Annotated in this window: 43 protein-coding genes and 2 tRNA genes (2 of these 45 cut by a window edge); 23 read left to right on the plus strand and 22 right to left on the minus strand. The window is 52.9% G+C overall.

Annotated features, from left to right (window positions below; translation table 11 throughout):
• Positions 1–772, plus strand: the 3' portion of a protein-coding gene (locus tag C8275_RS11505) for an NAD(P)-dependent oxidoreductase (protein ID WP_106485196.1). Its footprint begins 542 nt before the window's first position; 772 of the gene's 1314 nt are visible here — the last part of the coding sequence; its start codon lies beyond the left edge, outside the window; its stop codon occupies positions 770–772.
• A gap of 93 nt (positions 773–865) precedes the next feature.
• On the opposite strand, the gene C8275_RS11510 is transcribed toward C8275_RS11505, so the two are convergent.
• Genes C8275_RS11510 through C8275_RS11530 form a run of 5 tightly spaced genes read right to left on the minus strand, consistent with a single transcriptional unit; the run spans position 866 to position 4110 of the window.
• On the minus strand, positions 866–1438 hold the full coding sequence (locus tag C8275_RS11510; RefSeq protein ID WP_106485197.1) for a manganese efflux pump MntP family protein: 573 nt from the start codon (positions 1436–1438) through the stop codon (positions 866–868).
• A complete protein-coding gene (locus C8275_RS11515) occupies positions 1435–2178 on the minus strand; it encodes a DUF6048 family protein (RefSeq protein WP_234395760.1) in 744 nt (247 codons plus the stop codon). The genes C8275_RS11510 and C8275_RS11515 overlap by 4 nt, the downstream gene beginning before the upstream one ends.
• Positions 2144–2614, minus strand: coding sequence for a DUF6452 family protein (locus C8275_RS11520; RefSeq protein ID WP_157948263.1), 471 nt, complete (start codon positions 2612–2614; stop codon positions 2144–2146). Before C8275_RS11520 ends, C8275_RS11515 begins: the two co-directional genes overlap by 35 nt.
• Positions 2615–2622: 8 nt before the next feature.
• Positions 2623–3576 carry a glycosyltransferase family 2 protein gene (locus C8275_RS11525; protein ID WP_106485200.1) on the minus strand — a complete coding sequence of 318 codons (954 nt, stop codon included), beginning with the start codon at positions 3574–3576 and terminating at the stop codon, positions 2623–2625.
• Between the two features lie 42 nt (positions 3577–3618).
• Positions 3619–4110 carry a DUF4199 domain-containing protein gene (locus C8275_RS11530; RefSeq protein WP_234395761.1) on the minus strand — a complete coding sequence of 164 codons (492 nt, stop codon included), beginning with the start codon at positions 4108–4110 and terminating at the stop codon, positions 3619–3621.
• A 365-nt stretch (positions 4111–4475) separates the two neighbouring features.
• Here C8275_RS11530 and C8275_RS11535 point away from each other — a divergent pair.
• Positions 4476–4549, plus strand: a tRNA-Thr gene (locus C8275_RS11535).
• A gap of 37 nt (positions 4550–4586) precedes the next feature.
• Here the strand turns inward: C8275_RS11535 and C8275_RS11540 are convergent.
• Genes C8275_RS11540 through C8275_RS11550 form a run of 3 tightly spaced genes read right to left on the minus strand, consistent with a single transcriptional unit; the run spans position 4587 to position 6391 of the window.
• On the minus strand, positions 4587–5759 hold the full coding sequence (locus C8275_RS11540) for a transposase (RefSeq protein ID WP_234395762.1): 1173 nt from the start codon (positions 5757–5759) through the stop codon (positions 4587–4589).
• Positions 5760–5769: 10 nt separating this feature from the next.
• Positions 5770–6129 (minus strand): transposase, encoded by a 360-nt coding sequence (locus C8275_RS11545; RefSeq protein ID WP_106485202.1) that lies wholly within the window; start codon positions 6127–6129, stop codon positions 5770–5772.
• A gap of 16 nt (positions 6130–6145) precedes the next feature.
• Complete coding sequence (locus C8275_RS11550; protein WP_106485203.1) at positions 6146–6391, minus strand: hypothetical protein; 246 nt, start codon at positions 6389–6391, stop codon at positions 6146–6148.
• A gap of 54 nt (positions 6392–6445) precedes the next feature.
• On the opposite strand from C8275_RS11550, the gene C8275_RS11555 reads away from it, so the two are divergent.
• A complete protein-coding gene (locus tag C8275_RS11555; protein WP_106485204.1) occupies positions 6446–6715 on the plus strand; it encodes a hypothetical protein in 270 nt (89 codons plus the stop codon).
• Here the strand turns inward: C8275_RS11555 and C8275_RS11560 are convergent.
• The 6 genes from C8275_RS11560 to surE all read right to left on the minus strand — a co-directional run bounded on the left by C8275_RS11560 (position 6712) and on the right by surE (position 13777).
• On the minus strand, positions 6712–7020 hold the full coding sequence (locus C8275_RS11560; protein ID WP_157948264.1) for a hypothetical protein: 309 nt from the start codon (positions 7018–7020) through the stop codon (positions 6712–6714). The two genes, C8275_RS11555 and C8275_RS11560, sit on opposite strands and share 4 nt — an antisense overlap.
• A gap of 1226 nt (positions 7021–8246) precedes the next feature.
• Complete coding sequence (locus tag C8275_RS11570) at positions 8247–9308, minus strand: DUF4831 family protein (RefSeq protein ID WP_106485207.1); 1062 nt, start codon at positions 9306–9308, stop codon at positions 8247–8249.
• Positions 9309–9344: 36 nt separating this feature from the next.
• On the minus strand, positions 9345–10856 hold the full coding sequence (locus C8275_RS11575) for an NAD(P)H-hydrate dehydratase (RefSeq protein WP_106485208.1): 1512 nt from the start codon (positions 10854–10856) through the stop codon (positions 9345–9347).
• Positions 10857–10996: 140 nt separating this feature from the next.
• On the minus strand, positions 10997–11767 hold the full coding sequence (locus C8275_RS11580) for an amidohydrolase (protein ID WP_106625824.1): 771 nt from the start codon (positions 11765–11767) through the stop codon (positions 10997–10999).
• 96 nt (positions 11768–11863) lie between these two features.
• Positions 11864–13003, minus strand: coding sequence for a lipid-A-disaccharide synthase (gene lpxB, locus C8275_RS11585; protein ID WP_106485209.1), 1140 nt, complete (start codon positions 13001–13003; stop codon positions 11864–11866).
• A gap of 3 nt (positions 13004–13006) precedes the next feature.
• Positions 13007–13777, minus strand: a complete 771-nt coding sequence (surE, locus tag C8275_RS11590) for a 5'/3'-nucleotidase SurE (RefSeq protein WP_106485210.1) — start codon at positions 13775–13777, stop codon at positions 13007–13009.
• Positions 13778–13956: 179 nt separating this feature from the next.
• On the opposite strand from surE, the gene C8275_RS11595 reads away from it, so the two are divergent.
• Genes C8275_RS11595 through C8275_RS11615 form a run of 5 tightly spaced genes read left to right on the plus strand, consistent with a single transcriptional unit; the run spans position 13957 to position 19975 of the window.
• The gene (locus C8275_RS11595) at positions 13957–14724 is read left to right on the plus strand and encodes a ParA family protein (RefSeq protein ID WP_106485211.1); all 768 of its coding nucleotides are present in this window, start codon (positions 13957–13959) and stop codon (positions 14722–14724) included.
• A 7-nt stretch (positions 14725–14731) separates the two neighbouring features.
• A complete protein-coding gene (locus C8275_RS11600) occupies positions 14732–15628 on the plus strand; it encodes a ParB/RepB/Spo0J family partition protein (protein WP_022383824.1) in 897 nt (298 codons plus the stop codon).
• A 9-nt stretch (positions 15629–15637) separates the two neighbouring features.
• A complete protein-coding gene (locus C8275_RS11605; protein ID WP_234395763.1) occupies positions 15638–16426 on the plus strand; it encodes a DUF5683 domain-containing protein in 789 nt (262 codons plus the stop codon).
• 8 nt (positions 16427–16434) lie between these two features.
• Complete coding sequence (locus C8275_RS11610; RefSeq protein WP_106485212.1) at positions 16435–17691, plus strand: lytic transglycosylase domain-containing protein; 1257 nt, start codon at positions 16435–16437, stop codon at positions 17689–17691.
• Between the two features lie 25 nt (positions 17692–17716).
• Positions 17717–19975 (plus strand): bifunctional (p)ppGpp synthetase/guanosine-3',5'-bis(diphosphate) 3'-pyrophosphohydrolase, encoded by a 2259-nt coding sequence (locus C8275_RS11615; protein WP_106485213.1) that lies wholly within the window; start codon positions 17717–17719, stop codon positions 19973–19975.
• A 149-nt stretch (positions 19976–20124) separates the two neighbouring features.
• On the opposite strand, the gene C8275_RS11620 is transcribed toward C8275_RS11615, so the two are convergent.
• Together C8275_RS11620 and C8275_RS11625 are read right to left on the minus strand one after the other, a co-directional pair.
• On the minus strand, positions 20125–20478 hold the full coding sequence (locus C8275_RS11620) for a MerR family transcriptional regulator (protein WP_022383828.1): 354 nt from the start codon (positions 20476–20478) through the stop codon (positions 20125–20127).
• A gap of 33 nt (positions 20479–20511) precedes the next feature.
• Entirely contained in the window at positions 20512–21477 is a 966-nt protein-coding gene (locus tag C8275_RS11625) for a M23 family metallopeptidase (protein WP_106625825.1), read from the minus strand.
• A 137-nt stretch (positions 21478–21614) separates the two neighbouring features.
• Between C8275_RS11625 and alaS the strand changes: the two genes are divergently transcribed.
• The 4 genes from alaS to dnaA all read left to right on the plus strand — a co-directional run bounded on the left by alaS (position 21615) and on the right by dnaA (position 28884).
• Positions 21615–24233: an alanine--tRNA ligase gene (gene alaS, locus C8275_RS11630; RefSeq protein ID WP_106485214.1), complete on the plus strand. Its 2619-nt coding sequence runs from the start codon at positions 21615–21617 to the stop codon at positions 24231–24233.
• A 782-nt stretch (positions 24234–25015) separates the two neighbouring features.
• Positions 25016–26224, plus strand: a complete 1209-nt coding sequence (locus C8275_RS11635; protein WP_369861195.1) for an N-acetylmuramoyl-L-alanine amidase — start codon at positions 25016–25018, stop codon at positions 26222–26224.
• Between the two features lie 12 nt (positions 26225–26236).
• Positions 26237–27130 carry an MlaD family protein gene (locus C8275_RS11640; RefSeq protein ID WP_022383948.1) on the plus strand — a complete coding sequence of 298 codons (894 nt, stop codon included), beginning with the start codon at positions 26237–26239 and terminating at the stop codon, positions 27128–27130.
• A 356-nt stretch (positions 27131–27486) separates the two neighbouring features.
• Positions 27487–28884: a chromosomal replication initiator protein DnaA gene (dnaA, locus tag C8275_RS11645; RefSeq protein ID WP_106485216.1), complete on the plus strand. Its 1398-nt coding sequence runs from the start codon at positions 27487–27489 to the stop codon at positions 28882–28884.
• 173 nt (positions 28885–29057) lie between these two features.
• On the opposite strand, the gene C8275_RS11650 is transcribed toward dnaA, so the two are convergent.
• Positions 29058–29798 carry an NADPH-dependent oxidoreductase gene (locus tag C8275_RS11650; protein WP_022383950.1) on the minus strand — a complete coding sequence of 247 codons (741 nt, stop codon included), beginning with the start codon at positions 29796–29798 and terminating at the stop codon, positions 29058–29060.
• A 364-nt stretch (positions 29799–30162) separates the two neighbouring features.
• On the opposite strand from C8275_RS11650, the gene C8275_RS11655 reads away from it, so the two are divergent.
• Together C8275_RS11655 and folB are read left to right on the plus strand one after the other, a co-directional pair.
• The gene (locus tag C8275_RS11655; RefSeq protein WP_106485217.1) at positions 30163–32703 is read left to right on the plus strand and encodes an adenosylcobalamin-dependent ribonucleoside-diphosphate reductase; all 2541 of its coding nucleotides are present in this window, start codon (positions 30163–30165) and stop codon (positions 32701–32703) included.
• Between the two features lie 106 nt (positions 32704–32809).
• A complete protein-coding gene (gene folB / locus C8275_RS11660; RefSeq protein ID WP_106625826.1) occupies positions 32810–33178 on the plus strand; it encodes a dihydroneopterin aldolase in 369 nt (122 codons plus the stop codon).
• A 39-nt stretch (positions 33179–33217) separates the two neighbouring features.
• Here folB and C8275_RS11665 read toward each other — a convergent pair.
• Both C8275_RS11665 and C8275_RS11670 read right to left on the minus strand, forming a co-directional pair.
• A tRNA-Thr gene (locus C8275_RS11665) sits at positions 33218–33290 on the minus strand.
• 67 nt (positions 33291–33357) lie between these two features.
• On the minus strand, positions 33358–33972 hold the full coding sequence (locus C8275_RS11670; protein WP_106485218.1) for a hypothetical protein: 615 nt from the start codon (positions 33970–33972) through the stop codon (positions 33358–33360).
• A 122-nt stretch (positions 33973–34094) separates the two neighbouring features.
• Here C8275_RS11670 and C8275_RS11675 point away from each other — a divergent pair, with 122 nt between their 5' ends.
• The 6 genes from C8275_RS11675 to C8275_RS11705 all read left to right on the plus strand — a co-directional run bounded on the left by C8275_RS11675 (position 34095) and on the right by C8275_RS11705 (position 46770).
• A complete protein-coding gene (locus tag C8275_RS11675) occupies positions 34095–34985 on the plus strand; it encodes a DNA/RNA non-specific endonuclease (protein ID WP_106485219.1) in 891 nt (296 codons plus the stop codon).
• A 1136-nt stretch (positions 34986–36121) separates the two neighbouring features.
• Positions 36122–37654: a hypothetical protein gene (locus C8275_RS11685; protein ID WP_106485222.1), complete on the plus strand. Its 1533-nt coding sequence runs from the start codon at positions 36122–36124 to the stop codon at positions 37652–37654.
• A 40-nt stretch (positions 37655–37694) separates the two neighbouring features.
• Positions 37695–40730 (plus strand): TonB-dependent receptor, encoded by a 3036-nt coding sequence (locus C8275_RS11690; protein WP_106625316.1) that lies wholly within the window; start codon positions 37695–37697, stop codon positions 40728–40730.
• A gap of 12 nt (positions 40731–40742) precedes the next feature.
• Positions 40743–42401: a RagB/SusD family nutrient uptake outer membrane protein gene (locus tag C8275_RS11695; RefSeq protein WP_106625317.1), complete on the plus strand. Its 1659-nt coding sequence runs from the start codon at positions 40743–40745 to the stop codon at positions 42399–42401.
• 356 nt (positions 42402–42757) lie between these two features.
• Positions 42758–44359 carry a glycoside hydrolase gene (locus tag C8275_RS11700; RefSeq protein WP_106625318.1) on the plus strand — a complete coding sequence of 534 codons (1602 nt, stop codon included), beginning with the start codon at positions 42758–42760 and terminating at the stop codon, positions 44357–44359.
• 5 nt (positions 44360–44364) lie between these two features.
• Positions 44365–46770, plus strand: coding sequence for a sugar-binding domain-containing protein (locus tag C8275_RS11705; protein ID WP_106625319.1), 2406 nt, complete (start codon positions 44365–44367; stop codon positions 46768–46770).
• 107 nt (positions 46771–46877) lie between these two features.
• Here the strand turns inward: C8275_RS11705 and C8275_RS11710 are convergent, their stop codons facing one another.
• The 3 genes from C8275_RS11710 to C8275_RS11720 all read right to left on the minus strand — a co-directional run bounded on the left by C8275_RS11710 (position 46878) and on the right by C8275_RS11720 (position 53408).
• Positions 46878–51203, minus strand: a complete 4326-nt coding sequence (locus C8275_RS11710) for a two-component regulator propeller domain-containing protein (RefSeq protein WP_106625320.1) — start codon at positions 51201–51203, stop codon at positions 46878–46880.
• An 836-nt stretch (positions 51204–52039) separates the two neighbouring features.
• Positions 52040–52714, minus strand: coding sequence for a superoxide dismutase (locus tag C8275_RS11715; protein WP_106625321.1), 675 nt, complete (start codon positions 52712–52714; stop codon positions 52040–52042).
• Positions 52715–52742: 28 nt separating this feature from the next.
• Positions 52743–53408, minus strand: coding sequence for a hypothetical protein (locus C8275_RS11720; RefSeq protein ID WP_106625322.1), 666 nt, complete (start codon positions 53406–53408; stop codon positions 52743–52745).
• A 341-nt stretch (positions 53409–53749) separates the two neighbouring features.
• Here C8275_RS11720 and C8275_RS11725 point away from each other — a divergent pair, with 341 nt between their 5' ends.
• From C8275_RS11725 to C8275_RS14885, 3 genes are all read left to right on the plus strand, one after another.
• Complete coding sequence (locus C8275_RS11725; protein WP_106625323.1) at positions 53750–54961, plus strand: energy transducer TonB; 1212 nt, start codon at positions 53750–53752, stop codon at positions 54959–54961.
• Positions 54962–55216: 255 nt separating this feature from the next.
• Positions 55217–56941 (plus strand): two-component regulator propeller domain-containing protein, encoded by a 1725-nt coding sequence (locus C8275_RS14880; protein ID WP_234395764.1) that lies wholly within the window; start codon positions 55217–55219, stop codon positions 56939–56941.
• On the plus strand, positions 56898–57671 hold the start of the coding sequence (locus tag C8275_RS14885; protein ID WP_234395765.1) for a hybrid sensor histidine kinase/response regulator transcription factor. 1605 nt of this gene lie beyond the right edge of the window; only the first 774 of its 2379 coding nucleotides appear in the window; it begins with the start codon at positions 56898–56900; its stop codon lies beyond the right edge, outside the window. The genes C8275_RS14880 and C8275_RS14885 overlap by 44 nt, the downstream gene beginning before the upstream one ends.

A 57671-nucleotide genomic window follows, 5' to 3' on the forward strand; every position in this document is an offset into this window, starting at 1 on the left:
GATTGAAAAGATCGAGGCACTGGGCGTCTCGTTTGAACTGAATTGCATGGTGGGCAAGGACATCACTGTCGACGAAATGTTTGCCAAAGGATTCGATGCCATCTTCATCGGGACCGGTACCGCCCTCCCCAAGTCGCTGGACATTCCGGGTGCCAAGCTGCGTGGCGTCGTACAGTCGTCCTACCTGCTTCACATGGTGAGCATCTATAACCAGAATACCATCAGCCGCGACCGCGTACCGTTGATTGCCGGAGAGCATGTGGGTGTCATCGGCTGCGGCAACGTTGCCATGGATGCTGCCCGCACGGCAGTCCGCATGGGTGCCGCCAGCGTCAGTGTCATCTACCACCGGACGGAAGCGGACATGCCTGCCATCCAGAGTGAATACCAGGAGGCAGTCAAGGAAGGGGTGAAATTCCTGTGGGAGACCTCTACGCAGGAGTTCATCGGCGACGAGGAAGGCCACGTGAAGGCGATCCGCGCCACGACCCCTCAAGGCGAACAAATCATCCCGTTCGACCGTATCTACCTCGCCATCGGCTCACGCCCAGCCAACCGCATCGTGTCGACCACAACGGGCATCGATGTCGACGAGGCGGGATACATCATCGTCAAAGACCGTCCCTTCGGTATGACCACCCGCAAAGGTGTGTTCGCCGGCGGCGATGTGGTCCACCACCCTCAGACGGTCGTGCTTGCCATGAAAGCTGCCAAGCAGGTGGCTGCCGGCATCGAACAGTACGTCGACGCCATCAAGCTGCTGGAGAGCTGAACAACCAACGTACCTACTTATACATAATATCTATTTTGAGAAAGAGGATGCTTCCCGCTGCGGGGGCATCCTCTTTTCTGTGTGCGGGGACTTCTATCCCCCATACAAGTGGGTATAGAGAATCTTCAGTCCGATACCTATCAGCAGGATTCCGCCCAGACGTTCCACCGGGAAGTGGAAACGTTTGCCGGCAAAGATGCCGATCATGAATCCGGCAAAGGCAAGGACCAAAGAGACCAGGCCGATAATTGTTACAGGTTGCCAGATGTCGGCAAGGACACGATAGCCGATGCAGGAGAAGGAGATGCCTACTGCCAGGGCATCGATGCTGGTTGCCACCGACAGAGCCAGGGTCACCTTCAGGCTGTTGGGATTGAAATGCTTCTCTTCCTCGGGCTTGAAGCTCTCGTAAATCATCTTTCCACCCAGGAAAGTCAGGAGTGTGAAGGCTATCCAGTGGTCACACTGTTCCACCAGTCCGCTGAAACGGGCTGTCGCCACCCAGCCCAGGAAAGGCATGAAGGCCTGAAACAGCCCGAAAGAAAAAGAGGTCAAGATGATTGTCCGCCAGTAAATACGTTTCAAAATGATGCCGCTGGCTATGGAGACGGTCAGACAGTCCATCGCAAGGCCAACGGCAAGTAACCACAATTCGAAATAGGTCATCGCTTCTTGTTCAACGGTAAATAATAAATGATGTTATAGGAGAAACCGAACAACACATCGTCTTTCACTCCGTAACCGGGAATGTAGTGAGGCTCGGCATTGGGATGCTCGGTCGAGCTTAACAGCCGTTTGTAACGGACGGACCAACCCATGTGCAGATTTTTCCATACCTGGGCACGGATGCCTGCCACCAGTTCCAGCCACTGTGCCGTGCAGGAAAGGCCTTCGTAATGGAACGGCACGCTGCCTCCCCACACAGGGTCCTGCAAGTCGGGTGCACTGATGTCGAAACTGAACGAGGAGAACCCGTAACGCAATCCTCCGTAAATGATGCTGTAGGTGTCCTTCTTATGCATGAAGTTGTAGTTCATGCCGACGCGGAAATAGGGTGCACTGGTCTTGTAGGCAATCTCCTTGTCCTCGTCCACCATGTCACTGCTACCGAAGCCGACTTCCACGATAGGCATGTACCGGTTGAGCAGATTGACCTCGGCAGCTACCTCGCCACTGATATACGTGCCACCGAACAGCTTGTTGCCCACTCCTACCAGGTCGGTCGAGATGCCGATGCCCTGTAAGAACGGCTTTTTCTCTTCACCTTCCCTGGAAGCCGCCACAGCCTTGCGCACCTCCTGCTTCGTCTGCGAAGCTCCGGACGTGTCGACTACCGGTTTCTGCGCCCACAGGGAAAGGGGAAACAGCAGACTAATTGTTAGGAAGATAGACTTTGATATGTTCATTCGTGTCATAAGTTACATCGGGATTGACAATCGTGATGGAATCGAAGATGCGATGTGCACACCCTACAGCATCGATGTGGTGATACATGCCTGTACCGCACTCCATCGAAATGAAGTGTGGGATATTCTGATGAGTGACGTAAATGGTGTCGAACAGCGTTTCGCTGAGATGAACGATGAACGTGTCTTCCGTGTTCGTATAGCTCAAAGGAAGCTGCATCAGCTGCATGTTGTTTTCCTGATTGATAAGTACGGAATCCACTCCCGTCGTCGTGACCGTCACGGGTTCGGTAAAGGCGACTGCCACCCCGTTGCCATTGTAAAATCCGTAATTCACATAGGCCGTATTGCTGACCGTGCAGTCGGTGTCATTGCACGCTCCGGCAAGAAGGAGCAACAGACCGAAGGCGAGTCCCTGTAGTGCAGATGCTTTCATACCTTTCATCAGATTTCCTTTTCTACCTTATAGTTATTGCGTTCGGGGGCATTGCGCGTCACCAGTTCACCGACAAAGCCTGCCAGGAACAGTTGTGTCCCGATAATCATTGCCGTGATGGCGAAATAGAAATAGGGCGAGTCGGTCACCAGACGATAGGGCTGCCCGCTGTACATGGCATAAAGCTTGTTAAAGCCCAGGACGGCACAGGAGATGAAGCCCAACAGGAAAACAATCGACCCGAGAAAGCCGAACATGTGCATCGGCTTCACCCCGAACTTTGACAGGAACCATAACAGGAGCAGGTCCAGGTAGCCGTTGAAGAAGCGGTTGAGTCCGCCAAACTTGGTCTTGCCGAACTTGCGTGCCTGATGGTGCACAACCTTTTCCCCGATTTTGGAGAAGCCTGCATTCTTTGCCAGGTAAGGGATGTAGCGGTGCATCTCGCCATAGACCTCGATGTTCTTCACCACCTCACGCCGATAGGCTTTCAGTCCACAGTTGAAGTCGTGCAGGTTATGTATGCCCGAGACAGCCCGCGCCGTCGCATTAAAAAGCTTTGTCGGAATCGTTTTCGACAAGGGATCGTAACGTTTCTTCTTGTATCCCGACACCAAGTCGTAACCCTCTTCCGTAATCATGCGGTAGAGCTCGGGAATCTCGTCGGGACTATCCTGCAAATCAGCATCCATGGTGATGACCACATCGCCTTCCGCCTTGCGGAACCCACAGAACAACGCCGGCGACTTCCCATAGTTCCGGCGGAACTTAATACCTTTCACACAAGGCGATTCCGCACGCAGACGCTCGATGACCTCCCAGGAACGGTCGGTACTTCCGTCATTGACAAAAATGACCTCATACGTAAAATGATGAGCTGCCATCACCCGTTCAATCCAGGCGAACAGTTCAGGCAACGATTCCTCCTCATTGTAGAGAGGAACGACAACGGATATATCCATAATCTAGTAGTTCGATTTCGTTTTGACACGGTCCATCCCTTCCTAACGCCCCACGGCTTTCCGACGCATGGTGAGCAAGGCAGTAGGCAGGGACAAGAGGATGCCGTAAAATATGTTTTGTGATAAAAGTTGCATGGCAAGTTGGATGGGAGTCAGTTCATAAAACACATCGAGTGCATGTTTGATTTGCGTCATCTGAGCCTGCATGGCAGGTTCGTCTTTGACAAGTTCCAACTGTGCTGCCACACGTGTGTATATGAAACCGTTATCAAGGAACTGGAAATAGAGGTAGTGTCCTACAGCCGTCAGCAGGGATGCGAAGAGATAAATCTGAAAGGCAAACACCAACGCGGAGAAAAAAGGATAATCGCCCTCACATTGGCGACCGAACGAACGGGACATGAGAAACACGATGACCGGCACGGCACATGTCAACAGGAGGAACAGCAAAGCAAGGGGGGAAAAGACCAGTCCGAGGGGAAGCAAGGCAAACTTCAGGATCCAGAAAAGACCCATGTATGTCCCATAAAGCATGGCTGTTTGCTGCAAATTGTTTCGTTGTGATGCCATTTAGTCTTCAATCTATCATGTGTGCGTGCAAAAATAGTACTTTTTCATCAAGCAACAAAAACTTATCCCTGACAAAACCTCGCCCCTCTTCCTCCGTCCGGTCCTCCCATACAAAAGTAAATCCGAGGTCGTTTACAAAGTGTCTGACAATCAAGGCAAGTGTAATTTCCTTGTAGAAAATGTTACATAAACACTTGTTGTATTAGAAAAAATATCTACCTTTGCAGCCGGGTAAGTCCTATACGGCCAGCTCCCTTCGAATCCTCCAGGGCTTGATCGCAGCAAAGGTAGTTGGTTGTAGCGGCGCGATATAGTTAGCTTACCCACCTGCCTCTTTAGCTCAGTTGGCCAGAGCACGTGATTTGTAATCTCGGGGTCGTTGGTTCGAATCCGACAAGAGGCTCTCCAAGAGAATGTCTTCCAACGGGCATTCTCTTTTTTTATATCCATTCCGGCGGCATGGGCTCAGTTTGTTTTCCTGGGGATTTAACAATTTCAAGCAAAAAGTTTCGCCAGTCTAAAGAGGAAGAATTTAGTATCTGCCACCCCTCTAAATCTCTAAATGTAGCTCTAAGCTGTTTGATTTTTGCATTAAAAGCTTCAGCGGCTGCATTGGTCAGTCTCTCATCAAAGAAGTTCAATATTCTTTCATAGTGGTTGGAAAAAGTCTTGATGATGGTATTAAATTGTGGATATTCCCATTTCTCAACCTGGTTGAACCATAATGCCATTTTGACTCTTGCCACATCCTTTTCATACGGAGTAGAGTAAATTCTACCGAGTTGCAAGGAGAGGTAATAGAACTCTTTAAGGTCATGAAAATACTTAAACAGAAGGTCGGCACGCTGCCTTTGCGAGGGGGACCAGTCTTCGGGATTTTTAAAAAGGAGATATCGGCTTCGTACCAATAACTGTTTGNGTTGCAAGGAGAGGTAATAGAACTCTTTAAGGTCATGAAAATACTTAAACAGAAGGTCGGCACGCTGCCTTTGCGAGGGGGACCAGTCTTCGGGATTTTTAAAAAGGAGATATCGGCTTCGTACCAATAACTGTTTGAGTGTATCCCCATTGGATAGTATGAGAGGTTGATAAGGGAGCTTCTGCTTCTTTGCTTCTTTCATTTTCCGGTTTTCATCCTCCATTACCTGCCAGCGGTATTGGACCCGTAAATCCTGTAAGGCCTCCTTAAACTCTTTCTGTACATGAAAACGGTCAATAATCTGTTTGGCCAAAGGGAAGCAGGTTCTGGCAATTCTGGCCATACTTCCGGCCATATCCAACGTAATAGTTCGCACACCACGACGCCTGCCCTCAGGAAGATGCCTGAGTAGAAGATTGCATATATCCTCGCTCCTGGTACCTTTGAGCATCGCCACAAGAGTCCCCTTCCGACCATGCCCCGCCTTATTGGTTATGATCGTGTAGAGTTCTCCATTGCTTAGTGAAGTCTCATCTATGGACAAGTGAGGACCCATGTTTTGAGGAAAACACATGTATTCCTCTGCATGAGGAAGATGACGCCACTGGCGGAAGTCACTTAAACGATTCTTATAGTAATCTGTGAGTTTCTTGTCGTCGAGTCTGTAAAGCTCTGCAAGGGACTTGATACTCACATTGTGTGTATCAACGTAATTCTTTTAAAAAAGCACCAAATTCCTTGGTGATATGAGTGCCTTCGGCTACCAGTTGCCAATTGCGACTATACGTCTTTCCATCACGGGGATCTTCCCAACGCCGACGTTTTATTCGCAGATAGACGGTACGATCACGCGCAGGAAAGTCGGTTATGGTTATTTCCGGATAAAAACCCTTGGAGACCAGTGGTAAGTGAGAATACTCGGAAGGTACAGACTTGGATTCCTCCAGACAAATTATATAATAAGAACCCATATCGGAATAGTCTACGATATCGAAATAATCCAAAATTCCTTTGGGAAGGAATAAAGACAAAACGGATTTATAATCTATGGCTTTATGTTTCATATGGCAAAGATAAGATTTATCTGACATTTGTTAAATCCCCAAGAAAACAAACTGAACCGCGACATGACGGCAAGCTCGACTGCAAGCCCTGGAACAGTGTCACCAGCCCGTTGAACTTCAGCAGGGAATCGCGCAGCCGCTTGCCCTTCGTCTCGGCAATGCCCAGCTCCTGGGCGAAGTGCTTGACATCGGTCGTAGCCTCGACGATGTGTTCTTTCCCGTCAATGGAAAGCTTGATATTAAATTTTACGTCTTTAGACATTGCTTTTCTGATTTTTATTTCTTATGTTTGCGACAAACCAAAACCTTTAGCCCCATGAGAACTATTGAATTCGGTTATTTTCTTGTCCTGATAGGAGTGATATTCGCTATTTCTCTTTTTCTCGTTCAAAGCACGGATGCCGTTTTTAATTGCGGCGTCGCGTCGTTTATCTTTATCGCAGTCGGTTACTTCCTTGTCTCCATAGACCCTCGAGACCTCAAAGAAGACTGGGAGGTCAAAGAGATTGAGGAACGTTGGGCGGAAAAGAAACGTGCCAGGGAGCAGCGCCGCCTGCAGAAGCAAAACGGCAAAGCGAAGCACTAAACCCGTTTAGCCAGTTCCTCGAAGCGTCGCTTCTGCTCCTCTCGGCTCATCACTACCCGGTCAGCACCCCGCTTTTCCTTCTTCTCATCCCAGGGCAACGGCCAGAACCGCTGCACCGTGGTCTTGTGCTTCATGTACGGACCGCTCAGCGTGTATGCCAGTGCCCGCGTCTGTTCCCACGACTCGCGGCTGTCTGCCTCCCGGGTCTTGGCATGCGCCTCACAGACCGCGCTGAACTCGTCGGGGGTCATCCGCTCAAAGTCATCCAACCGCATCCCGACACAGCCCAGCGCGTATCCCAACAACCCGGCTATGGTCGGGCTTTCTTTTTTTTTTACTCCTGCATCCTTCTCGATATACGAAGTGGCTCAGAGCTCAGCTTATACAAATCCTATACCCTATTCCAGTTTGCCAAAAAGAATATAATCCAAATAAAAAAACAAGTCAAATTATATGCAAGAGACGGACCGGACTACTATATTTGCAGTTATTAGAACTTTTGTCAAATATTAAAATCTAAATAGTATGCCTATCGGATGTGTACTTTGGATAATCTTAATAGCTATTTTTGCTATCAACCAGCTGGGTTGGGGGTGGGTTATCTGCATGCTGGTGGTGAGTGCAATTGGAGCTCTTCTCTCTCACCGCTATCCGCTCATAAAAAACAAAAGACAGAGAAACTACACAAAAAAGAAAAGAAGAAACAACATAAACAAGAAATAAGTTCCTTCGTGCAGATGCAATTTGATGTATCAGTCCACAAAGCAAGGGCAGCCTTGAAGTTTTAGAGCTATTGACAAATTGTCAAATGAAGCCCCTTAGTAGCGACTGTCCTACGGCAAAACTCCGGATTGATACATTCCAAAGGCTTTTTCAGGCAGTTTGCAACATACGCATTGACGAACATTCTGACTGGATAACGTCACGATGGTATGCTTTCAGCTCTAAGACTCACATACTGACCCCTGACCATCCGGAATTCCACACTTGATGTCACCATCCGACTATTCTGCAAGCTCCTCCTTCCAGAGAAGGAAACTCAAAACAATCCACTCGAACGCCTCATCCGAGAGACATTTCATCGCAAAACAGCAGGGTTGGAAGCAGGAAACTCCCCAAAATCCCGCAGCAATTTTCCAAATCGGGCGTACGAAAGAAGAGTATTCCGGGCACGTTTTGCCCATAGCATGGGAATAAGATGTATAGTTTTCTAAAATATCAGGAGAATATCGACGTTTCTGTTAAACGGAATTAGTAATTCAATATCAGATTACCAAGAGGCTGAAAAGCGAAAGTCAGCAGAAATAGTCGGAAGAAGACTTTCTGCAAGCAAAATGAGAATTATCCCCTCCATGTGTCAAACTTCAGAAAAGGACTTCCGGAGACGGAACCAATAAAAAATACACAAAGGTGTGAAGATACAGAGTGAAATTAACGAAATGGACAAAATGGATAAAATACATCTTCTCCCTGTCTCTTCAGCGCCTTTGTGTCATGCTTTTAACCCAACGGTCTAATGACCGAGTCGGATTTAATTTTCGTCAGCAGTAATCTTAAGCACCCCACCGGTAGTCGGGTCGAACATGACCTGGGTAGTGGTCTTCTTGTCAAAGAGCTTCTTGCTCAATATTTCACGATTGCCGAACTGCGCAAAAGGCAGCTCGCCTTCATAGTATTTCTCTTTTCCCTGGAACACCGTGACATGAGCTTTTCCGGGGACATTGTAGACTACCCCTTCCAGCTTCTTCTTTGCCTTTTCCTCCGGAGACGCCATGGGAACCGTATTTCTATTTTCCAAAGATACATACACAGGCTCACCTGCCAGGTTGTTTGCCCCCACAACCCCCAGACGCTTTGAAAAACGGAACAGCACCTCCTTGTCTATATTTCCCGTCGGGAGAAGCGTCAGGTTAAACTTCTTCGTCTCCGTCACGGTCGTTCCTTCAAAGAGCTGCAGCAGGGCAGCTTCCTGACGATTCAGGTTGGCAAGCATGATTTTCAAGGATTCTCCATCCGTAGGCATGTAGTCAGCCTGTCCCCGCGTCAAGCTGTTCTTGCTTTCGCGTATGTTATAGATTTCCTTGGCAGTCAGCTCCGCCATCTTGGCGGTAGAACCAGCCATGAGTATCTCCTCGGTCATGTAATCACGCGGATTCACCGGAGCTTGCGGAGTCTCCGAAGCAGGCTCTTCACCCGAGCCCTCAGCCAACGTATTGTGTGTGTTTATCGCTTTCAGAATACCGTCAGGCGTCAGCTCCACCAACGAGGCAACGGTCTTGTCCTTCAACTCGATGGTATAAGCCTGGTCCTTATCGGGAGTCCCCACCGGGACTACCTTGACTTCCTTTATTTTCCATTGCTCATACGCCTGTGCGGAAACGCCTGTCAGACGCAGGTATTTCTCGGCATAGCGACAAAAGTCGCCGGGGGTAAACACTGTCTTCTCCGCCACCACCGTAATGCTGAGGGTGGTCTGGGGCAAGAAGTAGGTCACTCCTTCCTCATTTTGTCCCGGAGCATAGCCACTGACACGCGTCTGCGCACTTGCCGACAGAGACAAAAGCAATGCAAAAGCAAATAATCCTGTTTTCATATCATTATGGCTTAGAATGGTTTTTAAAGAATCGTTTCATCGTTCAAGCTGCTTCCATGCTTCCGGCAGATGGTCGACCAGACTTCCGGCAGTCATGGCAATCCGACTTTCTGCCTCGGCAGCCAGGTCTCCGGCAAGACCGTGTACGTATACACCCAACCGGCAAGCATCAAACGAATCATATCCCTGCGCCAGCAAGGCAAGCAAAATGCCCGTCAACACATCGCCGCTTCCTCCGGTAGCCATACCGGGATTGCCCGTCGGATTGAAGACGACCTCTCCTTCGGGAGTGACGATGGCCGTCCAGGCTCCTTTCACCACGATATACACCTGATGGGCTGCAGCCAGTTCCTTCGCCTTCGTCAATCGTTCATACGTGTCACTGCACGTACCGACCAGCCGTTCCAGCTCTTTCGGATGCGGGGTGAGGATACTGCCTTTCGGCACTTGTGACATCCAGGAATGGTTGAGCGAAAGGATGTTGAGTGCATCAGCATCAAGCACCATCGGTGTGGAGGTTATCTGAAGCTGTTCAATCAGAGCCTCAGCCGTCTCCATAGCCTTTCCGAGTCCCGGACCTACCCCGACTGCCTCGTAAGAATCTGCTTCCGTAGCCGTCGTGAAGCACTCGTCGCTATAATCGTGATCGATCATGGCTTCAGGCACACTCGTCTGCACAATGTCATTGTTACGCAAGGGAACATGGACCGTCAACAGCCCCACCCCACTGCGCAGGCAGGCACGGGCAGCCAGAATGGAAGCTCCTGCCATACCGAACTTCCCGGCAATAAGCAGCGCATGACCGTAATCCCCTTTGTGGGAGAACCGTCCGCGTGGACGCAAGAGGGAAGCCACTTCATCCTTTTCAAGAATATGGAAAGGAGTCTGTGCCTCTTTCAGGAAACCGGGCAACAAACCGATGTCAAGCACCTCCACATCCCCCAGCAGTTCCTCATTCTCCGAGAAGAGGAAAGAAAGCTTGATCTGACCGATAGTCAGCGTCAGATCCGCACGGATAATGAACGTGCGCTGGTTGTATGTATTGTCCTCGCACATCAGTCCTGAAGGGATGTCAATGGAGACGACCTTGGCAGGTGACTGATTGATATAATTCACCACGGCGGCAAAACCTCCGCTCAGCGGCTTGTTGAGTCCCGAACCAAACAGTCCGTCAATCACGATGTCCCCCTCAGAAAGCCGGGGAGGGTCAAAGTTCTTGGTAACCTCTTCAAACTTCACGTTGTCGCACATCTGCAACAGGTCACGGTTGGTGGTGCAGTCATCCGACAGATGTCCGGTGGTATTGAACAAGTAAGCCTCTACGGCATATCCCTTTTCCGAGAGCATGCGTGCCACGGCAAGCGCATCACCTCCGTTGTTCCCCGGTCCGGAAAACACTTTTACCGGTGTGGTGTTGTCCCACCGGCGGGCGATGGCAGCTGTAATGGCTTGTGCTGCACGTTCCATAAGGTCAATGGATGCAATGGGCTCCTGTTCGATGGTATATTGATCCCATTCCTTGATTTGAGAATTAGTCAGTATTTTCACTTTTATAGGGTCTTTAGTCTGTTTGGGGTGTAAAATTACTATTTTAGCCTTATACCGTCTTCCTTTTTCAGTACAAAATTAGAAACTGTTTCGAATTTACTTCCGCAAATCCAAAGCGCAGGTGACAAGCGGCAAGGCGTCTATCCATTTTCTTCGAATGTGAAGGCATCTCCATCCTCCAGGACCGGAAATTTCCGCCGGAATGCCTCCAGCCGCTCCCGGTCAAGCACCGCCGTAGCAAATCCTTCCTGTCCGTCTACACAGGATGCGATGACTTTGCCATACGGATCAATCACCCGGCTATGTCCGTCATAGGCGGCAACGGGATCGTGTCCCACCCGGTTGGATGCCAGCACATAACATTGGTTTTCCAAGGCACGTGCATCCAGCAACGCATCCCAGACCCGGATTCGCGGCACCGGCCAGTTTGCCACATAGAGGGCTACCTCATAATCACCGCGGTTCCGTGCAAAGACAGGGAAACGCAAGTCATAACATACCTGAAGCAGGAAACGCCATCCGCGGAACTCCACGACAACCCGTTTCTGTCCCGGGGCATAGACCTTATCCTCTCCACCATACGTAAACAAATGGCGTTTGTCATAAGCCTCCACGGAGTGAGGCATCACAAAGAAGAACCGGTTGTAGAACCTGCCGTCCGCTTCCACCGGCAGACTGCCTGCCAGGGCTGCATCCAGCCGGACAGCCCACTGACGCATCCATTCCAAGGTATCCTCCGCCGTAGCGGCTACTCCCGGAAGACCGGGCTGCATGCAGAACCCGGTAGCAAACATCTCAGGAAGCAGATAGATATCGCTTGACGGAGCGTCTCTCAAAAGCGACTCCAGGTGTTCGCGGTTGGCTGCAGCATGACACCAGACGATATCGGTCTGCAACACCGTTGCCCGCAGCTGGTTCCGGGACTCGTCTGTCCTGATACCATCGTGCCTTTCAAATTCTGTCGTACTCATATCAATCAATCCGCATTCAGTGACTAAGGGAATATCTCAACTACGCCCGCGCAACACATCGAGCATCTGGCGCGCAGCCTTTTCCGAAGCGCCCGGAGCACCTAAAAGATTGATAATTCGGTCGTATTCATCCAACATCTTCCGGCGTTCGTCTCCACCGAGCAAACGCCTCAGTTCACGTTGCATGTTCTCCACGGTCATGGTATCCGCCACCAGCTCGCGTACCACCTCCCTGCCGGCAATCAGATTGACCAGCGAAATGTATTTCACCTTCAAGACATGCCGCCGCAAGAAAGAGATGACCTTGCCGATGGGCGTATGGTAACACACCACCTGAGGCACACGGAACAAAGCGGTCTCCAGCGTCGCTGTCCCCGAAGTAACCAGTGCCACATGGGCATTGGCAAGGAGCGGATAGGTCTGTCCGTAAACGACCTTTACCGGTGTTCCCTGAATGAACTCACCGTAATAGAAGGGGTCAATACCGGGTGCACCTGCCAATACCATCTGATACTCCGGAAAAGCCGAAGCCGCACGTATCATGTCGGGCAAATTGTCCTTGATTTCCTGCTTGCGGCTACCTGCCAGCAGGGCGATAATGGGACGCGAAGGGTCAAGTCCGTTGGCACGCAGAAACTCTGCCCATGTCTCCGAAGTGGTTTCCCGGAATTTAGCCACAGCATCCACACACGGATTGCCCACATAGTGAATGGGATAGTCATACTTCCGATAAAAATCCACTTCAAAAGGAAGAATGGAAAAGAGCTCGTCCACATCCCGCTTGATATTCTTGATGCGATACGTCTTCCACGCCCAGATTTTAGGGGAGATATAATAGAACACGGGAATCCGGGTCTTTGCCCTGACAAACTTGGCAATGCCCAGATTAAAGCCGGGATAGTCCACCAGGATCACCACGTCGGGATGCCACTGTACGATGTCCTCTTTACACAGACGCATGTTGGCAAAAATGGTAGGCAAATGGAGCAGTACCGGGATAAAGCCCATGTATGCCAATTCACGGTAATGCTTCACCCGCTTGCCTCCCACGGCGGTCATCAGATCTCCTCCGAAAAAACGGAAGTCCGCCTCCGGGTCTTCCCGGCGTATGGCTGCCATCAGGTTGGATGCATGCAGGTCACCCGATGCCTCGCCGACAATCAAATAATACTTCATAAGCTAAATATCCAGATTCCAGTCTTTCATTTGTTCCATCATCTCGTAGGCCGTCACGTCAATCTTGACGGGGGTAATGGCGACGTAACCGTTGTTCAACGCCCAGACATCAGAGTCCTCGCCTTCATCATCGCTCTGAAAGGAACCGGTCAACCAGTAATAATGTGTCTTATAAGGATGCGGACAATCCGCCCACTCATTGTGCCATCCTCCCCGCGTCTGCCGGCAGACCTTCACACCCCGGAAGGAAGGAGTCAACGGGAAATTGACATTCAGACAGACTCCACCGGACAAACCATGCCGCAGGACTTCCTTTGTGATGCCTTGGACATAGGCTGTCAAGGGAGCAAAGTCGGCGTCAGGGTCATGGTCGCACAGTGAGAAGCCGATGGAAGGGACCCCCTTCATACATCCCTCGAGCACTACTCCCATCGTACCGGAATAGTGGACATTGACAGCCGAATTATCGCCATGATTAATTCCACCGATGACCACATCCGGACGCCTCGGCAACGCATCGTGCATGGCGAGCTTGACACAGTCGACCGGAGTGCCCGAACAGGCATAAACTGTCAATCCTTCTTCCCGATGATAAAGCGCATAGTGCACCGGAGACTTCGAAGTCAACGAACAGGCAGCCCCGGAACGCGGAGAGTCCGGTGCCATGACAACCACCTCTCCCAGCGGACGGAGCATGCGTATTAATTCATTGATTCCTTTGGCCGTAACGCCATCATCGTTTGAGACTAATATCAGTGGAGATTCATTCTTCATACCTTATATATTATGTTTGCGGGCAAAAGTACGAAAAATAGCCAGCCCGCGAACAGCTTATAGGAATATTTCTTAATCTGCGTGAAAGGCTCTGTCAAAAAATAGACATCTTTACATAGAATTGTCTATATTTGCAACTTCAAGGAGTGTAAGCTTCTTGAACTAGTAAAATGATACAAATGGGAAAGATTATTGCTTTAGCCAACCAGAAAGGTGGCGTTGGTAAGACTACAACTACGATTAATCTGGCTGCATCATTGGCCACACTTGAGAAAAGCGTGCTGGTGATTGACGCCGACCCCCAGGCAAATGCCTCATCGGGACTGGGGGTGGATTTAAAGGAAGTTGACTGTTCTATCTACGAATGCCTGGTGAACCAACAGGATATTCGTGAAGCCATTTACACGACTGACATCGAAGGGTTGGACATCGTACCTTCACATATCGACCTCGTAGGTGCCGAGATTGAGATGATTCAGCTGGACGACCGTGAGAAAGTAATGAAAAAGCTGTTGGCTCCGATGAAAGAGATGTATGACTATATCCTCATCGACTGCTCACCGTCACTGGGACTTATCACCATCAATGCCCTGACGGCAGCTGACTCGGTAATCATTCCGGTACAGTGTGAGTATTTTGCACTTGAAGGAATCAGCAAGTTGCTCAACACCATCAAAATCATCAAGTCGAAACTGAACCCTGCACTGGACATCGAAGGGTTCCTGCTCACGATGTACGACTCGCGCCTGCGTTCAGCGAACCAAGTGTATGAAGAGGTGAAGAACCACTTCCAGGAACTGGTATTCAAGACCGTCATCCAACGCAACGTCACGTTGAGCGAAGCGCCCAGCCATGGCATCCCGGTCATTCTTTATGATGCCGACTCGAAAGGCTCGAAGAACTACCTGGCATTGGCACAAGAAATAATCAAACGAAACAGTAAGTAGAAGATTCATGGCAGTACATAAGAAATTTGCTTTAGGACGCGGACTGGATGCACTCATCTCTACGGAGGAAGTGCGTACCAGCGGCTCTTCTTCCATCAACGAAGTGGAGCTGTCGAAGATTTCAGTAAATCCCAACCAACCCCGACGGGACTTTGACCCCGAAGCTCTGCAGGAACTGGCAGACTCCATTGCTGAAATCGGCATCATACAGCCTATCACCTTGCGTAAAATCAGCGACGATTCCTACCAGATCATTGCCGGTGAACGACGCTTCCGGGCTTCCCAAATGGCAGGTCTGACGACCATCCCCGCCTACATACGCACTGCCGATGACGAAAATGTGATGGAGATGGCACTCATCGAGAACATCCAGCGCGAAGACCTGAACTCTCTGGAGATTGCCCTCGCCTACCAGCATTTGCTGGAACAGTACGAAATGACGCAGGAGCGCTTGAGCCAGCGAGTGGGAAAGAAACGCACGACCATCTCGAACTATCTCCGTCTGCTGAAACTCCCGGCACCGATTCAGGTCGCCCTGCAAAAGAAAGAGATTGACATGGGACATGCCCGTGCGCTCCTGACACTGGAAGACCCCAAGACTCAAATCAAGATTTTCGAAGAAATCCTCAAGCACCACTACTCCGTCCGCAAAGTCGAAGAAATGGTCAAAGCACTCAGCGAAGGGGAGAGCATCAAGAGCGGTGAAAAGAAAATCACCCCCCGTGGCGCCAAACTTTCGGAAGAATATGATGCCCTGCGCTCCCACCTGTCCGACTTCTTCCATACCAAGGTACAGATGTCGTGCAGCCAATCGGGAAAAGGTAAAATCAGCATTCCTTTCAACAATGAGGAGGAACTGGAACGCATCATGGAGATATTCGATAAACTCAAACCGCAAGAATAATCATCAGCCTTGAAACGTATGATTCATACCTATCGTCAATGGATAACCCTGTTGCTGACTCTGTTGCTGGTATGCGGCGGACGTACGGCTGCCTGTGCACAGGTGGCTGTCGCTGATTCGCTCGTGACAGACTCCCTGGTCAACGACAGCCTGACGATGCTGCAAGACCGGCAACTGGAAATCCTGGAAGCTCCCATAGACACTGCCAGGCTTTATGCCGGAAGCGATTCCATCCATCAGACCACTACTCCCGAACCGGTAAAGAAGCGGTGGATGCCCGACCCCAAACGGGCTACCTGGCTGGCTCTGCTCATCCCGGGAGGAGGACAGATTTATAATCGCAAGTATTGGAAACTACCGATTGTCTATGGCGGATTTGTGGGATGTGCCTACGCCCTGACATGGAACAACCAGATGTATTCAGACTATTCACAGGCCTATCTAGACCTGATGGATGATGACCCGAACACCGACAGCTACAAGGACTTTCTTCCACCCAACTACAAGATTGAAGGCAATGAATCGCAATTCGAGAATATCTTCAAACGGAAGAAGGATTACTACCGCCGCTACCGCGACCTGAGCATTTTCTGTTTCATTGCCGTCTACGCCCTATCGGTGATTGACGCCTACGTGGACGCCGAGCTGTCGAACTTTGACATTTCGAAAGACATCAGCCTGAAAGTGGAACCGACTATCATAAACAACAATAACAACCTTTTCAGTAAGAACTACAGCCGACAGTTGAGCATCGACAAGAACTCTTCAGTGGGCCTGCAATGCCGATTAAGATTTTAACTTGCTATATGAAAAAGATATTTATCCTTGTCCTGTTTATCACATCACTGAACCTGCATGCACAGCAAAGCATCGCCGTCACCTCGCCATCCGGCAATGTGGAAGAAATCGACATTCCGGAAAACATGACGCTGTCGATCGACAGCCTGCTGTCCAATTGGCATGCAAAGAATTACCTGTCAATCTCTCCCGAAGACTGCAACTACGAAGATGTGAACCCGACCTATCCGGATTCCATCTATATCGACCGCCTGTCCCGCATACCGACCATCATGGAAATGCCCTACAACGACATTGTGCGCAAGTTCATCGACATGTACAGCGGACGCCTGCGCAAATCGGTGTCTTACATGCTGGGAGCCTCCAATTTCTATATGCCTATCTTCGAACAGGCACTCGACTTGTACAACCTCCCCTATGAGCTGAAATACCTGCCCATCATCGAGTCGGCACTCAACCCGACCGCCGTATCCAGGCAGGGAGCGACCGGACTCTGGCAATTCATGCTGGGTACGGGAAAGATTTACGGACTTGAGACCAACAGCCTCATCGACGAACGCCGCGACCCCATCAAGGCTACGTATGCTGCCGCACGTTACCTGAACGACCTTTACGAGGCTTTCCAAGACTGGAACCTGGTCATTGCTGCCTACAACTGCGGTCCGGGTACTGTCAACAAAGCCATTCACCGTGCCAATGGCGCCCGGGACTACTGGAGCATCTACAACTACCTGCCGAAAGAGACACGGGGGTATGTGCCTGCCTTCATCGCAGCCAACTACATCATGAACTATTACTGTGACCATAACATCTGCCCGATGGACACGCAACTGCCCTTGGCGACAGATACCATACACATCAACCGCGAGCTGCATTTCCAACAGATTTCCGACTTGTGCAACATCGACCTGGAATCGCTGCATGCACTGAATCCGCAATACAAGACTGAGATTATACCGGGCAACAGCGGCGACTGCATCCTGCGACTTCCGCATGCAGCCCTGACAGCCTTCATCGACGCAAAAGACTCTGTCTACACCCACCGGGCAGACGAGCTGTTCACCAAACGCAGACAAGTAGCCGTCCAACAACCGGCAGCACGGGCAGCCGCCAGTACGGCAGGTGCCAAATATTACAAGATACGACGCGGCGATACCCTCTCGGAGATTGCCGAGAAGTTCGGGACAAGCGTCCGTCGCCTGAGAAGCTTGAACGGCATCCGTGGTAACCGCATCACGGCCGGCAAGTCCATCAGAGTCCGTTAAACCTTAAATTCACATTTTGACGATTATGGAAGACCATGTACAAACCAAAGAGATGCAAGAAGAAGAACTGATTAATGCTGCTTTTCAGGATCTTCTGAACTGCTATCTTGCGACCAAGCACCGCAAGAAAGTCGAGATCATCACCAAAGCGTTCAACTTTGCCAAACAGGCACACAAAGGAGTCAAACGACGCTCGGGCGAGCCTTACATCCTGCATCCCATCGCCGTAGCGAAAATCGTTTGTACTGAAATCGGACTGGGCTCTACCTCCATCTGTTCGGCTCTTCTCCACGACGTGGTGGAGGACACGGACTACACCGTGGAGGACATTGCCAACCTGTTCGGTCCCAAAATCGCACAGATTGTGGACGGACTGACCAAAATCTCCGGAGGTATCTTCGGAGACCGCGCCTCGGCACAGGCAGAGAACTTCAAGAAGCTCCTCCTCACCATGTCAGACGACATCCGCGTCATCCTCATCAAGATTGCCGACCGTCTGCACAACATGCGTACCTTGGGGTCCATGCTGCCCAACAAGCAGTACAAGATTGCCGGCGAAACGCTCTACATCTATGCACCGCTTGCCAACCGCCTCGGACTGAACAAAATCAAGACCGAGCTGGAAGACCTGAGCTTCAAGTACGAACACCCGGAAGAGTACAACCAGATCAACGACAAACTGGCCGAGACACAAGCCAGCCGAGATGAAGTGTTCAAGGAGTTTACCGACCCCATTCGCGCACAACTCGACAAGATGGGATTGGAATATGAAATCAAGGCACGCATCAAGTCCCCCTACTCGATCTGGAACAAGATGCAGACCAAGCACATCACCTTCGAGGAAATCTACGACATCCTGGCCGTCCGCATCATATTCAAGCCCAAGTCGATGGCGGAAGAACTCAATGAATGCTTCAACATCTACGTCGCCCTCTCGAAGATATACAAGCCACACCCTGACCGCCTGCGCGACTGGGTGAACCACCCGAAGGCCAACGGTTACCAGGCACTGCACGTCACACTGATGAGCAACCGCGGACAATGGATCGAGGTGCAAATCCGCAGCCAACGCATGGACGACGTTGCCGAACAGGGCTTTGCCGCACACTGGAAATACAAAGAAGGGGGAGGCAGCGAAGACGAAGGCGAACTGGAGAAGTGGCTGCACACCATCAAGGAAATCCTCGATGACCCCCAACCCGACTCCATGGACTTGCTCGACACCATCAAGCTGAACCTCTTTGCCTCTGAAATCTTCGTCTTTACGCCGAAAGGGGAAATCAAGACGATGCCTGCCAACTGTACGGCACTGGACTTCGCCTTCTCCATCCATACCTTCCTGGGCAGCCATTGTATCGGTGCCAAAGTGAACCATAAACTGGTTCCGCTGAGCCACCGGCTGCAGAGTGGCGACCAGGTGGAAATCCTGACTTCGAAAGCACAGCGTATCCAACCCTCGTGGGTGAACTTCGTATCAACAGCCAAGGCTAAGGCCAAGATTCTTGCCATCCTGAAACGGGAACAGCGTCAGGCACAGAAGCTGGGCGAAGATGTTCTTGCCGAATTCTTCAAGAAGGAGGAAATTGAGCCGACCAGCATCAATGTAGACAAGCTGTTGGCCCTTCACCAGATGACCCGTGAGAACTTCCTCGCCGCACTGGGACAGAAGACGCTCGTCCTGAATGAAGAAGACCGGAACATCCTGAAGGACAAAGGCAACAACAACAATTGGAAGAAGTATACCAAGTACATCTTCCCCTTCAACCGCAGCAAAACGAAAGAAACGCCCCAACTTCCCCCTGCCAATGAACCGGCACCTGCCACCGGCATTGACAAGAAGAAGCCTGTCATCCTGACCGAAGCAGGCGTAGGCAAGGACTTCATCCTCGCCAAATGCTGCAAGCCCATACCGGGTGATGATGTCTTGGGATTCTTGAATGAGAATGACCAGATTGTCATCCACAAACGCCAGTGCCCCATTGCTGCCAAGCTCAAGAGCAGCCAGGGAAACCGCATCCTCGCCGCCGAATGGCACACACGCCGGACCATGGCATTTGCCGCAACCATTCAGGTAAAGGGTATCGACGACCTGGGTCTCATCAACGAAATCACCCAAATCATTTCACGGCAGCTCAACGTGAACATCCACAAACTGTGCATCGAGAGCAACGAGGGTATCTTTGAAGGGCAAATCGAGCTTTACGTCTTCGATGTGGAAGATGTGAAGACCCTCTGCAACTCCCTGCGTCAGGTGAAGAACATCCAATCGGTCACCCGCGTCTGACGACAGACACGACCGGTGCATACCCATTAACCAAAGAGGCACAAAGACACAGGGAAACGACGTGGACAGTAGGACTGTCGTTCCGGGCTGTGTCTTTGTGCCTCTTCGGTTGAGAGAGTCCGAAGGCTCTCCGTATTCCGGATGCCGTATCAGTAGATGGTCTGGTCCAGCTCCTGCTTCAGGGTCATCAGCTCCTCCCGGATGGCTTTCAGACGGTTGATCACCTCCATGGTCTGCACGGTAGCGGTCCGGTTGGTCTTCAACATCTGACGTGCCCCCTGCAAGGTCATGCCTTTCTCCTTCACCAGATGGTAAATCAAACGTACCTGCTCGATGTTCTCTTCCGTGTATTGCCGGATTTGCCTTCCGCTTTTCCGGGGCGTAATGAGTGTCGGGAACTCTTTCTCCCAATAGCGCAACAACGTCTCTGACACTTTGAACATGGCAGCGACCTCCCCGATGGAGTAATACAGCTTCAAATTCTTGTTTTCCTTATATGCCATAACAATACGTTTCTACTTTCCTGTAAATATACATCAATCATACACCTTGCCATGGTTGGCGGCCATCTGGATCATCTTGTCGTAATCCTCCGCACTCAAATCCATGAAGTAGTAATTCACCGGATTGACCTTCTCCCCCTTGACCACCACTTCGTAGTGCAAGTGCGGTCCCGTGCTCTTGCCCGACGATCCCACTCCACCGATGACCTCGCCGCGGACCACCTTCTGTCCCACCTTCACCTTGATGGATTGCAGGTGGGCATAACGAGTGCGATAGCCAAAGCCATGATTGATTTCAATGGTGTTGCCGTATGCAGTTTCCCACCCGGCAGAGACCACCGTCCCGTTACCGGTAGCATAGACGTCGGTTCCCGGATTGGCGCTGAAGTCCATGCCTGAGTGAAACTTCGTCGTCTTGTAAATGGGGTCGATACGTATCCCGTAACCGGACGCCGTCTGCTTGAGGTCCTTGTTCGAGATGGGCTGGATGGCGGGAATGCAGAGCAACATCTCATCGTGATTCTTACACAGCGACACGACCTCGTCAAAGGACTCCGACTGGATGTAAAGCTGACGGCGGAGCATATCCAGCTTCCGGGTCGTATTCACCACCAGATCGGCATTCGCCAGGTCCATGAACTCCTCGTAACGCCCGTCCCGGTAACCCGCCATACGGACACCGTCGGCGATGGGGTCTGCCTGCAGGACCACCCGATAGAGGTTATCGTCCCGCTGCTGGATGTCCTTCAAGACCGTCAGTGCATCATCCAGCTGCTTGGACAGCACATTGTACTGCGCTTCCATCCGCGCATTCTCCACACGGAGTTCCTTCTCGGAAGGAGAGCCCAGGAAAAGAAACAAGGCCAGGAAGCATCCGGCTCCCAGGCCCATACCGACAAAAAGCTGACGAGCAATGCTGAGAATACGTTGTCTGACAGTGGGATAAATCCTATCGTAAGTGCGGGTTCGAGGGTTATAGATATAATAGACTTTGCGCATGCCTTTCTTCAAACAACGTGAACAAAAAGGTCCACCTTAATGAATATTTCACATAAATAGTTGAGGCAAAAATAACAAAAGACCTTATCTTTGCAAACTGTTTTTGAGAATATTAACTACAAACGACTTTTAGATATATGCTGACTGCAAAAGAAATCAGAGAATCTTTTAAACGTTTCTTCGAGTCAAAAGGCCACGTCATCGTACCTTCGGCTCCCATGGTGATCAAAGATGACCCGACCTTGATGTTTACCAATGCCGGAATGAACCAATTCAAAGACATAATCCTTGGCAACCACCCCGCCAAGAACAAACGTGTGGCTGACTCCCAGAAGTGTCTGCGCGTGAGCGGCAAGCACAACGACCTGGAAGAAGTGGGACACGACACATACCACCATACGATGTTCGAGATGCTGGGCAACTGGTCGTTCGGAGATTATTTCAAGAAGGAGGCCATCAGCTGGGCATGGGAATACCTGGTTGACGTACTGAAAATCGACCCTGCCAACCTCTATGCCACGGTCTTCGAAGGAAGCCCCGAGGAAGGACTGGAACGGGACAATGAAGCTGCCGGCTACTGGGAACAGTTCCTCCCGAAAGACCACATCCTCAACGGCAACAAGCACGACAACTTCTGGGAAATGGGCGACACGGGTCCCTGTGGTCCCTGCTCGGAAATCCATATTGACCTCCGTCCGGCTGAAGAACGCGCCAAAGTTCCCGGACGTGACCTGGTGAACCACGACCATCCGCAGGTCATCGAAATCTGGAACCTCGTCTTCATGCAGTACAACCGCAAGGCTGACGGAAGCCTCGAACCCCTCCCTGCCCGCGTCATCGATACCGGCATGGGCTTCGAACGCCTCTGCATGGCCCTGCAGGGGAAAACATCCAACTATGACACGGACGTGTTCCAACCCATCATCCGTGTGATTGCTTCCATGGCAGGCACGGTCTATGGCAAAGACCCGCAGACGGACGTTGCCATGCGCGTGATTGCCGACCACATCCGTACCATCGCCTTCTCCATCACCGACGGCCAGCTCCCATCAAATGCCAAAGCAGGGTATGTCATCCGACGCATCCTGCGCCGTGCCGTCCGCTACGGATATACCTTCCTGGGACAGAAACAGGCCTTCATGTACCGCCTGCTGCCCATCCTGATTGAGACCATGGGCGATGCCTATCCCGAACTCCAGGCACAGCAGACACTCATCGAAAAAGTCATCAAGGAAGAGGAAGAAGCCTTCCTCCGCACCTTGGAGACCGGTATCCGTCTGCTGGACAAGACCATGGAAGATGCCAAGGCTTCCGGTAAAAAGGAAATCAGTGGTGTGGACGCTTTCACGCTCTACGACACCTTCGGCTTCCCGCTCGACCTGACCGAACTCATCCTGCGCGAAAACGGTCTGACAGTCAACACGGAAGAGTTCGACGTGGAGATGCAGAAACAGAAACAACGTGCCCGCAATGCTGCTGCCGTAGAGACCGGAGACTGGGTAGTACTCAAGGAGGGCGAAACGGAATTCGTCGGGTATGATTATACGGAATACGAAACTTCCATCCTGCGTTACCGTCAGGTGAAACAGAAAAACCAGACACTCTACCAGATTGTGCTCGACAAGACTCCGTTCTATGCCGAAAGCGGAGGTCAGGTGGGCGACACCGGCGTGCTGGTCAATGAATTCGAAACGATTGAAATCATTGACACGAAGAAGGAGAACAATCTTCCCATCCACCTCGCCAAGCGACTGCCCGAACACCTGGATGCCCCGATGATGGCGTGCGTGGATACGGACAAGCGTGCCGCCTGCGCTGCCAACCACTCATGCACCCACTTGCTCGACGAGGCACTCCGTCAGGTTCTGGGAACCCACGTGGAACAAAAGGGTTCACTCGTGACCCCCGACGGGCTGCGCTTCGACTTCTCACACTTCCAGAAAGTAACTCCTGAGCAGCTGCGTGAGGTAGAACACCTGGTAAATGCAAAAATCCGCGAGAACATCCCCTTGACCGAATACCGCAACCTGCCCATCGAGAAAGCCAAAGAACTCGGTGCCATTGCCCTCTTCGGTGAGAAATACGGCGATGAAGTCCGTGTGGTACAGTTTGGTTCATCCATCGAGTTCTGTGGTGGAACGCATGTGTCTGCCACTGGAAAAATCGGTATGGTTAAGATTCTTTCCGAGAGTTCAGTTGCTGCCGGCGTCCGCCGTATCGAAGCAATCACCGGAGCGAAAGTGGAAGAAATGATGGACACCATCGAGGACACGCTGAACGAGTTGCGTCAGCTCTTCAACAACGCTCCCGACCTGAAAGTTGCCATCCGCAAATACATCGAGGAGAATGCCGGGCTGAAGAAACAGATGGAAGCGTTCATGAAAGAGAAAGAGGCACTGGTAAAAAGCAAGCTGATTGGCAATGCCAAGGATGTACACGGCGTGAAGGTCATCAAAGCCGTCCTCCCCATGCCTGCCGATTCTGTCAAGAACATCGCCTTCCAGCTGAAGGGTGAGTTCCCGACGAACCTCTTCGTTGCCATCGGAAGCACCGACAACGGCAAGCCCATGCTGACGGTAGCTGTGAGCGAAGACCTCGTAGCAACCGGAATCAATGCCGGCAAACTGGTGCGCGAAGCTGCCAAACTGATTCAAGGTGGCGGTGGCGGACAGGCTCACTTCGCAACGGCAGGTGGTAAGAATGTCGACGGACTGAGTGCTGCCGTGGACAAACTGATTGAACTGGCAGGATTCTAAGAAATAATCCCTCTCCCACTGAAAAAGGCTTGTATGCCGGGGCACGACACCCGCATACAAGCCTTTTTTATATCGTCATGCAATCTTCCCATTTTGACAAAATGTCAAATGAACCGCCTGAGAAGGCCCGTCCTCGCACCAAAATACAGTTTGGTGGATTCCGAGGCCCTTCTCGGACGATTCGCAAAATACACATGGATACCGATTCAAGCGGAATACAATCCTTGATGAAGGGATTAAGGCTGGATTTACTGTCCGAATAACACTCGGCACCTAGCTATTTCACGATTAATGAAAGCTTCCGATTTGTTGACATCACTCACCTTCTGGAGAGTGAAACTCGGTGTTTTTGCGTTTCATTTTCCAAAGATTTGACTTTCGCGAATGAAACAATATTGTTTGGGAGGTGAAACAATATTGTTTGACTTGCCAAACACAAGTGTTTGACGCCTGAAACAATAGTGTTTGAGCGTTAAAATGTAAAGATTCCGAAAACGAAGTGTATAGTTTTCTAAAATTGAAGACTTTTTACTGCCTTCTCATTCACTTTATTTTGCAGTTACGCGCTAGTTTGTCGGAATTTCATCAAATACGAGTTAGCAGGAAAAGGCAATTCAGCCGATTCTGTCAACCATAAACGAGAAACAGGTTGCATTTTGAATACCGATACCCGACTCCTGTACCTGACGGTAAATCCCCATTCGGTTAAAATCAATGAAAACTATCTCCTTTTATCGGTTTTTCAAATCGAAAGCACTACATTTGCACAACGTATGGACACTATGCATAAACGGATACGGAACATATGGAAGCGAATCTGCTGTTGGACGGGGCTGTGCCTTCTCCTGGCTTCTCCGCTGACTGCCAAAGACTTTACGGTAGTGCTCGATGCAGGGCACGGCGGACATGATGCCGGAGCTGTCGGGCGGATTTCCAAAGAAAAGAACATCAACCTGAAGGTGGCACTTGCCGTGGGGCGTCTGCTGGAACAGAACTGTCGCGACGTAGAAGTCGTCTACACACGCAAGACCGATAAATTCATTCCGCTGCACGGACGTGCCGACATTGCCAACCGTGCCCAGGCAGACCTCTTCGTCTCCATCCACACCAACTCATTGCCCAAAGGGAAAATCGCACGGGGAACGGAAACCTACACCCTGGGACTGCACCGGACAAAGGAAAACCTTGCCGTTGCCCAAAAAGAGAACTCTGTCATCCTCATTGAAAGCGATTACAAACAACGCTATGCGGGCTTCAACCCCAATTCCGCAGAGAGCTACATCATGTTTGAGTTCATACAGGACAAGAACATGAAGCAGAGTGTCCGGCTGGCACAATCCATCCAACGTCAGTTCCGCACTACGGCGCGACGCAACGACCGGGGAGTGCGTCAGGCGGGATTTCTGGTCCTGCATGCTACCTCCATGCCCAGCGTCCTGGTCGAGTTGGGATACATTTCTACACCGGACGAAGAACGCTACCTGAATTCCGCACAGGGAGTGTCGGACCTGAGCCGCAGCATCTACAATGCCATCCTTGACTACAAACGTCGCCAACCCGGCACATCGGGCGTCGGTGAACCGGCTGACCTGCCGGCTGAGGACAGCAACAACCTCCCGACAGAGGATGTCAGCGAAGAATCCGAATCCCGGGCAGAACCAGAAAAGACTCCGGAACCGACGGCTCCTGTTCCGTCTCAATCTCAGACTACCGCGGATGCACCTGTATTCAAGATTCAGATTCTCACCTCCTCCACCCGGCTGAAAACGAATGACCGCAGACTGAAAGGACTTGCTCCGGTCGAATATTATGTGGAAGGCGGACTGTACAAATACACCTATGGTGCCTCTACCGACTACAACGAGGTCTACCGTACGCGAAAACAAATCCTGGCAAAATTCAAGGATGCCTTCATCATAGCCTTCCGGGGCAATGAAAAGATGAACGTACAACAAGCTATCAAGGAATTCAAACAAAACAAACATAAGTAAGACAGAACGACTATGAAATATGTAACAAAGGAAGTCAAAATCGCATGTGCCGGCATCGCTGCCGTGGCTGTACTCTTTTTCGGCATCAAATTCTTGAGAGGCATCAACATGTTCAAGGCCACCAACTACTACTATGTGGCTTATGACAACATCGGCGGTCTGACAGTGTCAAGCCCGGTCTATGCTGACGGATATAATATAGGTATCGTCCGCAACATCGACTATGACCATGAACGCCCGGGACACGTCACGGTCGAAATCGACGTGGAGGAAGGATTGCGCATCCCGAAGGGAAGTCAGGCGGAACTGGTGACTGAAATGCTCGGTACGGTGAAAATGAACCTGCTCCTTGCCAACAACCCGCGCGAACGGGTCGAAGTGGGCGACACCATCCCCGGACATGGAAACAACGGACTCATGGGCGAAGCACAGAAAATGATTCCGGTCATCCAGCAGATGCTGCCCAAGATGGACTCCATCCTGGTTTCGCTCAACAAACTGTTGGCTGACCCCGCCTTGGCTGCAACCCTGCACAACACCGAGCAGATCACAGCCAACCTGAACACCACTACCCGTCAGATCAATCACCTCATGCAGAACGATATTCCCCAGCTGACAGGCAAGCTGAACCACATCAGCGACAATTTCGTTAGCATCAGCGACAACCTTGCACAGACGGACTACAATGCCATGTTGCAACGCATCGATGCCACCCTTGCCGACATCACCCGGATGACCGACAAGCTCAATGACAAGGACAACAACCTGGGTCTCCTGCTCAACGACAGCACCCTCTACAACAACCTGACCCGGACGACCGGTAATGCTGCCGATTTGCTGGAAGACCTGAAGGCACACCCCAAACGTTACGTCCATTTCTCCCTCTTCGGACGGAAGGACAAATAAGACGCCAAATAGCCTTTATCTAGAATCTGTCTAAATTATTATTTAGAAAGAAGGAAGGCGAAGCGGGTGAGATAATCCTTTCGATATCAAAAGGAAAACATCCTCTTCGCCTTCCTTATTCAAGGACTTTAAAGAGGAGTACAAAAACTAAAAGACTCTCACATACAGAGGCTTTCAAATACGCAAGTCTGAAGCCTTCATCCCCTTCCGAAAGCCCTAAAAGAACAACCTAATAATGAGATTCTTACCATTACTTTCTAAATTCCAAGAAAAAGGAGATTTGTTTTTTCTGATTTATATTGCCTATTTTGCAGCGTAGAAGTTTTGACAAGTTAATAAATGTTTGATTAAGCCCTATGATGGAAAACAATCATGTAGAGCTATGGAATCGCTGTCTGCAAGTGATTAGAGACAACGTGCCTGAGCCTGCATTCAACACGTGGTTCAAACCTATCATACCTCTGAAGTATGAGAACAAGACACTGACCGTGGAAGTCCCCAGCCAGTTCTTCTATGAGTTCATAGAAGAGAAGTACCTGGGACTGCTGCGCTCTGTTCTCTATAAGGAAATAGGAGAAGGCACCCGGTTGATGTACAGCGTCTTGACAGACAAGACCAACCACATCACCACCAAAATACCTTCGACCAACCAGCCGACTGTCCCGCAACCCCAGGCTGTGACGGGAGCCAATCGTACCCCGTTTACTCCCCAACAGACAGCTCCGGCACTCGATCCGCGCCTGAACCCCAAATACCGCTTCGACAACTTTATCGAAGGGGAAAGCAACAAGTTGCCCCGTACGGTAGCTGAAGAAGTAGCTCTCCGCCCCGCCAAGACGGCGTTTAACCCCTTGTTCATTTATGGTGCATCCGGTGTGGGAAAGACTCACTTGGTGAATGCCATCGGTGCGCGCATCAAGGAGCTCTATCCGCAAAAGCGTGTATTGTATGTATCCGCCAACCTGTTCCAAGTGCAGTTTGTGGACGCAACGTTGCGCAACAAGGTGACGGACTTCATCAATTTCTATCAGACCATCGATGTCCTCATCATCGATGACATTCAGGAGTTCGCCGCCATGACGAAGACCCAGAACACCTTCTTCCACATCTTCAATCACCTGCATCAGAACGGCAAACAGTTGATTCTGACGTCCGACCGTCCGCCTGTGGCACTGCAAGGCATGGAAGACCGCCTGCTCACCCGCTTCAAATGGGGACTACTCGCCGAACTGGAGAAACCCAACACTGAATTGCGCAAGAATATCCTGAAGGACAAGATTCACCGCGACGGACTGGAATTCCCCGAACCCGTCATCAATTTCATCGCTGAGAATGTCAATGAGAGTGTGCGCGACCTGGAAGGAGTGGTCAATTCATTGATGGCCTATTCGGCAGTCTACAACAAGGACATCGATATCAATCTCGCCGAAAGCGTGGTGAAGAAGATTGCCAAAGTCGAGAAGAAAGAAATTACCATCGATACCATCATCTCCAAAGTGTGCGAACACTACGACATCGAGAAAGAGAGTCTCCACTCCCGTTCCCGCAAACATAATGTAGCGATAGCCCGTCAGGTAGCCATGTATCTGGCCAAGAAATACACCGACACGTCGTGTGTACGGATTGGAAAGCTCATTGCCAAGCGCAACCACTCGACGGTGCTCCATTCCTGCAAGATGGTGCAGAACCAACTGGAAATCGATAAGAACTTCCGGAGCGAAATGGAAGAAATCGAAAACATGATCCGCTGCTAGGAAGACGGCAGATATCCGGAAGACAACAGCCAGCAGACAAATACAACCCATCCGACATACAACAAAGACACGAAATCACAGAGAGAAACCAATGATTGCCTGTCAAGGCTCTGCCTCTGTGACTTCGTGTCTTTGCTTTTCCGGCTCTTGAGGAAAACAACTTCCTGAACCGTTTACTTCAGGAATCCCTGACGCTTCATGGCTGCCAGGTAGGTTTCCGACATGGCTTCGTTGTCCTTCTTCGTGTAACGGATATCCGTAAATATCTGAGCCAGGGTTTCCGTATGGTTGATTTCAACGAAATGTCTGTTCTCCGGCAAAGCCTCCTTATAGGCATACAGACGGTCGATATCTGCGGATGTATAGTCATGATAGGTCTCCTCATGCACAAAAGCTCCGGCAGGCAGACGGTCGGGCTGTTCGGGATGTTCGGCAGGATAACCTACGGTGACGGTCGTGACAGGCATCACCAGCTTGGGAAGCTTCAAGGTGTCAATCAACACGTCGGGCTGATAGATGGTCGTTCCCAGATAGCAGATGCCCAAGCCCTGCTCTTCGGCAAGCGTACAAAACGTCTGTGCATAAAGCAAGGTATCGATGGAAGCATTCAGAAAGGACAGGAAATTATCATAACCCGGTACCGCCTTCCGGTTCTCACACCACACGCTTGTACGGTGGAAATCGGCACAAAAGGTCAACACTACGGGCGCATCAGTCACCATCGGCTGGTTGAAATGTGCAGGAGCCAGCTTCTCCTTCATGGCGCGGTCGCGCGTAACGACCACACTGTAGAGTTGCAAGTTTCCCATGGTCGAAGCTCGTCCGGCTGTCTCCAGCAACTCATCGAGCAATGCCGGTTCAATGGGTTTATCGGCATATTTGCGAATAGTCCGTCTTTGTTTTACGTGTTCCATAAAGTAATATTGTTTTTACGGAACAAATTTAAGGAATAATATGAAAGAGAGCTGTCAAGCGGACTTCTTTTTTTCAACAACTGACAATAACTTTTCAACAACTTCATTACCTATCTCCAATCAAAGTTTTTCCTTTTGGCAAACTTTTCATAGAAGCGAAATTCATAACATACTAATAATCAACAGTCATTTATTCAGTTTTGGAAAACTTCATAAATAGGCATAAAATCTTTATTGAAAATTTTGCCAATAGAGAAAACATGTATAGCTTTGCCGACACATTCGTTAGCCCTGTCTCAACTTCTACAACCGAGACCTGACACTAAATTCAGAAATCAAGGACTAATACATAATACCTACCATTGTGGAAAAGCAAACTTATACGTACGACGAAGCGTTTAATGCCTCTCTGGATTATTTCAAGGGAGACGAGTTGGCTGCACGCGTTTGGGTCAACAAATACGCAGTGAAAGATTCGTTTGGTAACATCTACGAAAAGTCACCAGCCGACATGCATTGGCGTATCGCCAACGAAGTGGCACGCATCGAAGCCAAGTATCCGAACCCGATGAGCGCACAGGAGCTCTTCGACCTGATGGACCATTTCAAGTACATTGTTCCTCAGGGAAGCCCCATGACCGGTATCGGCAACGATTACCAGATTGCCTCGCTGTCCAACTGCTTTGTCATCGGCATGGATGGTTCTGCCGACTCGTATGGCGCCATCATCCGCATCGATGAAGAACAGGTGCAGCTGATGAAACGTCGTGGCGGTGTCGGACACGATCTCTCACACATCCGTCCGAAAGGTTCACCCGTGAAAAACTCGGCACTGACCTCCACGGGTCTGGTTCCGTTCATGGAACGCTACTCCAACTCAACCCGTGAGGTCGCACAGGACGGACGCCGCGGTGCCCTCATGCTGAGTGTCTCCATCAAACACCCCGACTCGGAAGCTTTCATCGATGCCAAAATGACGGAAGGCAAGGTGACAGGCGCCAACGTCTCGGTAAAGCTCGACGACGAATTCATGCAGGCAGCCATTGACGGTACGCCCTACGTACAGCAGTTCCCCATAGATTCCAAGAACCCGAAGGTCAAAAAGGAAATCGATGCGTCGGCGCTGTGGAAAAAAATCGTACACAATGCCTGGAAATCGGCAGAACCCGGTGTACTCTTCTGGGACACCATCATCCGCGAATCAGTGCCCGACTGCTATGCCGACCTCGGCTACCGCACCGTGTCAACCAATCCCTGCGGTGAGATTCCATTGTGCCCGTACGACTCCTGCCGTCTGCTTGCCATCAATCTTTATTCCTATGTCATCAATCCGTTTACTCCGGAGGCCTATTTCGACTTTGAGACATTCGAAAAACATGTCGGCTATGCCCAACGCATCATGGACGACATCATCGACCTGGAACTGGAGAAGATTGATGCCATCATGGAGAAGATCAAATCAGACCCTGAAAGTGAAGAGGTAAAAGGTTCGGAAGAGCACCTGTGGGAGAAAATCTACAAGAAGACCGGACAGGGACGACGCACCGGCGTAGGTATCACCGCCGAAGGTGACATGCTTGCAGCCATGGGGTTGCGATATGGCACTGAAGAAGCTACGGCTTTCTCTGAAAAGGTACACAAGACCATCGCCCTGATGGCATACCGCTCATCAGTCAACATGGCAAAGGAACGTGGTGCCTTCACCATCTATGACAGCGAGCGTGAGAAGAACAATCCGTTCATCAACCGCCTGAAGGATGCTGACCCCGAACTGTATGAGGACATGGTAAAATACGGACGCCGTAACATCGCCTGCCTCACCATTGCCCCCACGGGAACTACCAGTCTGATGACACAGACTACCTCAGGCATCGAACCCGTATTCATGCCGGTCTACAAACGTCGTCGGAAGGTAAATCCCAACGACCCCGAAGTACACATCGACTATGTAGACGAAACGGGTGATGCATTTGAAGAATACATTGTCTACCACCATCACTTCCTCACCTGGATGAAGGCGAACGGTTACGACACGGACAAGAAATATACTCAGGAAGAGATTGACGCACTGGTTGCCCAGTCACCCTACTACAAAGCGACTTCAAACGATGTAGACTGGCTGATGAAAGTGAAGATGCAGGGACGCATCCAGAAGTGGGTGGACCACTCCATCAGTGTGACCATCAACCTCCCCAACAATGTGGATGAAGACCTCGTCAACCGTCTCTACGTAGAGGCTTGGCGTTCGGGTTGCAAGGGTTGTACGGTCTATCGGGACGGTTCGCGTTCAGGAGTGCTTATCTCTGCCAAGAACGACAAGAAGAAAGAGGAACCGGCACCCTTCAAACGTCCTGAAATCGTCGAGGTGCGTCCGAAAGTATTGGAATGCGACGTGGTGCGTTTCCAAAACAACAAGGACAAATGGGTGGCTTTCGTCGGTCTGCTCGACGGGCATCCGTATGAAATCTTCACCGGATTGCAGGATGACGATGAAGGTATCGTACTCCCGAAGTCGGTGACTCACGGACGCATCATCAAGAACATCGATGAAAACGGCAACAAACGCTACGACTTCCAGTTCGAGAACCGCCGTGGCTACAAGATGACCGTGGAAGGTCTGTCTGAGCGTTTCAACAAGGAGTACTGGAACTATGCCAAGTTGATTTCCGGCGTGTTGCGCTGGCGGATGCCGATTGAAAAGGTCATCAAGCTGGTAGAATCGCTCCAACTCGACAGCGAGAACATCAATACGTGGAAGAATGGTGTGGCACGTGCCTTGAAGAAGTACGTCATTGACGGCACGGAAGCCAAAGGCATGAAATGTCCGAACTGCGGCCAAGAGACTCTGGTCTATCAGGAAGGATGCCTCATCTGCAAGACCTGTGGTTCGTCACGCTGTGGATAACCCACCAACCGACAACAAAGAAAATACAGAATCATAACCCATCATACGTCCGCGCCCCGCAAAAAGCGCGGACGTATCTGTTTTTCCCTTTTTACATCCCATGAACATGTACATCCTACTCAAAGACGTCCGTTTCTATGCCCGCCACGGTGTAGACCCGCAGGAAACTGCCGTAGGTGCTGTCTTTACCGTCAGCCTGAAAATCAAAACGGACTTTACCCAAGCCCTGAAAACCGACGAACTGGCAGGAACACTCAACTATGCTGAAGTGTTCAACCGTGTCAAGGAAGAGATGGCACACCCCTCCCTCCTCCTCGAACATGTAGGCGGACGCATTCTCAACCGTCTGTTTACTGATTTCCCCAACATCGAACAGATTGAGCTTGAACTGCTCAAACAGAATCCTCCCATGGGAGCCGATTGTACCGGGGCAGGCATCCTGCTCACCGTCGGAAGAGAGGAATGGAATAAATAGTAAAAAAGGATGCATCCGGTGTGGATGCATCCTCTTGTGAGCCGAAACCGGGACTCGAACCCGGGACCTATTCATTACGAATGAATTGCTCTACCAACTGAGCCATTTCGGCTTTTCCCTTAAAGGCGGTGCAAAGATAATGCTTCTTTGATAAACTGAAAAGAAAAGTCGATATTTTTTTACTTCCTCTCCTCATTTTTCTTACGGACGCGCTTTGGTGGATAATGCCCCTCGACGTATTTCGCGACTCGGGAAAGCTTGTCCATGTCGTCGGCATACCGACTCCACAACTGCCGGTACACAGAGGGAATGGCCAGGTCATCAGCCGGATGGTCCTTCACAAAGGGGTCGAGGGCAGCATAGACATGGAGCAAAGCGACGATTTCTTTTGCCGGACGCTTCACTTGCCGCGCCAATGCCATCACTTCCGGTACCTTCTCGTTCATGGTTGAAATGATGAGCTGAAAATAAAGGTTCAGGACCAATGTCCCGATGCAGAAATCCTTCAGCAATGCCGCAGCCTCCCGATGCGCCAACTTGGGCTGACCAAAATAGATGCTCCAGACAGCCGGATTGTCATCCCCGAAAACATCCTCCCCGGCATCAAAGGGGAGCACAGGATACCACTGCTGGAATTGCATCATCCTCCGGCAAAAGGCGTCAGGTGTACGCCCCAGCAACTGCGCCCGGTCAACCAACGTTTCATCGGTGACAGACTTCATCCCAACGGGTTTACTCAGATACAGGTCCAGGACCAATAGCGACTCTTCCTTGCTCCACTGTTCCATATTCATAGACTTTCAATTCTTTTTTGTGAAGCAAATATAGCCTTTTTGCCCGGAATCAGGCGTTTCTTGGTGACACATTTTAGAAAGAAGCTTATCTTTGCGCCCTGAAACAAGCAACTTCACTCGCAATGAAACGAAAGAAAACCAAAACAACGAAAACATGGCTGGCTGTGATTGTGGCGTTGGGCGTATCCTACCTCTTTGGTTTCTATAAACAAGGAGGGAAAGCTGCCCTTCCCGAGATACCGGTTCTGCAACAGGCTGCCCCTCAACCTGCTGCTTCACCGACGACTTCCCGTTCGTCGGATGGAGAAAGGGGAATGGCTCTGCCTGCTCCTTTGGATAGCCGCGACGAACACATCCTGCATCATAAGGGATTTGTCGTATCCTATAACGCTGAATGGAAGATTCCGAACTGGGTGGCATGGGAACTCACAGCCAGTGAGACCCAACCTAAGATGGAACGGGAAGATTCCTTCTGCGAGGACCCCGACTTCAAAGGTCCGCAAGCCACTTTGGACGATTACCGCCGCTCCGGTTACAGTCGCGGACACATGGTGCCGGCAGCCGACATGCGTTGGGACGAACAAGCCATGGCAGAGTGTTTCTATCTGACGAACATGTGTCCGCAACAGTCCGCCTTCAATGCCGGCAACTGGGGACAGCTGGAACGTCAATGTCGCGAATGGGCACAGCGCGACAGTGCCATCTGGATTGTGTGCGGACCGATAGTCGGGAAAAGCCCGAAACGTATCGGACAGGGCAAGGTCGTCGTACCCAGCGCCTTCTTCAAAGTCATCCTTGCACCCTACGCCAAGACACCCAGAGCCATCGGCTTCATCTATCCTCACCGGAACAAGAAGGGAGCCAAGATGCGTGAGTTCATGATGAGTGTGGACGAAGTGGAACGTCGTACTGGTATAGACTTTTTTGCATCCTTACCGGATGATGTCGAGCGTAAGGTGGAGGCGCAAAACCCGGCAGGACGCTGGCGGTTCATGGACGACCGGAAGAGATAGACAGAGGGAAAAGAAAGATTTTTTTATCCAATCCTTGTACGATTACAATATTATTTCTACATTTGTACAACGAAAAAGATGAGCCGCATTGGTAGAACTGGGAAACTCATCAATTACACTGAAATACCGAGATACGCTTCAATCTCCAATGGCGGGCCACGCCTTCGGGTAGCTTTAAGCCGGTGGATTACAAAGGGGATGAGCTCTCAAATCTTATTACTCGGAGTTTCATCGCATCACCAGTGCGGCTTTTTCATATAGCAAGAGAGGATGTTTCGCAGGAAATGTCCTCTCTTTGTTTTTTATCCCCTCTCCATAACGGTTCCAACCATTCCCATCCGACATCTATATCCCCAAACAACGTGTGTATCGGCATTTGACAAAATGTCAAACGAAGGGCGCCACAGTGCCTTTCCTCGCACCGAAATGCAGGTTGGTGGATTCCGAGGCCCTTCTCAGACGATTCGCAAAATACACTTTGTCATCGGTTCGCGTCGGATGACATACGTATGAGAATCGGAAGGACTGGGAACCTTTCTCACGGACATCTTGCGCCCGAATCCTCATCCATTTTATTACCCTCTGATTTTTTGACGCAGCACTCCTTCCAGAGAGTGAAACTCGAAGTTTTTCAGTTTCATTCTCCAAAGATTTGACTTCCGGGCACGAAACAATCGTGTTTGGAGGGGGAAACTATATTGTTTGACGCGGCAAACTATATTGTTTGGCTCGCGAAACAATATTCTTCCGGGCACGTTTTGTCTGTTTTCTGGAAATGGAATGTATAGTTTTCTAAAACAGGAGACCTTTTCGAAGGTTTTCGTTCACGTTTCTTTGCACTTCATCGCCAACTTTAACCGGAATTTGAAAAGTGTGCGTTAGCGGAAAACAGCAATTTGGGAAATAAGGGAAGCAGAGGATGGGATATGCTTTCAGAGTGTCAGCGGTCACCATACACCATGAATCTGTCAAACCAACTACCCATTTCATTCAATAACTGATTTACACCGCATCTCTGAAGGATTCATGTCCGGCGGAACGGCAGGAGAACCTCTACATTTACGCACGAATTTCAGCAGTGAAATGAAAGACTAATTACCAAACTACCTGAATGTTTAACTTTAAATGAAACCTGTATGAACAAGCTATTCATGCGAGCCTCCCTATGGGCTCTGTTTTCTTTGGCTTTAAGTACTTCAGGCTGTAGTGATGACTCGGGGTTCCCCGATGTGGACGGACAGAATCCGGTCCTGACACTGACGAGCGAACACATCGAGTCGGGGGCAGGACATGCCTTCACCATCACCGGAGAACTGGAAGACAAAGATGGCATTGCTTCAGTCAATCTCTCCTGCCCGGACCTCTATCTGGACAAGACCATCGACCTCATTGATATCTATGGCGAACCTAAACCAACCTATCAATTGAATTATTCGTTCAACCTGAAGAAGGATGAAATCGGCGAGCGCTTTGTCGTCAAGGTGACCGTGACGGACGTCGGCGGACGAAGTGTCTCCAGAGATGTGCTCGTCACCATGGACGGTGACTTCTCGGCTCCTGCCTTCACCGCATCGCCTGATAAAGAGGTGACGGTGCTCATCAAGCAGCAGACGTCCTTCAAACTCAGCTTCACGGCGACCGACGACCGTCAGCTGGACTATGTCCTCATCAACATCCCCGGCGTGGAAGGATATGCCGACAAGAAAGTGGATGCCGGCGGACAGTCCAGCCTGACCCACACCGAGCGGTTTACCCTGCCCAATATCGCCAAGAGCTACAACATCACCCTGAAGGCAGTCGACAAGAAAGGCAACGAGACCGTCGCCACGAGTGTGCTCAAAGTCTCGGAGATGCCAGACTTCCCGAAGATGTATCTTGCCGACGTCGCCACGGTGGAAGAGCTGAACAGCGACGTGTTCGGCGTGCCGATGGTCATCAGCCATACGGGAGCCTACCAGTACCGTGCACGCTACTACAACGAGACTGCCGGAACCAAGATTTTCTTCCTGCCGCAAAAGACCGACTTCGCACCCATCTGCTTCGGTCTTGACCCGGACAACAAGAGCAAGCTGACCGACGACCCGGAAACAGCTCTCCCCATCGTCCTCGACAAGGCGGGCGTGTACTATGAAATCGACCTCAACGTCAAGGAGGGCACCTTCAAGACACGCACCTACTCCGTCGCCGAAGCTACCGACCCCATCAAGTACAAGAAGTACGGTGCAGGTTCTGCCAACTTTGACCGTTGGGAGAGCGGAAGCGAGATGATTGACTTCTACCTCGGCTGGGGCGGTTCGCCGTCAGACGCAGGCAACCACAAGTTCGTGCAGGACGCCAGGAACCCTCACCTGTTCTACTACCCGGCACCGGGCGACACCTGGACACTGGAAGCCGGACAGAAGATGAACTTCATCATCACCAACTACCACCCCGACGGCTGGTGGGACCATGTGGAATGGCGTGTGGACAACTCGGAAGACATCGAGAAGTTCGGCTATTTCTCCAAAAAGAACGATGTGAACCCCGACTGGGAAGGCACCAACCGCAAGTGGGCAGACGGCACGGCTGTCGGCGACAACTGGGCGAAACCGACCGTGAAGACGGGAGGCAACTACCGGTTCGTGTTCGACGCCCACCTGGGACGCGGAAAGATTGTTCCGGCAAAATGAGTAAAGAGACAATAGCTCCAACCAATCAGATTTAACGACAATGAAAAGACAACTGATATTCCTATGCTGCTTCCTGCTGACAAGCCTCAGTCTGCTGGCACAGCAGCTCAACCTGAGCGGAAAGGTGATATCCGGGACAGACAAGCAACCCGTCATCGGTGTCACCATCAAAATCAAGGGAACCGCAAAAGGCACGACAACCGACATCGACGGTAACTACAGGCTTACCGGGGTGGACCGGAACGCCACGCTGGTGTTCACGTCCGTCGGTTATACCACTCAAGAAATCAACGTGAAGGGACAGACCGTACTCAACGTCACCCTGCAGGAAGCCAACGAACTGCTCGACGAAGTGGTGGTCATCGGCTATGGCGCAGTGAAGAAGAGCGACCTGACCAGCTCCATCTCGACGGTCAAAGGCGATGAAATCGTGAAACAGACGACCGGCAACGCCATGGATGCCCTGCAAGGCAAGGTCAACGGTCTGCAGGTGGCAAGCGGTGGCGGACCGGGCACTACACCGAAGGTCATCATCCGTGGTGTGACCACCGTCAACGGAAGCTCACCGCTCTACGTGGTCGACGGCATGCCGGTCGGCGACAACATCAACTTCCTCAACAACAACGACATTGCCTCGATGGAGATTCTGAAGGATGCAGCTGCTGCCGCCATCTACGGTACGCGTGCCTCCAACGGCGTCATCCTCATCACAACCAAGAAGGGCGTGGCAGGCAAGACGACCATCAACTTTGCCGCCTCCGTCGGCTTCCAGACCCTCTCGAAGCCGAGCATCGCGTCCGCCGAAGAATACAAGGCGACGTTCAACGCACGCTATGAAAACGACGGCAAGGCTTCCATCTGGAACGATACCGGCGCCACGACCAACCCGGGCGGAACGGACTGGTGGGACGAAGTGGTCAACAAGACCGCCCTCATACAGAACTACTCGCTCAACATCTCCGGCGGCAGCGACAAGCTGCTCTACAACTTCAGCGTCGGCTACTTCCGCAACAACTCACAGTACGACGTGGGCTACTGGGACAAGGTCAACGTACGCCTGAACACCGAATACACCTTCAACAAGTATGTGAAGCTCGGCGTCGACATCGCTCCGCGTGTGGAGTCGTGGGACAACACGCCCAACCTCTTTGGAGCCGCCATGGCGATGGACCCGACAACCCCCGTCTTCAAACCGGAAGACAAGTGGGTGGACAACGTCTACAACAACTACCAACGCTCCTACAACAACCAGGAGTGGAACCCTGCCGCCTCACTGGCACGCTCGAACGGTCATTCGCGCGACCTCGGTGCGATGCTCAACTCCTGGCTGCAGATTACGCCGCTCAAGCAGCTGAACTTCCGCACCCAGTTTGCCACGAACGCCAACTTCCGCCGTTCGGACGGCTACACGCCGCAATTCTACATCGACGCCCTGGAGCAGTCGACCCTGAGCGACGTGTCCCGCCAGAGCCAGGAGTGGATGGACTGGAACTGGACCAACACCCTCACCTACATGGACACGTTCCGGGAGAAGCACAACTTCACCGCCATGGCAGGCTTCACCGCCGAACGCTATGCGTGGTTCAACACCTATGCTGCCCGTGCTGCCGTGCCCAGTGACCTGGAAATCATGCGCGAGGTCAGCGCCGGCACCCAGAACCAGCGTGCCAACGGCGACACGTCCTACAACACCCTGGCATCCTTCCTCGGACGTATCATGTACAACTACGACAACCGCTACTACGTGACCGCATCGCTCCGTGCCGACGGTTCGTCGCGCTTCCCCGAAGGCAGCAAGTATGCCTACTTCCCCTCGGTATCCGTGTCGTGGAGAATCATCGGCGAAGAGTTCATGAAGGACCAGGAGGTGTTCGACAACCTCAAGCTGCGCGCCGGCTGGGGTAAGGTGGGCAACCAGAACATCAGCAACGACGCCACCCTCACCCTGCTCGGACAGAGCGACTATGTGTTCGGCGCCACCCCGCAACGTGTGACCGGTACGAGCGTCTCCACCGTCGGCAACAACCAGCTGCGTTGGGAGACCGTGGAGGACTGGAACGTCGGCATCGACATGTCCGTCCTCAAGTCACGCCTCGACTTCACCTTCGAATACTTCCAGAAGAAGTCCCACGACATGCTCTACTCCAAACAGAACGTCCTCGTTGCCGGCTATCCCAACTGGAACAGCACGCTGTGGATGAACATCGGCAGCATGCAGGCGACCGGCTGGGAGATGAGCCTCAACTGGCGGGACAAGGTCAGCGACTTCGCCTACAACGTCGGGCTGAACCTCTCCTCCATCCGCAACAAGGCCATCAAGTTCTCCGGCGACGGCCCGATAGCCACCGGCGGCTTCCATAGCGACCAGATTATCCGCAATGAAGACGGAGGGCTCATCTCCCGCTTCTATGGCTACGTAGCCGACGGACTCTTCCAGAACCAGACCGAAGTGAACGCCCACACCAACGAGCACGGCAAGGCCATCCAGCCCAACGCCAAACCGGGCGACATCCGCTTCAAGGACCTGAACCACGACGGCGTGCTCGATGCCAACGACAAGACCTGGATTGGTAACCCCTATCCCGACCTGATGCTGGGCTTCAACCTGGGACTGAACTGGAGGAACATCGACTTCTCCGCCAACTTCTACGGCACCTTCGGCAACGACATCTACAACAAGACCAAGGGCTACTACTCGGGCGAGAATGGTCAGAACGTCTACAAAGGCACGCTTGAAAAAGCATGGCACGGCGAAGGAACAAGCTACGACATTCCGCGCATGAGCTATACGGCTTTGGAACTCAATTACCACCGTGTGTCCAGCTTCTACGTCGAGGATGGCTCTTACCTGCGTTGCAAGCAACTGCAGATTGGTTACACCCTGCCAAAAGCATGGGTGGGCGGCTCGCAGCTCCGTCTGTCGTTCTCTGCACAGAACCCGTTCACCATCACCGGCTACTCGGGCATGGACCCCGAGCGTCCGCAACTCGACGGCAGCGTGATTGAAACCGGTATCGACGGCATCGGCTATCCGAACCCGCGCACATTCTTATTCGGACTTGACTTGAAATTTTAACTGCTATAACTTATGAGACACAAAGTACTTACCATATTGGCTGTCGCCTCCCTGTGCTTCTCGTCGTGCGATGACTTCCTGACGGAAGACGTGCGGGGCAGACAGAATCTTGACACTTACTTCCAGAGTGCCAACGACGCCCAGTCGTTCGTGACAGGCTGCTACCAGGCCATCACGTTTGGCGGCTGGTGGAACATCAACACCGTGTGGCTGATGTCGGAGATGTGCAGCGACGACGGCTGGATGGGCAACACCACCCAGTCGCAGAGCGACTACATCTCACTGGCACACTACCAAGGCTCCGGACAGAGCAACGGCGCCATCTCCAACTTCTGGCAATACCGCTACAAGGGTATTCTGCGCTGCAACATCGCCATCGACCGCATCGGCAAGTCCAACCTCGCCGACGAACAGCTGAAGCAACGCCTCATCGGCGAGGCGCGTTTCCTCCGCGGATACTTCTACTTCGAGCTGGTGCGCAACTTCGGCGGAGTACCTCTGGTGGACGCCTTCAAGATGCCTGAGGAGATTGCCGGCATCACCCGTTCGTCGGTGGAGGACTGCTACAAGTTCATCGAGGCGGACCTGAAGGCGGCTGCCGAAGTATTGCCCAAGCGCAGCGAGTATGCAGCCAGCGACATCGGACGTGCCACCCGGGGTGCCGCCCTCGGACTGCTCGGCAAGGTCTACCTCTACCAGGAGAAGTGGAGCGAAGCCTACGAAGTGCTGAAGCAGGTCATCGACTCCAAGGAGTACGACCTGATGGAGGACTTCGGCGACGTGTGGAGCGTGGACCACAACAACAGCAAGGAAAGCCTCTTCGAGGTGCAATACATGTACGACGAGACCTACTCGCTGGGCGGCGCCCTGACCGTCATCACCGGTGCACGCTCGGGACCCGGCGACGGCTGGTCCTGGGGTCAGCCGACTGCCAACCTGGAGCAGGCATACATCGATGCCGGAGACACCGTCCGCCTGAAGTGGACCATCATCAAGACCGGCTGTACGGAGATTGCCGGCGAGAACCAGTTCGACAAGTTCGTGGAGAACAGCAAGAACATGGCGCAATATGACGCCTACCTGAAGGAGTACGGCTGGGACCCGGACTGCTACATCATCGACCCGGCACAGCACAAGTCCGCCCGCATCGTGCGCAAGTACTTCGTGCCGCTGGAGAAACGTCCGGAAATCTACAACATCGACCGCATCCCGCTCGACCACCGCATCCTGCGCTTCGCCGACGTGCTGCTGATGTTTGCCGAGGCCAGCAACGAGCTGGGCAAGGACACCGAGGCACAGGAAGCCCTGAACCGGGTGCGCCACCGCGTACACCTGACGGACGTGACGGCAACGGGCAACAACCTGCGCAAGGCGATCCGGCTCGAACGCCGCCTCGAACTGGCGTGGGAGCAGAACCGCCTCTACGACATCCGCCGTTGGAAGGATGACAATGGCAAGCCGGTCATCGCCAACCTCATGGGACCGAACGGCTCGTTCGTGAAGTTCAACACCGACCCAGCCACGCGCGACCGCTACGAATGGGAGAACCAGGGAGAATCCAGCGACAAGGGCATCACCTTCGACCCCGACCGCGACATGGTCTTCCCCATCCCCCTGTATGAAATCACCCAGTCGAACGGCTCCATCAAGCAGAACCCCGGCTGGAACTGACAGACGCGATGAGACAGACCGCTCCTCCCCTGCCGGCACACGGTCAGAAGGGAAGGAGCCCGGCCTATCCGTCATCATCCCCGGGGATAGACACGGACGAAGCCTGCCTTAGACGGACCAAAGTATTATACTTAGCCAGCCTAAGTATTATACTTAGACCCCCTAAGTATTATACTTAGGTCCCTATAAAGCCTGGTTTAATCCGATTCATCCCCCGTGCCTGCGGGATTGACCCCGGGGGATGACCGAATGAAGCACCCGACTGTATCCATGCTGCCGCTTATAAGGGTCGAAACTCTCTATAAGCGGCAGTTCATTTATCCATGTTACACTCAACTCATCAAACCCATCCCATCATGAAACCATCCCTTCTATTACTCAGCATCGCGTCCGCCCTCCTCGCCGGTTGCTCGGACAGCGACTCTCCCCTCACCCCCGACACCCCGCAGCAACCCGACTTCGTCAGCGTGGAGAAGGCAGTCAGCATCGACGCCGGCACCACCTACCAGACGATGCGCGGCTTCGGAGCCTCCGACTGCTGGACGGCGGACTACGTGGGGCAATACTGGACGCGTCAGCGTGACGCCATCAGCGAACTGCTCTTCTCCACGGACATCGCCGACGGAAGAGCCAAAGGCATCGGCCTCTCCCAGTGGAGGGTCAACCTCGGTGGCGGCACAGCCGCACAGGGAGACGCCAGCGGCATCGACGAGAAGACACGCCGCGCCGCCTCCTTCCTCACCGGCACGGGTCAGTATGACTGGAACAACTGCCGCGGACAGCAATACTTCATGCAGCGTGCCAAGGACATGGGCTGTCCCTCGTTCGTCCTCTTCAGCAATACGCCCCCGGTGCAGTTCACGCGCAACGGCAAAGGGTTCTCTGCCAGCGGCGCCTGTTCCAACCTGAAGGAGGATGCCTACGACGACTTCGCCGACTACCTCGCCACCGTGGCGCAGCACTACCTGCACGCGGGCTATCCCGTCACCCACCTGTCTCCCGTCAACGAGCCGCAATACAACTGGGACAGCGGACAGGAAGGCAGCGGCTGGCAGAACAGCGAGGTGGCACGCCTCATCCGGGAGCTGGACCGCGCACTGACCGACAAGCAGGCGGACGTGACCATCCTCCCCGGCGAAGCGGGCGACTGGGAATACCTCTACAAGACCAAGGGGGATGCCACACGGAGCAACGTCATCGCCGACTTCTTCACCCCCTCTTCCGCGGACTACATCGGCAACCTGAAGCATACCGCCAACCTCCTCTGCGGACACAGCTACTGGACCGACGGCACCTGGAACGGCATGCGCAAGGTGCGTCAGCAGGTGGCAGCGGCAGCCCAAGCCAAAGGCATCGAGCTGTGGCAGAGCGAGTGGAGCATGCTCGGCGACGGCTACAGCAGCGAGGAGTTCGTCGGCTATGACAAGGCGACGGAGATGGACATCGCCCTCTACATGTCCAAGGTCATCCACAACGACCTCACGCAGGCAGGCGTCGGCTCATGGAGCTTCTGGACGTCGATGGACGTGCCGCGCTGGGGGCACCAGAACCGCTTCCTGCTCATCGCCCTGACACCTGCCGGAGGCGAGAACGGCGACCTCGCACAGGAGGGGAGCTACCGTCCGACTGCCACCCTGTGGGTGCTGGGCAACTACAGCCGCTTCATCCGTCCGGGCTACGTCCGCATCCGGATGGACTACAACGAGTCGCGCCACTTCTTCGCCTCGGCATGGATGTCACCGGACAAGAAGGAGGTCGTCGCCGTCTACACCAACCTGACGAGCGACAAAGGCATCCGGCTCAGTGAGACCCACACCGGATGGCAGGGCAAGGCGGCGTCCGTCAGATTCTACACGACCACAGCCCGTAAGCAGCTGGCAGAGAGCAGCGTCAGCCCCGACGGCCCCGTCGTGCTCGAACCGATGAGCGTAACCACAGTCGTCTACCAACTCAACTGAAACCCATGAAACGATACATCTACCTCTTACTCCTCTGCGTGTGCTGCACGTTCCGCCTTCCGGCACAGGTGTCGTTCGGCGACGCCACACGCTTCAACGACGGCTGGCTGTTCCGGCTCGCCGACGACTCGCTGATGTCGCTCCCCACCTTCGATGACAAGGACTGGCGGAAGCTCGACCTGCCACACGACTGGTCGGTCGAGGGACACCTCTCCCCCGACCTGGCAAGCTGCACCGGCTACCTGCCCGGCGGCATCGCCTGGTACCGGAAGCACTTCCGTGTGACAGACCGGGCAGCCCGCCACTACATCTACTTCGAAGGCGTCTACAACCGCAGCGAGGTGTACCTCAACGGCCACCTGCTGGGCAAACGCCCGAACGGCTACATCTCGTTCCTCTACGACCTGACGCCCTACCTGCAGGAAGGCAACAATGTGCTTGCCGTACGGGTGGACCACAGCCGCTACGCCGACTCGCGCTGGTACACGGGGTCGGGCATCTACCGCGATGTGTGGATGGTGGCAGCCCCGGAAATCCATTTCGCCCAATGGGGCATCGGCTGGAAGCTGGTGCGCATGAGTGCCGGGAAGGCTACGGTCGACGTGGATGTGCAAATCGAGAAACACACCGCCGCCACGCAGCCGCTGCGGGTCCGCTCAACCCTCTACGACGCGCAGGGGAAGGCAGTGGCGCACGCCACACAGACGGTGAGGGAGCTCGCCCCCGGTACGGTCCGCCGAAGCCTGCGGCTGAGCATCTCCCATCCTCACGCCTGGGACCTCGACCGTCCGTATCTCTACACCCTGAAGACTGAACTGCTGAGCGGTGCGGAACGCATCGATGCCGCCACGACCCGCGTAGGACTCCGAACGCTGACCTTCGACGCCGACAAAGGCTTTGCGCTCAACGGACGCTGGATGAAGGTGAAGGGTGTCTGCCTGCACCACGATGCCGGGGTGCTGGGCGCCGTCGTCCCTCCCGAAGTGTGGGAGCGTAGGCTGCGGAACGTGAAGGAGGTGCTCGGAGCGAACGCCATCCGTCTGAGCCATAATCCGCAAGCCCCGGTCGTGTATGACCTCTGCGACAGCCTGGGCCTCCTCGTCATGGACGAAGCGTCGGACGAGTGGGAGTTCCCCAAGCGCAAGTGGGTCAAAGGGTGGAACGTGGGCGAACCGTCGTTCGACGGCTCCTTCGACTTCTTCGAGGAATGGATTGACCGTGACGTGACGGACATGGTCCGCCGCGACCGCAACCATCCGTCGGTCTTCCTCTGGAGCATCGGCAACGAGGTGGACTACCCCAACGACCCGTACTCCCATCCGGTGCTGGACGGCACCTCCATCAACCAGCCCATGTTCGGCGGCTACAACCCGGACGCACCCGACGCCCTGCGCATCGGCGAGATAGCCAAACGGCTGGCAGCCTGCGTACGCAAGGTGGACACGAGCCGTCCGGTGACCGGAGCGCTGGCAGGCGTGGTCATGTCCAACCAGACCGCCTATCCGCAAGCGGTGGATGTGGTGGGCTACAACTACACGGAGAACCGCTACGACGAGGACCATGCCGCCTACCCGAAACGCATCATCTACGGCAGCGAGACGGGCTCCGGCATCGAAGCCTGGCAGGCGGTGAGAGACCGCGACTTCATCTTCGGACAGTTCATCTGGACGGGCATGGACTACCTCGGCGAGTCGGGCAGATGGCCTTCACGCGGACTGGGCACGGGACTGCTGGACTTTGCCGGCTTCGCCAAGCCGCGCGGACATCACCGTGCCGCCTTGTGGCGTGAAGACCCGGTGACCTACATCGGCACCTATCCTGCCGCTCCCCGCCTCTCGCCCGATGCCTGGGACAGCTGGAACTACCGTCCGGACGAACCGGTACGCGTCGTGTGCTACACCAATGCACCGCAAGCCCGCCTGCTGCTCAACGGCAAGGAAGTGGGCGCCCTGAAACCCAACGACGACCAGACCGGCATCATCAGCTGGGACATCCCCTTCCGGGAAGGAACGCTCCGTGCGGAAGGGTGCGATACCGACGGCAGGGTGCTGTCCGCCTACGAGATTGTCACCTCGGGCCGTCCCTATGCCTTGCGGGCGACGGCAGACCGACACGTGTTGCGGGCAGACCGCGGCGTGGCACACATCCAGGTGGAAGTGGTGGACGAGAAAGGGACCGTCGTGAAGCTCAGCGACAACGACATCTCCTGCCACCTCGAGGGCCCGGCACGCCTGCTGGGACTGGAGAACGGCAACAACACCGACATGAGCGACTACACCGCCCGTCACCGCCGCGTCTTCCACGGCAACCTGTTGGCTTACCTTCAGGCCACGGGGGAGAAAGGAGAGATTGTCGTCCGCTTCACCTCTCCCCTCTTGCAGGACTGCGTCGTAAGGCTGAAGGCTGAATAAGCCCCTCGGGAAGATACCCCACACACAAGAGAGGCACAAAGACACCGGAACATCAGGACTCACAGGTCCCGTGCTCCGGTGTCTTTGTGCCTCTCTGCTTATCCGGCTTATTCCTTCGTCTCCGCCTCTTCAGGCTCGCCCGCCCTTTCCTGACCGGCATAGCAGGAAGGCGGCACCCCGAACTGCTGCTTGAAGCACTTGCTGAAGTAGTAGGGGTCGCTGAAGCCCACCATGTAGCAGACCTCGGAGACGTTGTACTTCTGTTCGAGCAACAGCTCCGCCGACTTCTTCAGGCGGAGCAGGCGGATGTATTTGCTCGGGGTATAGCCCGTGATGCCGCACACCTTATTATTAAAGGTCGTGCGTCCCAGATGCATGGCGGTCATCAGGTCGTTGATGGACAGGGCGGGGTCTGCCAGACGCTGCCCGATGAGTGCGTTCAGTTCATCGATGAACTTCTGGTCGAGCTCGGAGGCAACCAGCACGTTGGTCTTTGCCGACGAGTCCCTGGAGAACTTGTCGCGCAGCTTGTCGCGTTGCTCGATGAGCTTCATGATGCAGGTCAGCAGGTATTTCAGGCTGAAGGGCTTGCCGATGTAGAGGTCTGCCCCCTTCTTCATGCCTTCCAGCCGCTTGTCGGCAGAGTCCAGTGCGGTGAGCAGCACCACGGGGATGTGACAGGTGTTGAAGTCCTCCTTCAGGCGGCGTGTCACCTCAAAGCCATTCATGCCGGGCATCAGGACGTCGCAGATTATCAGGTCCGGGTTGTAGGCACGCGCCTCCTCCAGACCGGACTTCCCGTCGGGCTTGGCATGCACCTCGAAGTAGCGGCTTATCTCCTCCTGCAGGAAGCGGCGCACATCGTCGTCGTCCTCGATAATCAACACCTTGCGTGGGTTCAGCGACGCACCGGGCTGGGGCAGGTCGTCCCGTCCGTCGGTCTCCGTCCCCTCCTCCCGGTCGAGGAAGGAGATTGCCGGGTCTTCCGCCTGCAGACGGCTGGGCTTGAGGAAGTCTTTCTCCTCGTAGGCATCGGCATGCAGCGGAAGGGTCACGGTGAACACCGAACCTCCGCCCTCGTTCTCCCGGTAGGTGATGGTCCCCTTGTGGATGTTGACCAGCTCGTGGGTCAGGTGCAGCCCCACTCCCACACTGTTGGCAGAGAAGCTGCTCTGCATGAAACGGTTGAACAGCTCGCCCCGTTTCTCCTTGGGGATGCCCACACCGGTGTCGGACACACTGATGTCCAGTGTTCCTGCCTCCTCGTTCACCTTGACACGGAAGAGCACCTGTCCGTTGGAAGGCGTGTACTTGAAGGCATTCGAGAGCAGGTTGTAGACCACCTTGTCCAGATTCCCCTTGTCGATGAACATGGTGTAGGATTCCACGGACGGCAGGAAGCGGAAGTCGATGTCCTTGGACGCAGCCATGTCCCGGAACGTAAGGAAGATTTCATAGAAGAACGCCATCACGTCGGTCTCTTCGAGCGAGAGCGCCAGCTTGTTGTTCTGCATCTTGCGGAACTCCAGCAACTGGTTGATGAGCCTCAGCAGGCGCAGGGTGCTCTTCTCCATGATTTTCAGAGACGGAAGCATCTCGCGGGGAATCCGCTGGAAGCCGGCGATGCGCTCCAGTGCTCCCTGTATCAGGGTGAGCGGCGTCCGGAACTCATGCGAGATGTTGGTGAAGAACACCAGCTTGTACTCCGTCAGCTGCTTCTCCACCTCGATGCGGTTGCGCAACGTGTTGAACTTGTGTATCAGGCGGAAGAGCAGCCAGGCTATCAGGATGCACAGCAGGACGTAGAACAGGTAGGCCCACGTCGTCTGGTAGAAAGGCGGAGCAATGACGATGTCGAGTGTGGTCTCCTTGCAGCCCGTCGTCCCCGAGCCCTTGCAGGACTTCACACGCAGGACGTATTTGCCCGGCGGAAGGTTGCGGTAGATGGCGAAGTTCAACGACGACGGCGCCACCCACTCCTTGTCGTAGTTCTCCAGCTTGTAGGTATAGTTGGCTTCGTTCTCGGGCGAATAGTTGAAGGTCGAGAAGGTGATGATGAGGGAGTTCTGCTTGTGGTTCAGACGGAGGCGGTCCGTGTAGGCGATGTCGTTCTCCAGCGGAGAGCCGGGTGTGTTCGGACGGGTCTCGACCCCGTTGATGCGCAGGGAGGTCAGCACGACACGGTCGAATGCCCGGGAGGCATGGTTGCTCTTCACCGTACGCGGGTCGAACACCACCAGCCCGTAGTTCGAACCGAAGGCGATGCGTCCGTCGGGCAACATGCAACCGCTGTTCTCGATGTACACGTTCCCCAGCTCGAAGGCGGAGAAGAAGTAGTTCTGGAAGGAGTGGTCGGAAGGATTGAAGCAGGAGATACCGTACTCGGTGGAAATCCAGAAGCGTCCGTCACGGTCCTCGATGATGGACTGCACCATGTCGTTCACCAGTCCCTCGTTGGTCGTGTAGTGGCGGAAGGTGGAGCTGGCGAGGTCCTTGTCCGGCTGACAGACACAGATGCCCGCGCCCGACGTTCCCAGCCACATGCGTCCGTTGCGGTCCTCATACAGGCACTTGATTTCGTTGTTCCGCAGCTTGCCGTTCCGGCTGCTGAACTCCACATAGCGGTCAGAATCAGCCAACAGCTCCTCGGGACGGAAGACGAAGGCACCGTCGCTGGTCCCCACCCAGATCCGTCCGTTGTGGTCCTCCAGCAGGGAGCGCACCTGACGCTGCCCGTATGTCTTGTTCAGGAAATGACGGAAGGTGTAGGTGCCGTCAGCCTGTGGCACTGCCAGGTCCAGTCCGCCACCGAAGGTCCCTATCCACATGCGCCCCTTGCTGTCGCAGAGGAAGCAGAAGATGTGGTTGAACCCCAGGCTGCCGGGCTTCTCGCGGTCGCTGACGTACCATTTGCCGTCGATGCGCAGTCCGTTGCCGCGGCTGCCCAGCCACACTTTCCCCTGACGGTCCTCCGCCACGGCATAGATATTGGAATGTTCAAAATGCTCCTTGGAGAGCACGTTGAGGTCGTTGTCACAGACATAGAGGCTGCCGTTGCGGGCACTGACCCAGATGTGTCCGTCGTCCTTCAGGCGGGTCACCACCCGGATGATGTTGGGAGCGCCCAGGCTGTTGATACCGTTGGGGTAGATACGCTGCACGCTCTCGTTCAGCACCGAGAGACGGGACACCCCCGTAAACTCCGAACTGATCCAGATGCCCTGGCTGCTGTCCTCCATCAGGTATTGCAGGAAGTTGGAACGGATGTGGCTCGAACCGTCCATGTTCGCCGTGAAGTGTTGCAGCTCTCCGGTGTGCAGGTCGTAGGCAAACAGCCCGTTCCCGTAGGTCGACATCCAGAGAATGTCGCGCGAGTCGTGCACGAAGCTGTAGCGTTCACGGTCGATGTACCCCATCTGATAGGGTTCCATCAGGCGGAAGTGGATGACCTCGTGCGTCTTCACGTTGACATGCCACACCACGCCGGTACCGTTGTACAGCCAGTAGTTGCCCCGGTTGTCCTGCGTCACCTGTGCATTGGGGATGTTGAGCTGTCCGGCGGACGTGAGCTGCCCCGTACGGGTATGCAGGACATAGCCTCCCCGGGTGGTGAAGATATACCAGTCGTCCTGCAACGACAGGGTCCCCAGGACGGACTCTTCAACGACACGGGGGATGCGTGCCACCTCGACGGGAGTCTCGCTTCCGTCTTCAATGGCAGAGATGACGCCGCGCGAAGAGAGGAAATAGACTGCCTTCCCGAACGACTGTGCCGCATAGGCATTCGGGTCGCGGACCAGCAGACGTGTCTTGCCGTCCTGCTCCGTCAGAGCCACCCCCTTGTCCATACCGATCCAGATGCGTTGACGGTAGTCCTCATAGACATAGGTCACATGATTGGAAGGGAGGTTGCCCTTCTCCTGCTTGAAAGCGATGGACCTGAATCCGTCGCCGTCAGGTCGCTTGCGGTAGCAGATCCAGCGACATCCGTTCGACTTGTGCCACAGCCAGATGTCGCCAAGAGACGTCTGAAGCTTGCTCCCGTAGCGTTCGCCGTATTCCCCGCATCCGGTGAAGTCGACGAAGCATCCGTGGTTCAAATCGTAGCAGCTGTACATCTCGTTGGTCAGGTTGATCCACAGGAAGCCGTGCTTGTCCTCATCAATCCGGCGGATACGGTGGTCAGCCAGCGAGAGCTTGTCGGTCTCGGGATAGAAATTCAGGAACGAGCTGCCGTCGTAGCGGCTCAGTCCGTTGAGCGTTCCCATCCAAAGGAACCCTTTGCTGTCCTGGAAGATGCAACGGATGGAGTTGTTGGCAATGCCGTCGTGGGTGGTCATGTGACGGGAACGCACTTCCACCGACGCCCACAGATACAGGGGCAGACAAAACAGAAGGGTACAGAGGAGTGAGGTCTTATGTCGTATATCCATAGTTCAGGAGGTTCGTAATCAACGGACAAAGATAGGGATTTCTTTTCAAACCGCGACACGAACCCCCGAACTGTCCTAGCGCAGGTATTCAGCAAAGAAGCTCTCGATGGCGTCGAAGGGTATTCCGCTCAATCATTCCCAATTTGAGTCAAACAAAACGCAACCCATTCTTCCCTTCTGCTTGACAAAATCACCGGAATCTCTATCTTCCGCTAACGCATACTTTTGGAAATTCCATCAAACTAGCGAGCAAATGCAAAGTAATGCTAACGAAAGTCGCTCAAAAAGCCTCCAATTTTAGAAAACTGTACATCTCAATTCCAAGATATTTACATTTCAACGCCCAAAGAATATTGTTTGACCTGCGAAACACAAGTGTTTGATGAGTCAAACAATATAGTTTCACTTCTCAAACAATATTGTTTCATCCGTGAAAGTCCAATATTCGGGAGATGAAGGAGAGAAATCTCAAGTTTCACTCTCCAGAAGATGAGTCGCGTCAATAAATCGGAAGCTTTCATAAAGCATCACGAAGCATCCACCGTGCGTTAGCAATGAAGGACTTCACACGTATAACCGGTCACGAAGACAGTATCCAGCACAAATAGGCATCAAAGTGAATTTTGCAAATCGCCTGAGAATGCCACGAAATTCACCAAATCGTATTTTAGTGCGAGGAAAGGCACTCTCAGGCGGTTCATTTGACATTTTGTCAAGGTGAAGAAAGGACGAGGAATAGGAAGGTATTTTATCCGATTAAAACTCAATCCCAACTTTGATAAAGGGGCCGTTGTTCAATTCACTATTCCGTACTTACTCTCACTGCACCCACCCCGTCATGGCTCGGCTCTCTTCTCCGGCCGAGAGTCGGTGAAGCGTTGGGACACAACGTTCCAGTCCACGATTTTCCAGAGCGCTTTCAGGTGGTCGGCCCTTCGGTTCTGATAGTCGAGATAATAGGCATGCTCCCATACATCAAAACCCAAAAGTGGTGTCAGATTGTCTCTTACAGGATTTCCTCCGTTGGGATAGGTCTTGATGAGCAACTGTCCGTTACCGTCCTTGGCGAGCCACACCCATCCAGAGCCGAAGAGCGAGGTACCAGCCTTCACGAAGGCTTCCTTGAAATGATCCACGCTCTCCCATTTTGCCTTGATGGCGTCTGCAAGAGGACCGGTCGGCTCACCACCTCCGTTGGGAGAGAAGGCGGTGAAGTATAGATTGTGGTTGAGCATCTGTCCTGCATTGTTATACAGTGACCCTTCGGAACCCCTGACGATATCCTCTATCGTCTTACCCTCCCAGGACGTGTCTTTCACGAGTTTGTTCACATTGTTCACGTAGCCTTGCAGGTGCTTGCCATGATGCAGCTCGATGGTCGTTTGGCTGATGACAGGTTCCAGACCATTGGTGGGATAAGGCAAGTCAATAAGACTGAAGGATGTGTTTTGCTGTGCTGCCGCTCCTTGCACGGCTATCGCAAGCAGTAGGAAATAAAAGAACTTCTTCATTGTTTTCAATTTTTGTATTAATAAATAACTAAAACCTCCCTCCTACCTGCACGAAAAGACCGTAAGTGTACTTCTTGGAAGGATAGGAGTCTCCCAACGTCGCATGCTCGATGCGCAAAGGGCGATAAGAGGAGTATACATCCAGGTTGGAGAAACGGTAACCGATGGAATAGAAACGGTTTTTATGCGACACGGTCAGCATCGTCCGCGTGTTCCAGAAAAGCCACTTCCCGTCGTTCGTACTGCGGAGACTTGTTTTCGAAGCATTCGTCCGTGAGTCATGATACTCCACACCGATGAGGGTATAAGGCAGTTGTGCCATCAGTTCCGGTTGAAAGGAGACGTGCACCCCGCACTTGCCGATAGAGAACAGACGGGGCGTACGGAGCAGCACCGAAGGAGCAAGGTATAGCTTGCCGATTTTCCGGTCGTCATCCGCCACATTCCAGGAAGTCCATTTCCCGGAATTCAGCTCACCGGACGGCGCATACCCCTCCCACTGCTTGTAATATCCCAGTCCGCCTCCGATACCGATGCAGGGGTGGATGAGATAATGGAAGGATGCCTCCAGTTCGTAGGTCGTGTCATAAATCAGTCCCGCCAGGAGAGACACTTCCTGTCTGGGTTTCTCTTGTGCTGCGGCATGGAGCAGAGGGGATGCCGCCAGGAGGATGGTTGCCAGCTTTTTCATCATAAGGTTTAGATGGTATTAGTTTCACAGACGTCCTGCTGCTCAGTCGACAAGGCGTCAGGGAACAAGGAGGTCCGAAACGCCACAAAACTAGAAAGAAACTACTATGCCACAATGGATGGGGAGAAGGTTTCTTCCAGCCGTTTGCATTTATTAGGAAGTTGTGTACATCACCAACTTACCGGATTGAAAAAGTTTTTTTTGCTTTTTCTTTAAAAAAGAACCAGGCAATCCAAATAAATCCATAACTTTGGGCTGTTCACCCATACCGATGCTGCTCAACAACAGACTGGAAGAGTGGGCGTATTTCCTCATCATTTGCGCATTTCAAATCATCTGATAACATGAAACGAATCATCATCTCAACCTTATTGTTGATGCTCATGACGCAAGTAAGCATCGGACAGACACTCAAAACCTACAGTGGACTCTACGAAGGTGGACAAGCCACCTATACTTATTATGAAGATGAGAATGGGGGACGTGTAAAGCATGGAAAATTCACTTACAATAAAAGTGATAAAGGAGTTGGTGTGGAAAGAGGGATGAACATCCCGTATACCAAAATCCTATCTGCTTCAGGAAACTACAAAAACGGCGTAAAGGATGGAATGTGGACCTACGAGGATAAGACTGACGGTGGAAAAATCAAGTTTGCAGGCTTTTCAGCGATCATCAATTATGTAAACGGACGCATGGAAGGCACATTGGTTCATGAAGGAGCAATGTTCCAAATGAAGAACAACCGAATCACAGGTCCGGTGAAGAAAACCAGGAAAACACTGAATGAAGATTGGACGCTATCCGGTCAATTTGACGATGACGGTTTTCCCGATGGGAACTGGAAAAAGGGTTACAAATTGAATGGTAACCTTTATGTCGATACCGAAAAATATGTACACGGATTATTGGTTGCCAAACAGACCCAGAACGTATCGACCGGAAAAATAACAAGACATGAGTTTCCTGATGTCAATCCTCAGGATTATGTCGCCGCATATAACCCTGCCAAAGATTCGACCATCGTGGGAGAACTGATCTGCAAAGAAAAGATTTACTATGAACAAGGAGAGAATAACGAGTCATCTATTGATCGGCTACCTGAATTCTTTGGAGCAGAAATCAGAAGCATTGCTGAAAAAATAAAAAATGAGAGTGGCTTTGGTTCGGAACAGGAAAAGTATGAGGGTATCCCATTTAAAAAGATTGTAATCGTAGACAAGATGGAAACTCAGGACGAAGACATAATCTACACGATGGTGGAAAAAATGCCAGAATTTCCCGGAGGAATGTTTCAACTGCTGAAATACATCACCAAAAACTTAAAAGCTAGCGACCAAGAATCAGATATCCGGGGACGTGTGATAGTGAGGTTCGTCGTGAATCGTGACGGCTCTATTTCCGGTGCAAAAATAGTCCGTGGTATCGATCCTACATATTATGATAAAGAGGTATTACGACTCGTCAATAGTATGCCTCGCTGGATACCGGGACAGCAAAATGGAAAGAATGTACGGGTACAATATACACTTCCAATAAGGATAGACTTCCAATAAAAAAACTTTCATATCCCCATCACGCAAGTCTGAGAATCCAATTCAGAAGTAACAGAAAGCAAAGTTGCAACGAGTCATTTCCTCCTCTTCTTATCGAGCTAAGGTCAAGGATGAAATGGCTCGTGCTTTTTCACCCGGTTATGAAGTCGTATAAAATATCTTGGCTATCTTTGCCCACAAACAATATGACCGGAAAGGGGATATGCTTCCCCGGGAACGGTTCATCCGGGTGTGTCACGTGGTAATGATAAGCTGATGGTGAAAAGAGTTTTCATGTTTCTTGTCTCGTGGTTGTGTGTTTGCCTGACGGGAGCGCAACCCTACTCCATACAGTCTATCGGTCTTGCCGAAGGACTGTCGAACAATTATGTCCTGGGCATTACGCAGGACAAACAGGGGTTCCTGTGGTTCGCCACGGAAGAAGGGCTGAATCGCTTCGATGGCATTCAGGTACTGAATTACTACAAAAACAACGACAACAGCATCTCAGGCAACGAACTGAATTCCCTGCTCGATGACCCTCACGAACCGGTCCTGTGGATTGCGACGCAACGCAACGGACTGAATGCCTACAATTACGAGACGGGACGTTTCACCTATTACCAGCATGACGATGCCCGTCCGGAGAGTCTGATAACCGACGACGTGACCCATGTGGCAGCCGCCCACGACGGCAACATCTGGCTGTCCACCTATTGGCAGGGCATCGACTATCTGGACAAGCGTACCGGACGTTTCACCCACTACAACACTTCTACCGTCGAGGGACTGCCAGACAACCAGCTGTGGACGGTACTCGATGGCGGTGACGGCAACCTCTATGCCGGACATGTCCGCCACGGTTTTTCCGTCATCTCCATCCGAGAGAAGACCGCAGTAAACTACATGCCACAGCCCGGTAACCCGCACAGCCTGGAAGGCAGTGAAGTGAACTGCATCTACCAGGACAATGCGGGACGCATCTGGGTCGGGACGGAACGGGGTGTCATGCTCTTCGATGCGTCCGCCCGACGTTTTTACCGACTGACGGACAAGGACCGCCGCCTGTCCCACCCGGTGCTGGACATCCGGCAGACCTCCGACAACAGGATATGGATTGCCCTGGACTTCGGGGGCATTGCCATTCTCGACCTGTCCTATTCGGGCTTCCGCTCTCCCGGCGACTTCTCCATCCGCTTCATTGAGGCAGGCGACAACAGCAGCTACCTCTCCCATTCACGGGTACGCCGACTGTTCCAGGACAGCTTCGGCAACGTCTGGGTCGGGACTTACGGAGGCGGTGTGGACTTCATCCGCAAGAACCCTCCCCTCTTCCACAAGTATGAATATACCCACAACCCTGCACATACACAAAACAGCATGACCCGGCGGAACGTCGCCTGTGTAGTCCTCGACAGCAATGACGAAGTCTGGATTGGTAGCGACGACGGGGACATCAACCATTTCCGGAAAGGGACACGCCACGAGGTGTTCGGTCTGCAAGCCAATCTCGTGCAAGCGGCATACCGCGACAAGCAGGGCGGACTGTGGTTCGGACTGTACTACGGAGGCGTCGCCTGTCAGGACCCGGAACTGAAAGGCAGGCCTGCCATCCTGCCCCACCCGGAACTGCAAGGGGTTGATGTGCGCCACATCAGCGAAAATGCACGGGGAAACATCCTGCTCTGCACCAGCTCAGGCATCTATGAGCTGGACCGCCTCAGCCATGCACCCGTCGGGCATTACACACCGGGAAACAAGCTGACGCGCTGCCTGCTGGAAGATGCAGACGGGAACTACTGGGTCGGCTCGTTCGGCGACGGACTGATGGTGCTCGACCGGAACTTCAAGCTGTTGAAGACCTTCAACATGAGCACGCATTTCCCCTCCAACACGGTCAACTGTCTGTTCAGGGATGCGCGCGGGACAGTCTGGGTCGGGACTGGTGATGGACTGGTTGCTTACCCCCCCCCCACAAGGTTGGAAACGAGATACTTATAAAGTATATGGCAGAAACGAAGGTCTCTCCAACACCTTTGTCTGCGGCATTGTGGGCGACCGCCGGGGGAACATCTGGTTCAGCACGAACAAGAGCATCAGCTGCCTGCATGCCGACAGACAAAGGTGCTCCAACTATGACGCTTCGGACAATCTTCCGCTTGGCAGCTTCAACCCCGGAAGTGTAGCAACCGACACGAAAGGAAACTTCTACTTCGGTTCCATCGACGGACTGTGCTACTTCCACCCCGATGAAGTGCTGAAGCCCCGTGTCGCTCCTTCAGCCGTCATCACAAGCCTGAGGGTCATCGGCTCGCTCAACAGCCGGCAGAAAGACCGGACACTGACCATCGGCAACAGGCAGGACGTGGAGCTGGATTACCGGGAGAACACGTTCGACGTGACGTTCACCATCCCCGACTTCGCCCTGAAGAACGATGTGGAATATGCCTACCGGCTGGAGGGGCTAGACAACACGTGGTACACCGTACCGAGGAGCAACAGCCTGACATTCCGCAACCTGACACCGGGCAGCTATCAGTTGCAGCTGAAGACACGTATCCGCAACCAGGCATGGAGCGACAGGGTAACCTCCCTGGACATCCGCATCGTACCGCCCTTCTACCTGAGCGAATGGGCGGAAATCCTCTACATCCTGTTGGGACTGGGACTGATCACCTACCTGTCGTATGCCTGGCAAAGGATGCTCCACACCAAAGCCATGTACCGCATC

Source organism: Bacteroides sp. Marseille-P3684, from assembly GCF_900291465.1.
Classification (GTDB): domain Bacteria; phylum Bacteroidota; class Bacteroidia; order Bacteroidales; family Bacteroidaceae; genus Phocaeicola_A.

What these genes read in the sequence shown, in the direction of transcription:
- C8275_RS11705 (WP_106625319.1), top strand. Translation starts at nt 44,365, where the DNA reads ATGAAACGATACATCTACCTCTTACTCCTCTGCGTGTGCTGCACGTTC.
- C8275_RS11685 (WP_106485222.1), top strand. Translation starts at nt 36,122, where the DNA reads ATGAACAAGCTATTCATGCGAGCCTCCCTATGGGCTCTGTTTTCTTTG.
- C8275_RS11715 (WP_106625321.1), bottom strand. Translation starts at nt 52,714, where the DNA reads ATGAAGAAGTTCTTTTATTTCCTACTGCTTGCGATAGCCGTGCAAGGA.
- C8275_RS11625 (WP_106625825.1), bottom strand. Translation starts at nt 21,477, where the DNA reads ATGCGCAAAGTCTATTATATCTATAACCCTCGAACCCGCACTTACGAT.
- lpxB (WP_106485209.1), bottom strand. Translation starts at nt 13,003, where the DNA reads ATGAAGTATTATTTGATTGTCGGCGAGGCATCGGGTGACCTGCATGCA.
- C8275_RS11640 (WP_022383948.1), top strand. Translation starts at nt 26,237, where the DNA reads ATGAAATATGTAACAAAGGAAGTCAAAATCGCATGTGCCGGCATCGCT.
- C8275_RS11675 (WP_106485219.1), top strand. Translation starts at nt 34,095, where the DNA reads ATGAAACGAAAGAAAACCAAAACAACGAAAACATGGCTGGCTGTGATT.
- surE (WP_106485210.1), bottom strand. Translation starts at nt 13,777, where the DNA reads ATGAAGAATGAATCTCCACTGATATTAGTCTCAAACGATGATGGCGTT.
- dnaA (WP_106485216.1), top strand. Translation starts at nt 27,487, where the DNA reads ATGATGGAAAACAATCATGTAGAGCTATGGAATCGCTGTCTGCAAGTG.
- C8275_RS11510 (WP_106485197.1), bottom strand. Translation starts at nt 1,438, where the DNA reads ATGACCTATTTCGAATTGTGGTTACTTGCCGTTGGCCTTGCGATGGAC.
- C8275_RS11710 (WP_106625320.1), bottom strand. Translation starts at nt 51,203, where the DNA reads ATGGATATACGACATAAGACCTCACTCCTCTGTACCCTTCTGTTTTGT.
- C8275_RS11520 (WP_157948263.1), bottom strand. Translation starts at nt 2,614, where the DNA reads ATGAAAGCATCTGCACTACAGGGACTCGCCTTCGGTCTGTTGCTCCTT.
- C8275_RS11610 (WP_106485212.1), top strand. Translation starts at nt 16,435, where the DNA reads ATGAAAAAGATATTTATCCTTGTCCTGTTTATCACATCACTGAACCTG.
- C8275_RS11700 (WP_106625318.1), top strand. Translation starts at nt 42,758, where the DNA reads ATGAAACCATCCCTTCTATTACTCAGCATCGCGTCCGCCCTCCTCGCC.
- C8275_RS11690 (WP_106625316.1), top strand. Translation starts at nt 37,695, where the DNA reads ATGAAAAGACAACTGATATTCCTATGCTGCTTCCTGCTGACAAGCCTC.
- C8275_RS11555 (WP_106485204.1), top strand. Translation starts at nt 6,446, where the DNA reads ATGAGAACTATTGAATTCGGTTATTTTCTTGTCCTGATAGGAGTGATA.
- folB (WP_106625826.1), top strand. Translation starts at nt 32,810, where the DNA reads ATGTACATCCTACTCAAAGACGTCCGTTTCTATGCCCGCCACGGTGTA.
- C8275_RS11650 (WP_022383950.1), bottom strand. Translation starts at nt 29,798, where the DNA reads ATGGAACACGTAAAACAAAGACGGACTATTCGCAAATATGCCGATAAA.
- C8275_RS11725 (WP_106625323.1), top strand. Translation starts at nt 53,750, where the DNA reads ATGAAACGAATCATCATCTCAACCTTATTGTTGATGCTCATGACGCAA.
- C8275_RS11670 (WP_106485218.1), bottom strand. Translation starts at nt 33,972, where the DNA reads ATGAATATGGAACAGTGGAGCAAGGAAGAGTCGCTATTGGTCCTGGAC.
- C8275_RS11635 (WP_369861195.1), top strand. Translation starts at nt 25,016, where the DNA reads ATGCATAAACGGATACGGAACATATGGAAGCGAATCTGCTGTTGGACG.
- C8275_RS11620 (WP_022383828.1), bottom strand. Translation starts at nt 20,478, where the DNA reads ATGGCATATAAGGAAAACAAGAATTTGAAGCTGTATTACTCCATCGGG.
- C8275_RS11600 (WP_022383824.1), top strand. Translation starts at nt 14,732, where the DNA reads ATGGCAGTACATAAGAAATTTGCTTTAGGACGCGGACTGGATGCACTC.
- C8275_RS11550 (WP_106485203.1), bottom strand. Translation starts at nt 6,391, where the DNA reads ATGTCTAAAGACGTAAAATTTAATATCAAGCTTTCCATTGACGGGAAA.
- C8275_RS14880 (WP_234395764.1), top strand. Translation starts at nt 55,217, where the DNA reads ATGGTGAAAAGAGTTTTCATGTTTCTTGTCTCGTGGTTGTGTGTTTGC.
- C8275_RS11720 (WP_106625322.1), bottom strand. Translation starts at nt 53,408, where the DNA reads ATGATGAAAAAGCTGGCAACCATCCTCCTGGCGGCATCCCCTCTGCTC.
- C8275_RS11525 (WP_106485200.1), bottom strand. Translation starts at nt 3,576, where the DNA reads ATGGATATATCCGTTGTCGTTCCTCTCTACAATGAGGAGGAATCGTTG.
- C8275_RS11515 (WP_234395760.1), bottom strand. Translation starts at nt 2,178, where the DNA reads ATGAACATATCAAAGTCTATCTTCCTAACAATTAGTCTGCTGTTTCCC.
- C8275_RS11545 (WP_106485202.1), bottom strand. Translation starts at nt 6,129, where the DNA reads ATGAAACATAAAGCCATAGATTATAAATCCGTTTTGTCTTTATTCCTT.
- C8275_RS11615 (WP_106485213.1), top strand. Translation starts at nt 17,717, where the DNA reads ATGGAAGACCATGTACAAACCAAAGAGATGCAAGAAGAAGAACTGATT.
- alaS (WP_106485214.1), top strand. Translation starts at nt 21,615, where the DNA reads ATGCTGACTGCAAAAGAAATCAGAGAATCTTTTAAACGTTTCTTCGAG.
- C8275_RS11595 (WP_106485211.1), top strand. Translation starts at nt 13,957, where the DNA reads ATGGGAAAGATTATTGCTTTAGCCAACCAGAAAGGTGGCGTTGGTAAG.
- C8275_RS11695 (WP_106625317.1), top strand. Translation starts at nt 40,743, where the DNA reads ATGAGACACAAAGTACTTACCATATTGGCTGTCGCCTCCCTGTGCTTC.
- C8275_RS11530 (WP_234395761.1), bottom strand. Translation starts at nt 4,110, where the DNA reads ATGCTTTATGGGACATACATGGGTCTTTTCTGGATCCTGAAGTTTGCC.
- C8275_RS11570 (WP_106485207.1), bottom strand. Translation starts at nt 9,308, where the DNA reads ATGAAAACAGGATTATTTGCTTTTGCATTGCTTTTGTCTCTGTCGGCA.